46 protein-coding genes, 1 tRNA gene and 1 pseudogene are annotated in these 46,368 nt (G+C 65.8%); 13 read left to right on the top strand and 35 right to left on the bottom strand.

Translation table 11 applies throughout. The features are described from left to right. Positions 1 to 382: 382 nt before the first annotated feature. On the bottom strand, positions 383 to 913 hold the full coding sequence (locus tag ACPUER_RS24225) for a cytochrome b (protein WP_425132333.1): 531 nt from the start codon (positions 911 to 913) through the stop codon (positions 383 to 385). Beyond that, positions 913 to 2,001 carry a catalase family peroxidase gene (locus tag ACPUER_RS24230; protein WP_425132334.1) on the bottom strand — a complete coding sequence of 363 codons (1,089 nt, stop codon included), beginning with the start codon at positions 1,999 to 2,001 and terminating at the stop codon, positions 913 to 915. Before ACPUER_RS24230 ends, ACPUER_RS24225 begins: the two co-directional genes overlap by 1 nt. A 157-nt stretch (positions 2,002 to 2,158) precedes the next feature. Here ACPUER_RS24230 and ACPUER_RS24235 point away from each other — a divergent pair, with 157 nt between their 5' ends. Both ACPUER_RS24235 and ACPUER_RS24240 read left to right on the top strand, forming a co-directional pair. Continuing rightward, on the top strand, positions 2,159 to 2,680 hold the full coding sequence (locus ACPUER_RS24235) for a sigma-70 family RNA polymerase sigma factor (protein ID WP_425132335.1): 522 nt from the start codon (positions 2,159 to 2,161) through the stop codon (positions 2,678 to 2,680). After that, the gene (locus ACPUER_RS24240) at positions 2,677 to 3,435 is read left to right on the top strand and encodes an anti-sigma factor family protein (RefSeq protein ID WP_425132336.1); all 759 of its coding nucleotides are present in this window, start codon (positions 2,677 to 2,679) and stop codon (positions 3,433 to 3,435) included. The genes ACPUER_RS24235 and ACPUER_RS24240 overlap by 4 nt, the downstream gene beginning before the upstream one ends. A 63-nt stretch (positions 3,436 to 3,498) precedes the next feature. Here ACPUER_RS24240 and ACPUER_RS24245 read toward each other — a convergent pair whose 3' ends face one another. The 7 genes and pseudogenes from ACPUER_RS24245 to ACPUER_RS24275 all read right to left on the bottom strand — a co-directional run bounded on the left by ACPUER_RS24245 (position 3,499) and on the right by ACPUER_RS24275 (position 11,701). Continuing rightward, complete coding sequence (locus tag ACPUER_RS24245) at positions 3,499 to 3,678, bottom strand: hypothetical protein (RefSeq protein WP_425132337.1); 180 nt, start codon at positions 3,676 to 3,678, stop codon at positions 3,499 to 3,501. A 562-nt stretch (positions 3,679 to 4,240) separates the two neighbouring features. Next, positions 4,241 to 4,558, bottom strand: a complete 318-nt coding sequence (locus ACPUER_RS24250) for a hypothetical protein (protein ID WP_425132338.1) — start codon at positions 4,556 to 4,558, stop codon at positions 4,241 to 4,243. Continuing rightward, positions 4,555 to 5,487: pseudogene (locus tag ACPUER_RS24255) on the bottom strand (Imm72 family immunity protein). The gene ACPUER_RS24250 and the pseudogene ACPUER_RS24255 overlap by 4 nt, the downstream one beginning before the upstream one ends. A 92-nt stretch (positions 5,488 to 5,579) precedes the next feature. Further along, the gene (locus ACPUER_RS24260; protein WP_425132339.1) at positions 5,580 to 6,650 is read right to left on the bottom strand and encodes an Imm72 family immunity protein; all 1,071 of its coding nucleotides are present in this window, start codon (positions 6,648 to 6,650) and stop codon (positions 5,580 to 5,582) included. After that, positions 6,647 to 8,233 (bottom strand): hypothetical protein, encoded by a 1,587-nt coding sequence (locus tag ACPUER_RS24265; RefSeq protein ID WP_425132340.1) that lies wholly within the window; start codon positions 8,231 to 8,233, stop codon positions 6,647 to 6,649. The genes ACPUER_RS24260 and ACPUER_RS24265 overlap by 4 nt, the downstream gene beginning before the upstream one ends. Positions 8,234 to 8,235: 2 nt before the next feature. Next, positions 8,236 to 11,010: a type VI secretion system Vgr family protein gene (locus ACPUER_RS24270; RefSeq protein ID WP_425132341.1), complete on the bottom strand. Its 2,775-nt coding sequence runs from the start codon at positions 11,008 to 11,010 to the stop codon at positions 8,236 to 8,238. A gap of 409 nt (positions 11,011 to 11,419) precedes the next feature. Further along, positions 11,420 to 11,701, bottom strand: coding sequence for a hypothetical protein (locus ACPUER_RS24275; RefSeq protein WP_175962634.1), 282 nt, complete (start codon positions 11,699 to 11,701; stop codon positions 11,420 to 11,422). Between the two features lie 574 nt (positions 11,702 to 12,275). On the opposite strand from ACPUER_RS24275, the gene ACPUER_RS24280 reads away from it, so the two are divergent. Both ACPUER_RS24280 and ACPUER_RS24285 read left to right on the top strand, forming a co-directional pair. Continuing rightward, positions 12,276 to 12,352, top strand: a tRNA-Val gene (locus tag ACPUER_RS24280). Positions 12,353 to 12,664: 312 nt separating this feature from the next. After that, a complete protein-coding gene (locus ACPUER_RS24285) occupies positions 12,665 to 13,177 on the top strand; it encodes a DUF2628 domain-containing protein (RefSeq protein WP_425132342.1) in 513 nt (170 codons plus the stop codon). 111 nt (positions 13,178 to 13,288) lie between these two features. Here the strand turns inward: ACPUER_RS24285 and ACPUER_RS24290 are convergent, their stop codons facing one another. Continuing rightward, entirely contained in the window at positions 13,289 to 14,170 is an 882-nt protein-coding gene (locus ACPUER_RS24290; protein ID WP_425132343.1) for a sigma-70 family RNA polymerase sigma factor, read from the bottom strand. After that, positions 14,170 to 14,646, bottom strand: a complete 477-nt coding sequence (locus ACPUER_RS24295; RefSeq protein ID WP_425132344.1) for a carboxymuconolactone decarboxylase family protein — start codon at positions 14,644 to 14,646, stop codon at positions 14,170 to 14,172. Before ACPUER_RS24295 ends, ACPUER_RS24290 begins: the two co-directional genes overlap by 1 nt. A 550-nt stretch (positions 14,647 to 15,196) precedes the next feature. Here ACPUER_RS24295 and egtB point away from each other — a divergent pair. The 5 genes from egtB (at position 15,197) to ACPUER_RS24320 (ending at position 18,890) form a co-directional block, all read left to right on the top strand. Beyond that, positions 15,197 to 16,420, top strand: coding sequence for an ergothioneine biosynthesis protein EgtB (egtB, locus tag ACPUER_RS24300; RefSeq protein ID WP_425132345.1), 1,224 nt, complete (start codon positions 15,197 to 15,199; stop codon positions 16,418 to 16,420). After that, entirely contained in the window at positions 16,404 to 17,417 is a 1,014-nt protein-coding gene (egtD, locus tag ACPUER_RS24305; protein ID WP_425132346.1) for an L-histidine N(alpha)-methyltransferase, read from the top strand. Before egtB ends, egtD begins: the two co-directional genes overlap by 17 nt. A gap of 295 nt (positions 17,418 to 17,712) precedes the next feature. Beyond that, positions 17,713 to 18,015 carry a hypothetical protein gene (locus ACPUER_RS24310; RefSeq protein ID WP_175748327.1) on the top strand — a complete coding sequence of 101 codons (303 nt, stop codon included), beginning with the start codon at positions 17,713 to 17,715 and terminating at the stop codon, positions 18,013 to 18,015. 37 nt (positions 18,016 to 18,052) lie between these two features. Further along, complete coding sequence (locus tag ACPUER_RS24315; RefSeq protein ID WP_034183774.1) at positions 18,053 to 18,307, top strand: glycine zipper 2TM domain protein; 255 nt, start codon at positions 18,053 to 18,055, stop codon at positions 18,305 to 18,307. Positions 18,308 to 18,512: 205 nt separating this feature from the next. Beyond that, on the top strand, positions 18,513 to 18,890 hold the full coding sequence (locus tag ACPUER_RS24320) for a hypothetical protein (RefSeq protein ID WP_310139120.1): 378 nt from the start codon (positions 18,513 to 18,515) through the stop codon (positions 18,888 to 18,890). A 377-nt stretch (positions 18,891 to 19,267) separates the two neighbouring features. On the opposite strand, the gene ACPUER_RS24325 is transcribed toward ACPUER_RS24320, so the two are convergent. The 8 genes from ACPUER_RS24325 to ACPUER_RS24360 all read right to left on the bottom strand — a co-directional run bounded on the left by ACPUER_RS24325 (position 19,268) and on the right by ACPUER_RS24360 (position 31,014). After that, positions 19,268 to 22,294, bottom strand: a complete 3,027-nt coding sequence (locus ACPUER_RS24325) for a type III restriction-modification system endonuclease (protein ID WP_425132347.1) — start codon at positions 22,292 to 22,294, stop codon at positions 19,268 to 19,270. Beyond that, on the bottom strand, positions 22,294 to 24,312 hold the full coding sequence (locus ACPUER_RS24330) for a site-specific DNA-methyltransferase (protein ID WP_425132348.1): 2,019 nt from the start codon (positions 24,310 to 24,312) through the stop codon (positions 22,294 to 22,296). The genes ACPUER_RS24325 and ACPUER_RS24330 overlap by 1 nt, the downstream gene beginning before the upstream one ends. A 338-nt stretch (positions 24,313 to 24,650) precedes the next feature. Continuing rightward, positions 24,651 to 25,781 carry a porin gene (locus ACPUER_RS24335; protein WP_175962643.1) on the bottom strand — a complete coding sequence of 377 codons (1,131 nt, stop codon included), beginning with the start codon at positions 25,779 to 25,781 and terminating at the stop codon, positions 24,651 to 24,653. A 263-nt stretch (positions 25,782 to 26,044) separates the two neighbouring features. Further along, positions 26,045 to 26,722: a response regulator gene (locus ACPUER_RS24340; RefSeq protein ID WP_072442557.1), complete on the bottom strand. Its 678-nt coding sequence runs from the start codon at positions 26,720 to 26,722 to the stop codon at positions 26,045 to 26,047. Between the two features lie 12 nt (positions 26,723 to 26,734). Further along, the gene (locus ACPUER_RS24345) at positions 26,735 to 28,102 is read right to left on the bottom strand and encodes a sensor histidine kinase (RefSeq protein WP_425132353.1); all 1,368 of its coding nucleotides are present in this window, start codon (positions 28,100 to 28,102) and stop codon (positions 26,735 to 26,737) included. Between the two features lie 88 nt (positions 28,103 to 28,190). Beyond that, on the bottom strand, positions 28,191 to 29,048 hold the full coding sequence (locus ACPUER_RS24350) for an ABC transporter permease (protein WP_152860449.1): 858 nt from the start codon (positions 29,046 to 29,048) through the stop codon (positions 28,191 to 28,193). Positions 29,049 to 29,086: 38 nt separating this feature from the next. Beyond that, positions 29,087 to 29,884 carry an ABC transporter ATP-binding protein gene (locus tag ACPUER_RS24355; RefSeq protein WP_034183780.1) on the bottom strand — a complete coding sequence of 266 codons (798 nt, stop codon included), beginning with the start codon at positions 29,882 to 29,884 and terminating at the stop codon, positions 29,087 to 29,089. A gap of 122 nt (positions 29,885 to 30,006) precedes the next feature. Further along, the gene (locus ACPUER_RS24360) at positions 30,007 to 31,014 is read right to left on the bottom strand and encodes an ABC transporter substrate-binding protein (RefSeq protein ID WP_425132349.1); all 1,008 of its coding nucleotides are present in this window, start codon (positions 31,012 to 31,014) and stop codon (positions 30,007 to 30,009) included. Between the two features lie 466 nt (positions 31,015 to 31,480). On the opposite strand from ACPUER_RS24360, the gene ACPUER_RS24365 reads away from it, so the two are divergent. Further along, complete coding sequence (locus ACPUER_RS24365) at positions 31,481 to 31,969, top strand: type II CAAX prenyl endopeptidase Rce1 family protein (RefSeq protein ID WP_425132350.1); 489 nt, start codon at positions 31,481 to 31,483, stop codon at positions 31,967 to 31,969. Between the two features lie 118 nt (positions 31,970 to 32,087). Here ACPUER_RS24365 and fliR read toward each other — a convergent pair whose 3' ends face one another. The 9 genes from fliR to ACPUER_RS24410 all read right to left on the bottom strand — a co-directional run bounded on the left by fliR (position 32,088) and on the right by ACPUER_RS24410 (position 38,002). Next, positions 32,088 to 32,870, bottom strand: coding sequence for a flagellar biosynthetic protein FliR (gene fliR / locus ACPUER_RS24370; RefSeq protein ID WP_072442581.1), 783 nt, complete (start codon positions 32,868 to 32,870; stop codon positions 32,088 to 32,090). Positions 32,871 to 32,893: 23 nt separating this feature from the next. Further along, on the bottom strand, positions 32,894 to 33,166 hold the full coding sequence (gene fliQ / locus ACPUER_RS24375; RefSeq protein WP_006401718.1) for a flagellar biosynthesis protein FliQ: 273 nt from the start codon (positions 33,164 to 33,166) through the stop codon (positions 32,894 to 32,896). A gap of 20 nt (positions 33,167 to 33,186) precedes the next feature. Beyond that, positions 33,187 to 33,948 carry a flagellar type III secretion system pore protein FliP gene (fliP, locus tag ACPUER_RS24380; protein WP_072442583.1) on the bottom strand — a complete coding sequence of 254 codons (762 nt, stop codon included), beginning with the start codon at positions 33,946 to 33,948 and terminating at the stop codon, positions 33,187 to 33,189. 36 nt (positions 33,949 to 33,984) lie between these two features. Next, positions 33,985 to 34,569, bottom strand: a complete 585-nt coding sequence (gene fliO, locus ACPUER_RS24385; RefSeq protein ID WP_310139151.1) for a flagellar biosynthetic protein FliO — start codon at positions 34,567 to 34,569, stop codon at positions 33,985 to 33,987. Then, complete coding sequence (gene fliN, locus ACPUER_RS24390) at positions 34,566 to 35,057, bottom strand: flagellar motor switch protein FliN (protein ID WP_175962646.1); 492 nt, start codon at positions 35,055 to 35,057, stop codon at positions 34,566 to 34,568. The genes fliO and fliN overlap by 4 nt, the downstream gene beginning before the upstream one ends. Continuing rightward, a complete protein-coding gene (gene fliM / locus ACPUER_RS24395; RefSeq protein WP_175962647.1) occupies positions 35,050 to 36,048 on the bottom strand; it encodes a flagellar motor switch protein FliM in 999 nt (332 codons plus the stop codon). Before fliM ends, fliN begins: the two co-directional genes overlap by 8 nt. Positions 36,049 to 36,070: 22 nt before the next feature. After that, positions 36,071 to 36,607 carry a flagellar basal body-associated protein FliL gene (gene fliL / locus ACPUER_RS24400; RefSeq protein ID WP_047899414.1) on the bottom strand — a complete coding sequence of 179 codons (537 nt, stop codon included), beginning with the start codon at positions 36,605 to 36,607 and terminating at the stop codon, positions 36,071 to 36,073. A 182-nt stretch (positions 36,608 to 36,789) separates the two neighbouring features. Further along, a complete protein-coding gene (locus ACPUER_RS24405) occupies positions 36,790 to 37,512 on the bottom strand; it encodes an LrgB family protein (RefSeq protein ID WP_175962648.1) in 723 nt (240 codons plus the stop codon). 13 nt (positions 37,513 to 37,525) lie between these two features. Next, entirely contained in the window at positions 37,526 to 38,002 is a 477-nt protein-coding gene (locus ACPUER_RS24410; RefSeq protein WP_175962649.1) for a CidA/LrgA family protein, read from the bottom strand. A gap of 139 nt (positions 38,003 to 38,141) precedes the next feature. On the opposite strand from ACPUER_RS24410, the gene ACPUER_RS24415 reads away from it, so the two are divergent. Further along, a complete protein-coding gene (locus ACPUER_RS24415) occupies positions 38,142 to 39,068 on the top strand; it encodes a LysR family transcriptional regulator (RefSeq protein ID WP_072442594.1) in 927 nt (308 codons plus the stop codon). Positions 39,069 to 39,087: 19 nt separating this feature from the next. Here the strand turns inward: ACPUER_RS24415 and ACPUER_RS24420 are convergent, their stop codons facing one another. The 4 genes from ACPUER_RS24420 to ACPUER_RS24435 form a co-directional block, all read right to left on the bottom strand. Continuing rightward, positions 39,088 to 39,474 carry a type II toxin-antitoxin system VapC family toxin gene (locus ACPUER_RS24420; protein WP_175962650.1) on the bottom strand — a complete coding sequence of 129 codons (387 nt, stop codon included), beginning with the start codon at positions 39,472 to 39,474 and terminating at the stop codon, positions 39,088 to 39,090. Then, the gene (locus ACPUER_RS24425; protein WP_060364783.1) at positions 39,471 to 39,719 is read right to left on the bottom strand and encodes a type II toxin-antitoxin system Phd/YefM family antitoxin; all 249 of its coding nucleotides are present in this window, start codon (positions 39,717 to 39,719) and stop codon (positions 39,471 to 39,473) included. The genes ACPUER_RS24420 and ACPUER_RS24425 overlap by 4 nt, the downstream gene beginning before the upstream one ends. Before the next feature lie 114 nt (positions 39,720 to 39,833). Then, positions 39,834 to 41,396, bottom strand: coding sequence for a DHA2 family efflux MFS transporter permease subunit (locus ACPUER_RS24430; protein WP_175962651.1), 1,563 nt, complete (start codon positions 41,394 to 41,396; stop codon positions 39,834 to 39,836). 177 nt (positions 41,397 to 41,573) lie between these two features. After that, positions 41,574 to 42,062 carry a MarR family winged helix-turn-helix transcriptional regulator gene (locus ACPUER_RS24435; RefSeq protein WP_034183800.1) on the bottom strand — a complete coding sequence of 163 codons (489 nt, stop codon included), beginning with the start codon at positions 42,060 to 42,062 and terminating at the stop codon, positions 41,574 to 41,576. A gap of 174 nt (positions 42,063 to 42,236) precedes the next feature. Here ACPUER_RS24435 and ACPUER_RS24440 point away from each other — a divergent pair, with 174 nt between their 5' ends. Both ACPUER_RS24440 and ACPUER_RS24445 read left to right on the top strand, forming a co-directional pair. After that, a complete protein-coding gene (locus tag ACPUER_RS24440; protein ID WP_111017789.1) occupies positions 42,237 to 42,521 on the top strand; it encodes a multidrug ABC transporter ATPase in 285 nt (94 codons plus the stop codon). A 267-nt stretch (positions 42,522 to 42,788) separates the two neighbouring features. Beyond that, positions 42,789 to 44,360 carry an efflux transporter outer membrane subunit gene (locus ACPUER_RS24445; protein ID WP_425132351.1) on the top strand — a complete coding sequence of 524 codons (1,572 nt, stop codon included), beginning with the start codon at positions 42,789 to 42,791 and terminating at the stop codon, positions 44,358 to 44,360. A 24-nt stretch (positions 44,361 to 44,384) separates the two neighbouring features. Here the strand turns inward: ACPUER_RS24445 and ACPUER_RS24450 are convergent, their stop codons facing one another. From ACPUER_RS24450 to gspL, 3 genes are all read right to left on the bottom strand, one after another. Further along, a complete protein-coding gene (locus ACPUER_RS24450; RefSeq protein WP_072442602.1) occupies positions 44,385 to 45,173 on the bottom strand; it encodes a type II secretion system protein N in 789 nt (262 codons plus the stop codon). Positions 45,174 to 45,204: 31 nt separating this feature from the next. After that, complete coding sequence (locus ACPUER_RS24455) at positions 45,205 to 45,711, bottom strand: type II secretion system protein M (protein WP_310139172.1); 507 nt, start codon at positions 45,709 to 45,711, stop codon at positions 45,205 to 45,207. Continuing rightward, positions 45,708 to 46,368 (bottom strand): type II secretion system protein GspL (gene gspL / locus ACPUER_RS24460; protein ID WP_425132352.1); only part of this gene is annotated, 661 nt, incomplete at its 5' end. The genes gspL and ACPUER_RS24455, both read right to left, overlap by 4 nt.

Consider the following 46,368-nt stretch of genomic DNA (forward strand, 5'->3'; position numbering starts at 1 on the left):
CCGGTCGCTCACTCAAAGCTGACAGGAATATGAATCACTTCATAAACCTGACTTACTTTAGTGTGAGACTCTTGATACTTTCGCTATCTGATCCGAGGATCAGCTCGCTTCCATCAAGCGCCCACACTTATCGGCTGTTAATTTTTAAAGAACGTCGCGTTTCAAACGTCTCGTTTGTTTCGCGTCTCAATCAAGAGAGGCCGAATTATGGTTTTCCCCGACTTCGCCGTCAAGTACTTTTTGAAAAATTCTTGAAACATTTTTTTGGCAGGAGGTGGAGCCGGGGATCAACAGGGTTGCAGCCGGTGGCATAGAGGCGGCAACGCGGGTACGCCGGTAGCCCATGAACCGCCCCGCCGCAGCGAACGCAACCTTCCGTCGCTCACCGGCCTACCATCGCCCTCACCACGCCATCCCTCCGAATCAACCCGTGATACAGCGCCGCCGCAAAGTGCGCGAGGAACGTCGCGAAGAACAGGTAAGCCAGTACCCGATGCGCGACCCTGAGCCATGCAAACGTCACGGGATCAGCCGACACCAGAGCCGGCAACTGCACGCCATCGCCCAGCATCACCGGATACCCGCCCGCCGACAGCATCGCCCACCCGATCAACGGCATCGCAACCATCAGCGCATACAGCACGAGATGCGACCCATGCGCGGCAACCTTCTGCCACCACGGCAAGTCTTCAGGCAACGCCGGCGGCTTCGACAAAAACCGCACCACGATCCGCACGCAAACAAGCACCAGCACGGCGATACCCAGCGGCTTGTGCAGAGCCACCAAAACCGCATGCCGCTCGGAGACGGACGAAACCATCCCCACGCCGATAAACAGCATCGCGACGATCATCGCGGCCATCACCCAATGCAGCACCCTCGCCGGCAGACTAAACGTCGTAGAAGTCTTCATCACCGCCCCTCCGAACTCAACTTGGCCACCCCTGCCACGCCAGCCTCTTCACTGGTCCGCCGCAGATACGAATCCGCATAAGCCGCCGACCGCGCCGCCAGCAACGGATCCCCCGACACCTGAATCCCCTGCGGCAGCACCGTCGGGTCGTAATTCACGTCGCGGCACGGCCCGCTGTCCTGCGCCTCCACGCGATCGAGCACGAGCGTCCCCGCATCGATCGTCGTCCGCTGCGCGGGCCAGACCTTCGTCGCGTCGTCCACCGGATCGCCAGGCTCCGCCAAGGTGACCAGCAGCTTCCACTTCTGCGCACCGGCCGCGATGCGCCGCGTCACGTCCTGCTGCAACACGTTCGGATCCGCGGCCGTCGCGACGTCCCCGGCGCCGGCCGTCTGCTCCGGCACGACGCGCCACCTCACCGCCTGCCGCTTGCCGGCTGCATCGACGAAGTAGAACGCATTCAACCCGTAGTAACTCTCGGTGACGTAGCTCGCGCTCGGTTTCGCACCCTTCACCCATTGCAGGAACGCGGCCGTCTCCGGATGTGCGCCGAAAAACGCCTTCGCCTTCGCCGGATCAGGCTTGCCCGTCTTCGGATCGGGCCCGGTCGCCACCGTCAGCTGATAAAACGCCTGCGGCGTCGCCACCGGAAACACGGGCATCGCGTTCATCCCGGTCCGCCATTGCTCGCCGTCGGGCGCGGTGAGCTTCAGCGCGAGGCTGCGGATCGGCACGCTGCTGTCGGGCGCATATGGATTCCCGCCCGGCAGCGCGAACCGCCCGACCACCGGCGTGCGCACCGCCTTGAAGAACGGCGCGACCGAATACGCGCTCGCGGCCCCGTTGCCTTCGAAGTAACCGGTCACGCACACGCCCTTCGCGTGATTGCGCCGGTAGCCCGGATGGACGCCGCTGTTGGTCTGCAGCGCGTCGACGAGCCGCTGCGGGGTTAGACGCGCCGGCGCGAGCCACCCGCCGACATACCCGAACGCGACGGCCACGCCGGCCACCGCGCCGCCGATCACGGCCCAGCGCCACCACCCGCGCCCGGGCTCGCGCTGCGGCGAAGAAGAGGAAGATTGCTTCATGGATACACTCCCGATCGTCAGATCATTGTCGAACCCGCGTAGGACGCCACCCGCGCCACTTTATTCCACGAAAAATTTTTTCCTATGCTTGATGGAATAATCGGCGCCGACCGGCGTCCTACGCGGCATCTCGACCCTTTCGGCAACCGGCCCGGCCATGCCCTCCACCGCCCTCGACGACGAAGCGTTGCGCGAACTCCTCCCCAGGCTGCGACGCTTCGCGCTCTGGCTGGCGCGCGACGTCCACGCGGCCGACGATCTCGTCCAGTCGACGCTCGAGCGCGCGCTGTCGCGCTGGACGAGCCGCCGCGACGACGCGTCGCTGCGCAGTTGGCTCTTCACGATCCTTTACCGGCAGTTTCTCGACGGCAAACGCAGCGCGAAGCGCTACGCGTGGCTGCTCGGCCGCATCCGCGACGATGACGAAGCGCACTGGCCGTCCGCCGAACGCGAATTCGCGGCGCGCGCGACGCTCGAAGCGTTCGGCCGACTCTCCGACGAGCAGCGCAGCCTGCTGCTGCTCGTCGCGGTCGAGGGCTTCACCTATCAGGAAGTCGCCGACCTGCTCGACGCGCCGATCGGCACCGTGATGTCGCGGCTCTCCCGCGCGCGCCAGGCGCTGCGCCAGCTCAGCGACGGCGAGCTTCCCGCTCCTTCTTTGCGCTTGATGAAGAAATGAACACGCCTCCGAACGAACACGACCTTCAGGCCTATGTCGACGGCCAGCTCGACGACGACGCGCGCGCTGCGGTCGAGCGTTATCTCGCGCTGCATCCGGAGCGCGCGGAACAGGTGAAGCGATGGCAGCAGGATGCGCAGCGGTTGAGGGCGGCGCTGGAGAGCGTGCGGATGCCGGCGGACAACCCGGCGCTCGATCCGGCGGCGATTCGTGGACGGCGGGTGGAGCGCACGCGGATGCGGTTCGCGATGGCGGCTTCGTTCGTGTTCTGCGTCGGACTGGGGACGTTTGGCGGGTGGCAGGCGCGCGGGTGGAATGCGGCGCCGGCTGTCGCGCCGATGAGCGATGCGGTCGAGGCTTACCGGATGATGGTGGTCGATCAGACGGCGAAGGTGGATTACCGGCCGACAGGTGCGGGAGATTTGCAGGGGTGGCTCACCCAGCGCGTGGGCGCGTCGGCGAAGCTGCCGGATTTGAGCGCGGCGGGGTTCAGGCCGGTCGGCGGACGGTTGTTCACGACGGACAGCGGTGCCACGGCTGCGATGGTGCTCTATGAGGACGGTGCCGGGCGAACGCTGAGCTTCTATCTCCGGCCGGCGGAATCCGTACATCGGCTGCTGCCGGCCGGGCAACGCGTGGATGGCGCGCTGCTGGCACGGTATGGGTCGGTGAACGGGCTCAACTATGCAGTGGTCGGGCCGGCCGGGAGTCTTGGGGAAAAGGCGGTCGCGCAGGCGCTCGATCAGCAGACTTGAGCGGTACAATGCGCGCCGCGGTGGGGGGTTCTTGGTTGCCGCCAGGGCCTCTAATCACGGGGTTTAGCCGGCTTGAGCGTGCTCACGCTCACCGCTCGAATGCACAGCGTTTCGAGTGACTTTGCTGGGCGGGTTGTCCACATCGAAACGACGTTCGGTGCCCTCACCTTTGAAATCACAGGGTTTTGAGTCGTCGCGAAACAGGATATCCACATCGGTCAGGACCATGCCGCATGCGGTCATCGGTCGACTCGCTCACCGTTCGCCAGCACAGTGTTTCGGGTTGTTTTGGGTCGCGATATCCACAACCCGTTCGGGAAATCGATTCTCTACTCCGGGTTCGATTACCCTCACCCGCGAATGCACAGGATTTCGAGTTCTTTGACGCCTCGATATCCACAAGACGTTCAACCCCGGGGCGTTGCGCGAGAGCCATCCACATCATCTGGTCAAATCCGACAGAGTCCTGCCAGGCAAGGCCCCTAGCTGATGCGGCATGTCAAAGGCAAGACGCTCACCCATTCGACGCACAGAGATTCGACTGATTTGGCGTGCAGGTTGTCCACATGCGACCTGTCGACAGCGGCAAGACACGCGACGGATTTTCCGCACGCGATCACGTCGTGGACAACATGCGATTGACAGCCTTCGGTCCAGTCACGCGTGCGCGTAGTCGGATTCGCCTGGATTCGCGCCCAGCTTGCGACCCCAATGCACGCTCACCCCAAAAATGCACAGCGTTGCGAATCCTTTTGCGCGTCTGTTATCCACACACGCAGGCTAAGCACCTTCTCCGCCACCTAAGTCACTTGGTCCGGTAAATCCCAAGAACCTCACCGTTTTCCGGCGAGACAACGTACTTGATCGACGTCCCGAGGGGACTCGCGTTGCCGAGCCCGCGCATGCCGGGAGGCATCTTCGCGACGAACGTTACGCTGATGACGTAGTCCTCGGGCTTCGGTTCTACCCTGGCCGCATTTTCATCCGTGATCCAGATCTCGAAATCGCGCGGATCCTGCCCGGTCTTCGCAAATTCCTCATAGGCGGACTTCAGGCCGAGAAGCGTCGCCGTATTGAGTCGGACGGAACACCGATCGACCGCACCGAAATTCAGCTTGCTCACGTCGTCCTCCCGATATCATCGGTCCAGACCTGCGTTACGGTTTCAGCACTCGTCTGGAGCGTCTGCGGCGGCTCGAGGAAATACTGCGATTCGTCGGGGATGACGCCGTCCGCATATCGCTTGTCTTCCCATATCAGTCGCCAGTGCGTCTTGACGGCCGCTCGCGTCTCGTCATCCCTGAGGTTTGGCGCGCAGATGTCCCGGATGAAATAATTGAAGCAGCCATTGCCGCGCAAACTGCGCTTGCCGACCGGCACAATGCCCAGCAATTTCGACTGCTCGACGGAAACGGGTTCCCAGATGCCGTCGCAAGGCACTTTCTGGCCGGACTTGATCACCGGGCCGACGGCTTCCGGAACCTCCGGCAGGTGCTCCGGAAACACCGGATACGAAAGCGTGTAGAAGCTGTGCTTGTATGCATTTGGGGACAGCAGCAGCCCTACCGAGCGCAGTTGTGCGAGGCGGTTGTTCAAAGGTCCCGACTCGAGCGGCGCATACTCCACCTGGTACTCCGATGCGTGCAGCAGTTGGGCCAGCGCATCGACCTTCAGCGGGTACGGGGCGGCCTACGCACCGCGATCCCAGTAATCGGGATGAGGGAAGAAATACGCGTTCAAATGGTTATACCGATCGATCGCGTATTCCAGCGACTCTCCGAACTGCCAGACGAACCGATACCCGCGGGCCAACTCGGACAATCCTCTATCGTAAGCGGCGAGAATCTCGAAAATGGTCGGCAAATTGTCTGCCGGCACGGTCTCCGGACCGTCTTTGGGCCAGGTCTTCACCGCGTTCTCGAATTCATTCGCGAAGATCGCAAACGCATCGCGCTTGTGCTTCCAGAGCGAAAAACTGGTCACACGTTGAAGCAGCCAGAAGACCTTGCGGCGCGTCGCGTCATCGGTCATGTCGTACTGCTTAATCGTCATCGCTACCCCTCGCCATTCGCTGCTGATCGCGCTACCGATCGCAGCATCAAGCTTGACGGAACACCGATCAACCCTGCCCGCCCCCTTCCTCGCTACGCGCGCTTCACCAGGCGCCACGTCACCCAGTGCACCTTGAGTTCGCCCAGGTTGTCCCTGACCAGCATGTCCGGCATCGCCGCGCCGGCTTCGACGCGCAGCGTCTTGCCGCCGTATTCGTCCGTCTGCCATTCGCCGGAGACCGGGCAGCGATCGCCAGTGCGGACCTGCGCGACGGGGTCACGGTCCGGCGCCGGCGCTGACGGCGGCTCGAGGAAATACTGCGATTCGTCGGGGATGACGCCGTCCGCGTATCGCTTGTCTTCCCACAACAGTCGCCAGTGCGTCTTGACGAGTGCTCCCGTGTCATCATCCCTGAGGTTCGGCGCACGAATGTCGCGAATGAAATAATTGAAGCAGCCATTGCCGCGTAAACTGCGATTGCCGACCGGCATGACGCCCAGCAATTTCGATTGCTCGACGGTAACGGGTTCCCAGATGCCATCGCAAGGCACTTTCTCGCCGGACTTGATCACGGGGCCGACAGCTTCCGGAACCTCCGGCAGGACCTCCGGAAACACCGGATACGGAAGTGTGTAGAAGCTGTGCTTGTATGCATTCGGGGACAGCAACAGCCCTACCGAGCGCAGTTTTGCGAGGTCGGTATGTCCCGGCTCGAACGGCGCATACTCCATCTGGTATTCCGATGCGTGCAGCAGTTGGGCCAGCGCATCGACCTTCGGTGGGTAGGGGGCAGCCTGCGCACCGCGATCCCAGTAATCGGGATGAGGGAAGAAATACGCGTTCAGATGCTGATACCGGTCGACCGCGTATTGCAGCGGCTCACCGCGCTGCCAGACGAACCGGTAACCGCGGGCCAGCTCGGACAACCCTCGATCGTATTGCGCAAGTATCTGGAAGATGATCGGCAAATTGTCTGCCGGCATGGTCTCCGGACCATCTTCAGGCCAGGTCTTCACTGCGTTCTCGTATTCGTTCGCGAAGATCGCAAACGCATCGCGCTTGTGCTTCCAGAGCGAAAAACTGGTCAAGCGTTGCAGCAGCCAGAAAATCCTGCGCCGCGTCGTGTCATCCGTCATGTCGTACTGCTTGATCGTATCCGTCATCTCTGACCTTCGTTGTTCGCTGCCGATCGAGTCGATGCGGTCACTTTGCTGTTGGCCGCCTTGGTTTGGATTTCGTCACTCGCCAGCCGGCGCGTCTTCGTCGAATAGTGGATGTCGTCCTCGTACTTGCTGTAGCCGTAGACCTTCTCGACATTCTCCCAATTCGTCTTGTGGAACTCGATCTTGACGCCGTCGAACTCCCGCTCGACGTGCAGGTTTGCGTGCCCGGTGAAATTCTTGAACTTTTCCTTGATCTTGTTTCCTTCTTCGGTCACGTATTCCGACAGTTTTCCGAAATCGACGACCAACTGATCTGCTCCGCCCTCGAGATACTGCACAGGCACCGCGGTGCCGTACTGCTCGGCGATCTTCCCGGCCCACGCATTCGCGGTCGGCATGCGCTCGCCGAAATCGTGCGGCAGTTGCATCACAACGATGAACCCGTTGCCATTCCAAGTATCCAGCACGGCGGACAACCTGCGCCACTCCTCAGCGGTCTTTGGCGGCTCGCCGACGCCCCAGAACGCGGGATTCCTGCCACCCGCCGTGCTGCCTTTCTCGTAGCTAGCCAATTCGGACGGGTTGCCGAACACGCGATATACCTTCTTGCCCGCGAGTTCCTTCGCAGTCAGCGCCTTGATCGGACCGCTGAACGACGCGATGTCGAGAAACACATCCGTTTCTTCGAACATCGGCATCGGGCCTTTCCTCCTGAGGATGTCCGGCCACCCCTCGGCAATTTTCGCGCCGTATTTCGCCCTGAGCCACGCTTCGACCTTACCTTCGTCAGCCAGGCATTCCGCCGACGGAAAGCGGCCCCGACGAATATCGCGGGCTAGCCTGCGCTCCTGCAGATACGCCTCTGCCTCACGCTGGAGCTTCGGTACACCGCCTGTCGCGATTTCATGCACCTCGCCCCGATAGACCATGTTCTGCAACACCTTGAGCTTCGCGTTCAACTCCTTGATCGCCTCCGGCACGATCTTGTCGGCCATGTCCTGAATCGCGTGGAAACCGCTACTGACGCGCTCGAGTGCTGCCCGCCATTTGTCCGGCAGCATTCGACCGACGCGCGCGTCGAGTGAGCGCTGAATGGCCACGCGAACCGTCGCGCAAAAGTCCTTCAGCCGGGAAATCGCCTGCGCCTGGTACTTGGCCAGGTCCAGCGCCTTCAACCACTTCGGCGCGTCGCCGTGCCCCATCCGGTTCAGGAATTGCACGACCGCGTTGAGCAGTTCGGCATCTTTCGCGACATCCCCGGTGACCTTCAGCAGCAAACGCCCGACCCCCTTGATGACACCGCCCACCACCGGGATCAGCGCGAAGATGAGTACGACCAGCAGCACGCGCTGCATCGTATCGTTCCGCTTGACCGGATCCTGGCTCATGCCGATGCTGACGGCCAGCAGGTCTCGAACGGCGGTCGCGTCACCCACGAGCGGAATCATGCCGATCACGGCATCGACGATGATCTGGCTGATGGTCTGTTTTTCGTTGAATGCGCCTTCCAGCGTTCCCCAGCACCATTGCCCGACTTCCAGCGAAGTTGCCCTGAAATCCTCGATCGTCCAGCTTGCGCTCACGCTCACGCTCCCCCGTGCTTGTTGATGATTGAATCGATGTCGGCATCGGAGAGGCGCTCTCCCTTGTAGTCGGGATTGGCGGTCGTGTCCTTGCGCGCATACGGCCGCGCGTCCGGCCCGAGTTCGACCTTGATCGCGCCGGCCGGCACGTTCTCCAGATGCATCCGTCCCTGCGAATCCAGCACGCCTTCGCGCGTGGCGCCATCGGACAGCGTCGCGACGTACTTCGCGCCCTGCACCGGCTCGTTGTCGTGATACTGGTATTGCAGCGCCGCCGCATGCGTGGAAGTCGGCAACGCCGGCAACGGATAGGCCATGCTCGTCGGCCCCGCGAACGTATGCGACGCGCCTTTGATATCGACCTTTCCGGGCGCATGAACCTCGACGTTGCCATCCTTGATCCGGATGTACGCGCCGCCGCTCGTCAGCAAGATTCCCTGATCGGCTGCGATCTCGATCCGGTCAGTCGCCGACACGATCTTCACCGCCTTCTGCGCGGTCACTTCGACGTTGTCCGACTGCGCCTGGATCTCCACCTTGCCCTTGCCCGCGAACAGCTTCATCCCTGCGTTCTGTACGAACAGGCTCAGCTTCTGCCCGATGCTGCCGATCAGCGACTTGCCCGCCGCAACATGCACGCTTTGCCCGCTCGCGACGTTCACGTGATCGTTCGCAACCACATGCACCGACTGCTGCGTCGACATCCCGATACCCGACGGGCTGCCGAACAGCATCACCGGTTCCTTGAACGCGTTCGCATTGCCCGTGCCGCCGCCTGCCGTACGTCCGCCGGCGGCGCTGCCCGAGGCGCTGTCCTGCGTCGCATCCGTGAACGCGCGCATCGTGTCCTGTGCGTCCTTCAGGCTTTCCGCCTGATGCTGCTCGCTCACGCCCGACATCGCTTCAACAAGGCTCTCGCCCGTCACAAGCTGCTGCTGCGCCTCCTTCACGTCGAGCGGCTGGCTGTTCGCCGCCTTCGGATGCGTGGTCACGTACAAGCCCTGGCTCGCCCGCACCGCGCCGTACGCATCCGAGCGCAGGTCGAAGCCGCTGCCGAGATACGAGCCGCGCGAATTGCCGCTCTGGTCGATGATGTAGCCGAGATGCAGCAGGCTGTTCGCGCTGCTGCTCATCAGCTGCACGCGGTTCTGCCCGGTCGCGTCGTCCATCACGAGCTGGTTGTAGCCGCCGCCCGAATACTCTTTCGACCGATATCCGGACAGGATCCCGTCGGTATGCCACTGCGGCTGGTTCGCGCCGTTGTATACGCGCCCGACTGCAAGCGGCCGGTCGCAGTCGCCACCGACGTAGTCGATCAGCACTTCCTCGCCGATGCGCGGCACGTGCACGCCGCCGTAGCCGCCCCCCGTATCCGACTGCACGACGCGCACCCAGCACGACGCGTTCTCGTTGCCCGGGTTCAGTCGGTCCCAGACGAACTGCACGCGAATCCGGTTCAACGCGTCCGTATAGACTTCCTCGCCCTGCGGCCCGACGACGATCGCCGTCTCGAGATGCATCTCCGGCTTGTGATGCTCGAACAGGCTGCGATACGGCACGCTCGCGCGTTGCGCTTCGACTTCGACGAGATAGAAGCCGACCGAACCATCGCCGTGCGATACCTGAAGGCTGGGCGTGTTTTCATATCGCGCGCGCACCTGATTCAGCGCGCGCCCCAGGCTATGCGGGAAATCCGAGTCGGTGCCCAGCACGGGCAGGTTGTTCTCGATCCACCACGCCACCTCGATCGCGGCGAATTCGCGCTGATCGGCGGGATCGCGATCGTGCTCGGGATGGTCGGCCAGCGTGAAGCGTCGGCCCGCATCGATACTGCGCACACCGCCCGCGCCATGAAAACGCTTTGCCTGCGACTCCCACTCCTCCATCCGCACCTTCGTCAGATGGTCGCCACGCGTCTGGTCAAGATACGTGTATGCACCGGTGTACTCGTAGACTTCGAGCTGGTCGGGCAACTCGCCCTGGCCGCCCATTGTCGGCAACGACGTGCCCTTCGGGTTCGCCGACTGCGACGGATTCTTATAGTCGAACGTGCGCGTCGTGAGCGTCACGCTCTGCAGCGTACGCGTGCCCGACCATTGCGTGAACGCGTCGGCCTCGCTGGCCGCGCCGCCGTGATAGGAGCGTACGGTCTCCGGCGACAGCGGCGCGAACGCCTGCAGGTTGTCGGTGATCACGAACGTGTGCGACTTGCCGTCGTCGGCCTGCTGCCACGTGCCGTAAAGCCCCTCGTCCTCCATCAACCGGTGCACGAAGTTCCAGTCCGTTTCGCTCTGTCGCGTGTACGACCGGTTCGCCAAGGGTTGCGACACAGCAAACCGGAACCGTCCGCGCGCTTCCGGATGCATGCCCAGCACATCGGAAAGAATGTCCTCTGCGCTCTTGTCGATCCAGATCTTCTCGTCGCGGCGAAACCGGAGCACGTACATCCACGTATGAAGCTCGAGTTGATAGGTCGTCAGACCGCCATTCGCGCCAAGCCGACGCGCGGTGTAGATGTAGCCGCTGATGGGCCGATATGCATCGTTCGCCTGTTGAATCCACAGCGTCGCCGGTTGGGCAATCAGCTTCTTGAGCTCAAGACCGTCATTGCCCGCTATAACGTCGAGCGTGAACGCATAGTCTCGTCCGATCCGCGATCGGCCAACCGCTCGCTGTACGGCGAGTGCGTTGGCTCCCAACGGAGTATCCAACTTAAGCAAACGATCCTGCTGAAGCAAACCGCCGCGAAGCGCGGCGCCGACGTCCGGCATGTTCATGATGCAGCCCTTTTTTATTTCAGCACCCTCGGATGGTGTCTGTGACTCAGTCGCGCGAGATTTTACCGTTTAATCAGGGTACTAAGATTATTCGTCCGATCATGAGAAAGGACATGGCTGGAACACGCGCTGTGCGATCCGTCATGCGGATCAGTCGACCGTCGTCGTGTCGCTGCATTCACGCCAGCGTGTCATCGTCGCTCAAGCCACTGCGCTTCAACATATTGCGCAGGAAGGTTCGACAAACCAGTTCGCCCGCGCACTACAGCTTCTGGAATACCGCCTCGTCATCGAGCCTGAGCAGCGATCGGGTTGTCGAGCGAAGCCCAGCCGCACCAGCGCCTCTACGACGGCCGCCACATCCGTCACGACAACAGCGACATGGCCGGCAATATCCATCACAAGCGTCTCATTGACGGGTGTCTTCATCGATTGCCTCGCCGAGAGTGAGCCATCTGACGATCTTCGCGATGTCTTCACCGGACAACTCGCCGACACGATCGACAAATACCCCGTAGTCGAGATCGAACTTCACGTTGAATTGCTCACCTTTGTAGCGGCAACACAGCACATCGGCTTCGGGTATCGACACGCGCTGCTCGAACACGATGTCGCCCGGGAATTGCCGCAACCGTTGTACGACGGCATCGATATCGAGCGCGTCGACCCTGGTCAACGAAGAATCGGTCATTGCCGTGAACCTGTCCGCCAGGTCGTTGCATCCTGAATGCTGGCGATTCTACAGACACGGCAGTCGCACATCCTTCGCACGCCCCACAGCCTGTTGCTTCGTTCTTCCGTTCACTGCTCGCGGTGCATATCCTGCGCGAAGCACAGTCGCCGGACTGTGCTTATCCAAAGGTGTTAACAGGGTTCGTATACATACGTAGTGATAGTTAACAAGCCCTGTGCCTCACAGTGGATAACCTCCGTAACGCACTGAATTATCAACACGAAGCGGGATGCATAACCATGGGTGCGTCACGTGAACAGCTCCGCGGAGCACAGAACAACTTTTCGTCGATTCACAGCCTCGACGACATATCCTCAATCGCTCCACTGTGAATCCAGAGGCTTGCCGGACGGTTATCCAGAGGGGAATGTGGATAACCTCGCGGCGCCGACGCGTTTCGCTGTGACGTGAGGCATCACGTACTCGCAGCAACCAACAAGACCGCCCACCCGCACACGCGCCCTCGATTCAAAAAATCTTCACGAAGGGGCTTGTGCTCCTCAAAAACCCTCTCTATAATTCGCGGCTTCTTAGGCTCGTAGCTCAGTTGGTTAGAGCACCACCTTGACATGGTGGGGGTCGTTGGTTCGAATCCAATCGAGCCTACCAACGAACAAAATGAAGGGGTCGGCAGCGCGAATTGCCTACAGGCAATCCGGCTCGCCAAACATACAAACGCCACGCGGCAACCTCGCGTGGCGTTTTTCTTTTTCCGGCCGAAACAACGCATGTTGCCCCGATGCGTTGCGCGATCCACGGCATCGCATCCTCATCGACATCCAGATCTACCGACCAGCAATACGCACCGAGTAGAATCGTGTGCGCATCGAAGCGCGCGCTCCGCAAGCTGCTCGATTTCCAGCGTACCCAAACCGCATCAAAACAACAACGCGCGATCCGCGCGACTGAGAGCAAACGACCATGTCCGAGGTCACGACCACCGCATCGTCCGCGAGCAACGACGAAATCGCCGCTTACGTCGGCAAGAAAGCCGCTTGGTTCAAGCGAAAGTGGGAGATCGCCGCATCGCGCAAGAACCGGCAGTCCTGGAACTGGGCAGCCTGTTTCCTGGGCCCGGTCTGGATGGCGTATCGATGCATGTACTGGCAGGCGGCCGCCGTGCTGGGCGTCACGCTCGGCATCACGCTGGTCGAGTTGCTGTACTTCCCGAAATACTTCGAATCGAGCACGCTCGACCCGGTCACCATCGGGATCGCAGTCGCGCTCGGCTGGTGCGGGAACGGCATCTACAAGACGCACGTCGAACGCAAGATCGAAAAGCTGCGTCCGAACGCGACGTCGAACCAATCGTTTCTCGCGCTGCTGGAGGCGCAAGGCGGCACGAACTGGCTGGCGGCGACCGGGTTCGCCATCGCGACGCCGCTGCTCGGTTTCCTGATGATCATGATCCGCAACGTCGTGGTCGCGACGTAGTAACCGCGACAGCCGACGATCGGCAAAGCAGGGCGGAGAAGCAGGAAGAGGCGAGCGAGAAGCGGGCGGAGCGCCATCGCATACGACACGCGATGCGCCCCCGCGCCACCCTCAATGCAAATGCTTCAACTTGTCAGGATTCCGCACGACATAGATCGCGACGATCTTCCCGTCCTCGATCTCGAGCGCCGTCGTCTGCAGCTCACCATCCGATTCCAGCGTAACGAAACCCGGCAGCCCGTTGATGAATCCGGCCCTCACGAGCTTCGACGCATGCGTGGCGAACAGTTCGGCCAGGTATTCGTGCACCTTCATCACGCGCTCGAAGCCGAACACCGGCTTGCCTGCGGCCGTACGCTTGCCGCCGCCGTCCGAATGCAGGCTCACGTCCTCGGCGAGCATCGCGCCGAGCGCGCGCATATCGCCGCTGCGCGATGCCGCGAAGAACGCCTCGGCCAATTCGATCCCGCGCTGCTTCTCGACATGAAACCGCGGCCGCGCCTCGCGCACGTGCGTGCGGGCCCGCGCGGCGAGCTGCCGGCATGCGGCCGGGTCGCGCTGGATCGTCGTGGCGACTTCGTCGAACTCGAGGCCGAATACGTCGTGCAGCAGGAACGCCGCGCGTTCGAGCGGCGAGAGCCGTTCGAGCGCGAGCATCAGCGGCAGCGTGACGTCTTCCTGTTCATCTTCCTCGACGACCGGCTCGGGCAGCCACGGGCCGATATAGGTTTCGCGCTGGTGCCGCGCGGACTTCAACTGGTCGAGGCACATGCGCATCACCATGCGGCGCAGGAACGCCTCGGGCACGCGCACTTCGGTGCGGTCGACGTCCATCCAGCGGATGAACGCCTCCTGCACCATGTCCTCGGCATCCGCGACGGAACCGAGCATCCGGTACGCGACGCGGACCAGCGTGCGGCGCAGCGGGTCGAAGCTCGCGGCCGCGTCGGCCGGTTCTTCGGTGCTGCCCGCGGCCGGATCGAGGTTCGTCATCAGGCCACCATCTTCGCGGCAGCGGCCTTCGCGTCGGCCGGCTCGATCCACAGCCCGAAGCCGACAGCGAGCCGGTTCCAGCCGTTGATCACGTTGATCATCAGCGTGAGTTTCACCTGTTCCTCCTGGCTGAAGTGGTCGTTCAGCGCCGCATAAGCCGCTTCGTGCGCGGCGTGGCCCTCGGACAGCCGCGTGAGCGCGTCGGTCCAGCCGAGCGCCGCGCATTCGCGGTCGGTGTAGCAGGGCGCTTCGCGCCACGCGGAGAGCAGGTAGATGCGCTGCTCGGTCTCGCCTTGCTCGCGCGCCTCGGCGGTGTGCATGTTAATGCAGTTCGCGCACGCGTTGATCTGTGAGGCGCGGATCTTGACCAGCTCGATCAGCGTCGGCTCGAGGCTCCCGGCGGCGGCGACCGACACGGTCATCCAGTTCTTCATCAGCGCGGGCGCGGCAGCAAACGGATTGAGTTTCGCAGTCATGGTTCCTTCTCCTTTCGTGTGGGTTCCGGTGATATGACGAGCGAACCCCCCGCGCATGTGACATCGATGCAAAAAATTTTTGGAAGGGCGCGGGAACGCGGGTCAGCAGAGTGCCGACGACCACGAACGACCGGACGACGTGACAGCGTTTGTCAGACGAGAACCCCACGCGTCGCCGAGCCATCACGATCGCCGCGCGGATGTCATGGGCCGTCAGTAGCCGCAACAGCCGGCATGTGCGTTGCACACCCCCGCAACGCCGCACTCCGGCGCGCATCGACGGTCTGTCACGCATGCGACACGCGCACGACTAACGCTTTCATTTATCTTTCGATCACGTTTCATCCGCATCCCGATTCGCAGCATTCACATTTCTGGACCATACTGTTCTGCACGGGCAGATGAAGTGAAGCCGCATCAGCGGCCCGGCGCGCGCGCCGGCTGCCCGACGACGCAGCAGCAGGTCGCACGTCAGCCGCGCGCATCACGCGCTAGGCTTTCCCTTTTCCGGCAACGCAACGCAGCGAATTGCGACGTGAACGGTAAACCGATGAGCCTCCTTGCATCACAGCTTCAGCGCCGTTTCCAGGACGTGCGCGCCCATAGCGTCGCGTTGACCGCGACACTGTCCGCCGAAGACCAGGCCGTGCAGTCGATGCCCGATGCGAGCCCGACGAAATGGCACCTCGCGCATACGACCTGGTTCTTCGAAACCGTCGTGCTGATGCGCCGCGTGCCCGGCTACGCGCCGTTCGACGACGCCTTCCAGTTCCTCTTCAATTCCTATTACGAAGCGCTCGGCCCGCGCCATCCGCGGCCGCAGCGCGGGCTGCTCACGCGGCCGTCGCTCGACGAGGTGCACGCGTACCGGCAGCACGTCGACGAAGCGATGCTGCGCGCGCTGGCCGGCGCCGATCCGGCGCTGCTCGATGCAATCGCGCCCGAGATCGAGCTCGGCCTGCATCACGAGCAGCAGCACCAGGAGCTGATCGTCACGGACATGCTGCATGCGTTCTCGTGCAACCCGCTGAAGCCGGCGTTCCGGCCGCGCAACGGGGCCGACGGCGACGCATTGGCTGCGGGCGATGCCGGCGCGCAGCACTGGCTGCACCAGCCGGGCGGGCTCGTCGAGATCGGCCACGACGGCGATGCGTTCTCGTTCGACAACGAACGGCCGCGCCATACGGCGCTCGTACGGCCGTACGAGATCGCGAACCGGCTCGTGACGAATGCGGAATTCGCGGCGTTCGTCGCCGACGGCGGCTATACACGTCCCGAATACTGGCTGTCCGACGGCTGGGCCACGGTGCAGCGGGAAGGGTGGCAAGGGCCCGCGTACTGGATGCCCGACGACGACGATGCGGCCGCCACGCGCGTGCGGCGCACGTTCGGCCTGCACGGCGTCGAACCGCTCGCGCCTGACGCACCGGTGTGTCACGTGAGCTTCTACGAAGCGGCCGCGTATGCGGAATGGGCCGGCGCGCGGCTGCCGACCGAGTTCGAATGGGAAGCCGCGTTCGCTGCTGAAGGCATCGTGCAGATGCTCGGGCACGTATGGCAATGGACGCGTTCGTCCTACGAGCCGTATCCGGGCTTTCGGCCGCTCGCGGGTGTCGCGGCCGAATACAACGGCAAGTTCATGGTCAGCCAGCAGGTCCTGCGCGGCAGCAGCATCGCGACGCCGCCCGGGCACGAACGGCCGACGTACCGCAATTTCTTTCCGCCGGCCGCGCGCTGGCAATTCACGGGGGTGCGACTTGCGCGAGACGTCTGACCTCACGGCCACGAGCGGTGGCCTGCAACCCGCCCGCGATTCGCGGCCGAGCGCGTTCGAGCGCGACCTGATCGACGGACTGTCGCGCACGCCGCGCAGCATTTCGCCGAAATACTTCTACGATGCGGCCGGCTCCGCGCTGTTCGACCGCATCTGCGAACTGCCCGAGTACTACCCGACACGCACCGAGCTCGGCATCCTGCGCGATCGCGCGGCGGAGATCGTGCGGCGCGTCGGCCCGCATGCGGACATCGTCGAATTCGGCGCGGGCTCGCTCGAGAAGATCCGCGTGCTGCTCGACGCGTTCGCGGGCAACTACGCGAACGCGCCGGCGCGCTACGTGCCGGTCGACATCTCGGCCGACTACCTGCACGGCGCAGCCGCGCGGCTGCGTTCGGCCTATCCGTGGCTCGACGTCGCGCCGATCGCGGCCGACTACACGAAGGCCGAGCAACTGGCCGAGCTGACCGAGACGCCGCGGCGGCGCATCGGTTTCTTTCCCGGCTCGACGATCGGCAACTTCTCGCCGGAAGAGGCCGACGCGTTCCTGCGCGATGCCGCGCGACTGCTGCGCGGCGGCGGCTTGCTGGTCGGCGCCGATCTCGTGAAGGACGAGCGCACGCTGCATCACGCGTACAACGACGCGCAGGGCGTGACCGCGCAGTTCAACCTGAACCTGCTCGTGCGCGCCAACGCCGAGCTCGGCGCGGACTTCGATCTCGACGCGTTCTCGCATTGCGCTTTCTACGACCGCGAGCGGCAGCGCATCGAGATGCATCTCGTCAGCGACCTCGCGCAGACGGTGCACGTGCGCGGCCATGCGTTCCGCTTCGAGGCCGGCGAGCGCATCCACACGGAGAATTCGCACAAGTTCACGATCGACGGCTTCCATGCGATCGCGCGCCGCGCAGGATTCGAGCCCGATACCGTGTGGACCGACGCCGACAACCTGTTCAGCGTGCACTGGCTGCGCAGCGTCGACGATATCCGCGCGTAACGCGCGCTCCGGCGAACCGCTCGCGCACGGTGCGGGCGGTTCGTACTCCGGGCACGCCGAGCACTCCGTCGCGCTCCGATCGCCCGGTTTCGTGCTGAAAATCCCCTTTTTACCGGCTCGATGCGCCGTTGCAACGGCATTTTGAATCCGGCCTCTCCCTTGTCCTGCAAGGCTTTGCGGATCGCCGTAAACGCCCGTTACCGGTCTCGCATACCCGTTTCACCTGTGTCGGCGCCCCGTGCCTAGACTCCGAACCGTATTCACATGAAGCACGACACGTGCAGGGAGTCGCGAGATGAGCAAGAAACTTATTCTCGGTGCAGTTCTCGGTGTAGCGGCGCTGGCAGCTTCGGGCGTCGCATCGGCCCACGTCGACCTGTCGGTCGGCATCGGCGTGCCGGGCGTCTACGCGGCGCCGGCGCCCGTCTACGTGGCTCCGCCTCCGCCGGTCATGTATGCACCGGTCGGCTACCGCGGCGACGGTTGGCGCGATGGCTGGCGTGAGCGCGAATGGCGCGAACACGAGTGGCGTCGCCGTGAATGGCGCGAGCACGAGTGGCGCGATCGCGGCGGCTGGCGCGGCGGCCGCTGGGATTAAGCGGTTCGAATAATCGATACAAGAGGAGTGTGAACACATGATGCCCATTCGACACATCAGGCTGTGCGCCACCGCCGCCATCGTTGCGCTCGCAACGATCGGCAGCGCGCACGCGGCGGGTTGCATGAAGGGCGCGGTGGTCGGCGGTGTTGCCGGCCACTACGCCGGGCACCACGCCGTCGCCGGTGCGGTCGGCGGCTGTATCGTCGGCCACCACATGGCGAAGAAGCACGCGCAAGAGCAGGCCGCGCAGCACAAGGCCGCCGTGCAGGGCATGCAGCCGGCGCAGTAAGCACAATCGTCACCGGGGCGGCGCTGCGGCGCCGCGCCCGCCTGCTTCGTTTCCCCGTTCACGCATGACAGGATGGCGGCGCCATCCGGATTGATCTGATGAATGCATGCCGCGCGCATCGTTACGATCATTTACAACGTGGTGTGGCGCGAATCGTGCGCGTTCCTAGAATGCAATCACACAAACGCGCTCCAGGGAGCACAAGATGAAAACTCAACGATATCTGTCCGTACTGACGGCCGCGCTGCTCGCGCTCGGCACGGTTTCCGCGTATGCGGCCGCCGGCGGCAACGGCGGTGGCAACGGTGGCAGCGGTCATGGCGCAGGCGGCTTGGGCGGCAACGCGGGCGGCATGTCCGGCGGCCACATGAGCGGCTCGGCGCTCAGCAACTCGAACGGCATTCATGCGGGCGACCGCGACAAGGGCCTGGCGCGCGCGGCCGACCGCTCCGATACGATCGCCGATCGCGCCGGCGTGCAGCCGGGCCAGGGTCACACGCACGGGCATACGCACGGCCATACCGCGCATGCGTCGACGTCCACGCATCATTCGCATCGCAACGCATTCGGCCGCACGCTGTAAGCACGGCGCGCAAATGCGATGGAAGGGCGCTTCGGCGCCCCTTTTTTCATGGCGGCAACGCCACGCCGCTGTCGCGCAAAAACATCGTGCCGACCCGATTTGCAACCAGCCGTAACCGCGCCGCAAACGCGCGAGAATACGAATCGCTTTCGCGCGGATAACGGACGGGAAATCGACGCCGGTAGCGGGCATCGCACGGGTGCCGGCGCACGGCCCGATCCACGAAAAAAACTGCGCCTCGCGAGTCGTTTGCGCGGCAGATCGATCTACTCGCTCTGCGCGACCCTCCGAGCCCGTTCCCGGAAAAACAAAACCCCACGCTCCGAAAAACGTGGGGTTCGTCAGCAGTCTGGGGCGGCTCGTCGCCGCCGTTCGTTTCAGCGCCCGGCGCCCGCCAGCGGCGCCGCGGGCTCGAACAACGCGTCCGCGTGCCTGACGCGCACGAAGCGCGCCGCGCCGTCGCCATCCACCAGCGCACGGAAATGCGCTTCGCCGCACGCGAGCTTCGCGCGCTCGTGCTCGCTCGGCACGTTGCCGTCCGCATTCGGCGTATCGACGACGAAGTACAGCCGCTCGCCGCCGTCCTGTTCCGCGAGCACGGCCCAGTCCGGGTGATAGCTGCCGAGCGGTGTCGGCACGCGGAACCACGCGGGCAGCTTCGCGTACAGCTTCACGCCGTCGTGCGCTTCGAGCGCATCGGCGAACGCGCGCTCCGCGTCCGTCTCGCACACGACCGATTCGTGGATCGACTTCCGCGCATCGGGCCGCAGGTTGCGCAGATAGCCGGTCAGCGCCTCGCTCTCGAACGATTCGAGCGCATGCACGTGGCGCTCGCCGAGCTTGCGGTACGCGATGCCCGCGACGAGCGCGAGCCGCTTGCAGCGGTTGATCGCCTCGGCCGCGACCGCGATGAACTGCTGCGGATTCACGCGGAAATCGTCGAGCCGGCCGCTGTCGGCCAGGATCGTCGCGAGCGAACGGCGCGTCAGTTGCGTGCGGTCCTGCAGTTCGGTGAGCAGGTCGGGCAGCGGCAACTCGCCTTCGTCGATCAGCACCGTGCCGGCGCCAGCCACCTCGATCGCCTCGATGCCGGCCTTGCCGATATCGATCTCGGCCTTGCGCCACTGCAGCCGTGCGCGCGCGATGTCCGGCGCGTCGTGCAACGCGGCCGCGCAGTCGCGCACGAGCTTCGCGTTGTCGAACTCGACGCGATACACGGTGCGATGGCGGATACGGTCCCACAGCGCGCGGAAATCCTCGCCGAACACCACGGCCTTGCCCGACGCATCGCGCCGCAGCGCGATCGCGCGGCGTTCGTCCGCATTGCGCACCGCGAAGCGGCCCGACAGCTTGCGCAGCGTCGCGACGATCGGCGCACGCAGCATCTCGAACGCATCGGGCAGCACGAGCGCACTCTGGCGCAGCGCATCCTTCAGCCGATCGAGCACCTTGCCCTGCGCGTCGACGTAGCCCTGTTCGTGCAGATGGGTCCACAGCACGCGCGACAGCTCGATGCCGAGCGCATGCGCGGGCCCGTCGCCTTCCTGCACGGGCAGCGCCGCGAACTGATGCTCCTCGACGATCCCGAAACGGATGCCCGTATCGGCCTCGATTTCCTTCTGCAGGTTCTCCGCGAACGACTCGTAGCGCTCGGTCGCGATCACGGTGAGCGTGTTCACGCCCGCGTCGCGCACGCGTTCGCCGTCCTGGTCGACGGCGAGGCGCAGCCCGCGGCCGAGCGTCTGGCGGCGCTCGCGTTCGGTCTGGATGTCGCGCAGCGTGCAGATCTGGAACACGTTCGGGTTGTCCCAGCCTTCCTTCAGCGCCGAGTGCGAGAAGATGAACTTCAGCGGCGTGTCGAACGACAGCAGCGCTTCCTTCTCGCGCATGATGAGGCCGTACGCGCGTTCCGCATTCTCGCGGGCCGCGGCGCTGCTCTCGCTCGTGTCGGTCCAGCCGCCCTTGCGGTCGATCGAGAAGTAGCCGTTGTGCGCGCGCCCGACTTCGAGCGCGACGTCGACGCCGTCGAACAGCGCACGATAGGCCGGCACGCGCGCCGCGCGCGCATATTCCTCTTCGAAGATCAGCGCGTAGTCGCCCTTCACGGGCATCCCGTTCTCGTCGTAGCGGCGATAGCGCTCGACCGAATCGACGAAGAACAGCGACAGCACCTTCACGCCGCGCTCCGCGAGGCGCAGCTCCTTGTCGAGATGCTCGCGGATCGTGCGGCGGATCATCTCGCGCTGCACGGCGAGCGTGTCGATGTCGCCGAACGCCTCGCCGAGCGACAGGAACGCCTCGCCTTCCGGATGGCGCAGCTCGACGTATTCGGCGCCCTTCAGCGCATGCACTTCACCGATCCGCAGCCCCGCGTACAGCGCGCGCTTGGTCAGGCGTTCGAGATCGTCGCCGTCGGTGGCCGACACGATCTGGCGCTTCACGCCGGCCGCCGTCGCGACGTCGAGCTCGACGCGCGCGCTGATCGCGCCGCGCCGGTTCGACACGCCGACGAGCCGCAGGTACGGTTTGTTGTGCGCATCCTCGACGATCGCCGACGCGATCTCGATCTGCTTGACGAGCTTGCGCTCGTACGCGTCGACCGCGTCGAGCCGGTACACCATGTGGTGACGGTCGACGTGCGTCGCCGAATAGCGCAGCGTGCAGAGCGGCGCCATTGCAGCCAGCGCTTCGCGGCCGCGGCCCTCGAGCCCGCCGTCGACGCTCTGCGGCTCGTCGACGATCACGATCGGCCGCGTCGCGCGGATCAGGTCGATCGGCTTCTCGCCGCCGGTCTTCTCGCTGTCCTTGTAGAGGTTGTTGATTTCCTTCTTGTTGATCGCGGCAACCGTCATCACCATGATCTGGATCGCCGCGCTCGCCGCGAAGTGGCGCACCTGGCCGAGCTTCGCCGAGTCGTACAGGAAGTAGTCGTACGGCACGCCCGCGTACAGCGCGCGGAAGTGATCCTCGGTGATCGCGAGCGTCTTGTGCACGCCTTCCTTGATCGCGATCGACGGCACGACGATCACGAACTTCGTGAAGCCGTAGCGGCGGTTCAGCTCGAAGATCGTGCGCAGGTACACGTAGGTCTTGCCGGTGCCGGTCTCCATCTCGACGGTGAAGTCGCGCGAGCCGGGCAGGCCGGACGGCGGCAGCCCGCCGCGCAACTGCACGTCGGCGAGATTGCGCGCGAGCGCGTCGTCGGTCAGCGACAGCCGGTTGCCGACGCCCTGTTCCGATACCGCGAAGCCGAGCGAGCCTTGAGCTGCGGCCGTAGTGCCGGGCGCGGCGTTCGCGAGCACGCTGAAGTCGCCGCGATACGATTCCTGGCCGCGAAACAGGTCGCAGACGGCGTCGATCGCGTCGCGCTGGTAGTCGAGATCCGCTTCGAAATGCAGCCGCATCACAGGCTCCGCACGCGCTTCACGCCGTGCTGTTCGAGCAGCGCGGCGAGATTGAGCTTCGCGACGTCGTCGACGAAGCCGCTGTCGCGGAACAGGCATGTCACATCGTGCGACGCGCCGGTCGCGTCGAGCAACCCGACGATGCCGTCGGCGAGCGGGCCCGCGTCGTCACGCGAGATGCGTGCGTCGAAGCACGCGACGATCGAGCGGCCGATCAGGTGCACGGCCTTGCCGGCGATCTGGTGATGCTCGACCGGCGTGCACAGGTCGAGGCCGAGCTTCAGCGTCAGCTCGGCGAGCAGATCGTCCTCGGTGCGGCCGGTCTTCACGTGCTCGACGGACGCGAACAGCGCATGGTCGAAATCGTCGCGGCGCGGATCCCATTCGATCACGTTGGTCGTGTCGAGCCGATACACGCGGAAGCCGAGGTCGCCATAACTTTCCGGATAGTCGCGCGCGACCTGCTGCGCGGCGCGGCGCAGGCGCTCCTTGGTGATTTCGGCGAGCGTCGCGGGCTTCTTCAGCTTCGTGCAGAAATCGGCCGCGCTCTGCTGCGTCTTGTCGCGGCGGTCGAGCGCTTCGGGCAATTGCACGAGCACGTAGCGGCGTGCACCGCCGTCGGTCGCGTTCACCTGCATCACCGCGTGGCCGGTCGAGCCGGAGCCCGCGAAGCAGTCGAGCACGATGTCGTCGCCGCGCGTGCACCAGCCGATCACGGCCGCCGCGAAATCGACCGGCTTCGGCTGGTCGAACGGGATCCCGAGCGTCTTCAGCAGCGCGTCGTCGGAGCCCGCGAACGGCAGCACCGACGGCACGTTCTCGTACATGTTCTCGTCGAGGTAGTAGATCCGCTGCGGCTGCGTGCTTTCGTCCGCGCCGAATTCGATCTGGCCGCGCTCGATCAGCGCCTGCATCGTCGCGGGCGGGTTGCGCCAGCCGCGCGCCGGCATCGCGCACGGCTTGCCGGTGACCGGATGGATCAGCGGCGTGAAATATTCTTCCGGCGCCTTCTTCTTGTTCGGCCATGCCATCGACACGAGGCGGTACACGCGGCCGTCTTCCGACAGCCGGTCGTACATCACTTCGCCGCCGGACAGGTTGGTCTGCGCCTTCATCCACGCGCGGTATGCCTTCTGCGCATCCTTCGGGTTGCCGCTGCGGTACACCGCGTCATGCGCGGCGTCGAGCATGCGCTGCGCATTGCGCTTCGGGCGCTTGAGCGGCGCCTGTTCGAGCAGCGTCTCGGCATTGCGTGCGAACAGCACCAGCGATTCGTGCTGGTACGCGACGCCGCGCGCGTCGCCCTTCGGGTTGCGCTTGTCCCACACGGCGACGCCGAGCTCGTTCTCCTCGCCGAAGATCTCGCGCAGCATCAGCACCAGCGCATGCACTTCGTGCTCGTCGATGTGCACGGCGATCAGCCCTTCGTCGGACAGCAGCGCGTGCGCGAGCTTCAGGCGCGGATACATCATGTTCAGCCAGTCGGTGTGGAACCGGCCGTTCGCCTCGGTGTTGGTGCTGCGCTTCGCGCCGCCCTGGGTCTGCCCGGTCATCGCCAGGTAGTGGCGGATGCTGTCGCTGAAGTCGTCCGGATAGACGAAATCGCTGCCCGTGTTGTACGGCGGGTCGATGTAGACGAGCTTCACCTTGCCCGCGTAGCTCTTGTGCAGCAGCTTCATCACGTCGAGGTTGTCGCCCTCGATCACGAGATGACGCGTGTCGTCCCACGCGACGCTGTCGTCGGGGCAGGGGCGCAGCGTGCCCGTCGACGGCGTCAGCGCGGCCTGGCGCGCGCTGCGCTTGCCGTGCCAGTGGAAGCCGTAGCGCTCGTCGGCGTCGCCGACCGTGCGTTCGCCGATCAGCGCCTTCAGCACGTCGACGTCGACCGACGCGCCGTCAGGGCCTTCGGTCACGAGTTCGGGGAACAGCGCCTTCAGGCGCGCGACGTTGTCGGCGGTGAAATCCGTCGACATCGCCTGCGGGCTGGCCGCATCGAGTTTCTGCATCGTCTTTTCCATCGGAGCCCGGCCGCGCGCGCCAGGACGTCGGGCGCGCTCACGGCACCGGCGGCAATGGCCGCCCGGGCAAACCCGAAACGCTAGCGAGTCGGTCGGCGCAGGTCAAGCGCCGATGTGGGCCGGGCGTGCGCGCATCGGCCGCGATCGCCCGCCGGACGGGCCGCAAGCGGGTTCGGGCCGGTTGTCGCGCGGTCGGCCGGCGGCCGCTTCGCGGGCGTCGAGCGGCACCGCGGAAAGGACAAAAAAAAGGGCACGGTCGGCGCAAAGCGCCGGCGTGCCCGCATGGAGAAGAATCCCGGACGGAGGGAACGGCGGGGCGCGATGGGCCCCGCTTCCGGTCAAAAACGCGTACGGATGCCCGAAGTCAGTTCGAGCTGGTTCTTCGCGCCGAATGTCGACGCCGCCGTGTAGCCGCCATGCAGCTTCATGTAGTCGCCGGCCAGGTACACCTCGGTGCGCTTGCTCAGGTGATAGAACACCGACCCGTAGATCGTCTCCTTGAAGCCGTTGGCGACGCCGTTGGTCAGGCTGAACGCGCCGAGGTTCGCGTTCGGCGTGAAGCCGTCCGCGTTGTTCGCGGCGTTCTTGACGCGCATCTGCTGGTAGCCGAGTTCGTAGTCGAGCGCGCCCTTCGGCGCGATCTTCATCGATACCGTCCACGAATCGTCGTGGCGCTGGCCGAGCGCGCCCTGGTCGCCGTTGTAGCGGAAGTAGCCGGCATTCAGGCGCACGATGTCGAACGTGTAGTTGCCGCCGACCGAGAACGTCTGGTTCCTGAAGCCGCCGTGGTTGACGTGGTTGTAGAAGCCCGACACGTTGAACGGGCCGCCGTTGTAGCCGAGCGCGACCTGGTATGCGGAGCCGGTGGCGAACTGCGTCGAGTTGCTGAACTGGTAGCCGGCGCTCGCGAAGATGCCGTTGCCGAACAGCTTCTTCCACGCGATGCCGTTGTTGTAGCGCGTGCCGGTCGGGCCGGCTGCGTAGAAGATCATCTGCTTGAAGTTGTTCGAGTTGGTCCAGCCGCCTTCCTCGGTCGACAGCTTCGCGGAGCCGTACGGGTCGCCGTAGATCGCCGCCGAGTCGCGCGCGATGGTGTTCTGGAAGCCGGCCGTCAGCTTGCCGAAGCGTTCGTCCTCGACACCGACCCACGCGTCGCGGTCGAAGATCTGGCCTTCGTCTTCCATCTGGCCGTTCGCGACCACGAATTCGCTTTCGAGGCGGAAGATGATCTTCGTGCCGCCGCCGATGTCTTCGGCGCCGCGCAGGCCCCAGCGGCTGCCGCTGAACCACGGCTCGCCTTCGTTGCCCATGCCGATCACGTGCTTGCCGTTCGCGTCGGCGTGGGTCCGGTAGGTCGGAAAGCTCAGGTCCATCAGGCCGTAGAGCTGCACGCTCGACTGCGCATGCGCGTGGGTGCCGGCGCACAGGCCTGCCGCCGCGATGGAAAGGGCAAGGGTTTTTCGTTTCAAGATCGTCTCCTCCGAGCTGCCGTATTGAAATCTGGTCGTTGGCAGTACGTAATGTATGCCGACTCTTGTCGGCCACAGCGAGCGGGCCGACGCGTAGCATCGTAGAGGGTGCAATCCTTCACGACGCTTTCCCCGACGCAAGAATCGGATCGGTGAAAACACCGAACGCGCAACAATAGCGGATGGTGCAGGCGTGCGGACGCCGGGTTTCCGGTGACGTTTCGTGCTACGAATCGATGTTCGGGGGCGAGGAGGAACGCCCGTCAGTCGTGCGCGCTTTTCGCACGCAGGATGTAACCGAGCCCGCGCAGCGTGATGATCTCGGCCGTGCTGCCCGCGAGATGCTTGCGCAGCCGGTGGATGTAAATGTCGATCGCGTCGGCGCTCGGCTCGTCGTCGAGCGCGAACACGCTGTCCATCAGCCGCGCCTTCGACACCGTCTTGTTCTGCTGCAGCATCAGCGTTTCGAGGATCGCGTGCTCGCGGCGGCGCAGCGCGAGCACCGTTTCGCCGCAGCGGAATTCGCGCGTGCCGAACGCATAGACGAGATCGCCGCACACGAGCTGCGTCGTGCCGACGCCGGCCTGCCGGCGGATCAGCGCGCGAATCCGCGCAACCAGCTCGCGCGACTCGAACGGCTTCACCACGTAATCGTCGGCGCCCGCGCCGAAGCAGTCGACCTTGTCGTCGACCGAGCCATGCGCGGTCAGCATCAGCACCGGCACGTTGTCGTTGCGGCGCCGCAGCCGCGCGAGCACTTCCTTGCCGCTGATGCCGGGCAGCCGCATGTCGAGCAGCACCGCGTCGTAGCGTTCGGTCTTCAGCACCGTGTCGGCGCGCTCGCCGTCGCCGACGCTGTCGACCGCGAAATCCTCGCCGCGCAGCAGGTTCACGATCCAGTGCGCGAGTTCGGCGTTGTCTTCGACCAGCAGGAGTTTCATGGGGACATCTCGTCAATCATAGGCGGGCAGCCGTACAGTCACGACAATACCGCGATTGCCGGGCCCCGGCGCGAGCGACACGCTGCCGCCGTGCGCCTGCGCGATCTCGCGGACGATCGCGAGCCCGAGGCCCGAGCCCTCGGTGTCGGCCGACACGCGGTAGAAGCGCTTGAACACGTGTGGCCGCGCTTCGGCTGGAATACCGGGGCCGTTGTCGACCACGTCGAGCACGATCGCGTCGCCGTCGCGCCGCGCGGCGACCGTCACGCAGCCGCCCGGCTGCGTGTAGCGCACCGCGTTGTCGACGAGGTTCATCACCAGCGCGGTCAGCAGGCTGTCGCTGCCCGCGACGTCGAGCCGCTCGCCGAGATCGGCGCCGAGGTCGATGTCGCGCCGCTGCGCGAGCACGATCGTTTCCTCGAGCACGCTCGACACCACGGCCGCGAGATCGACGCGATGGGTCAAGAGCGTCGACGGCGTCGCTTCCGCATGCGCGAGCAGCAGCAGCTTGTCGGTCACGTCGGCCATCTTGCGGCTGCTGCGCTGCATGCTGTCGAGCACCGACGTAAGTTCCGCATCGTCGTGGCCGCGCCGCTGCGCGTACTGGATCTGCGTGTCGAGCACCGCGATCGGCGTGCGCAGCTGGTGCGCGGCGTCCGCGATGAACCTGCGCTGCGTGGCCGTATGCGTGTTGAGCCGCGCGATGCACTGGTTGATCGCGTCGACGATCGGCCGCAGCTCGTGCTGCAGCCGCTCGGGGCGGATCGGCTCCAGCTCCATCGGCCCGCGGTCGGCGACATCGTCCTTCAGCTTCATCAGCGGGCGCAGCTCGAAGGTGAGGCCGAGGTAGACGAGCACCACCGCGAGCATCAGCATCAGCGACAGGCGCACGAGCTGCGGGCGCCAGATCGTGTCGATCATCGCGTTGCGCGAACGCACCGTCTTCGCGACGACGACCGTGACCGTCTCGATCTGCCCCTCGTTGTAAAGCTGGCGATCGTAGGCCGCCGCGCGCAGCGGCACGCCGTCGAGCGCCGTGTCGTACAGCGTCGGCTCGACGCCGTGCCGCGCGGGCATGTCGAGCGCCGGCGTGCCCGCGAGCAGGCGGTCGTGGCCGTCGATCACCTTGTAGAACACCGAATCGCGTGACGGCGATTCGAAGATCTCCAGCGCAGCCGGCGGCACGTCGGCCGCCGGCCGCCCGTTGCGCCATTCGATGTCCTCGCCGATCGTGCGCGCGGACGCGACGAGCGCGCTGTCCTGCACGAGCCCGGCCGTGGTCCGCGCGGTGTCGTACGACATCGCGCCCGCGATCAGCACGAACACCGCGAGCGGCAGCAGCAGCCACCACAGCAGCCGTCCGCGCAGGCTGTGCGCCATCCTGTTGCGCTCCTTCTCCGAAATGCCGAACCGCGCCGGGGTCGCCGGCGCGGTCGGGAGTGTCATGTCAGGCGTCCGGACGCTGCGTTCAGAACGCGGCGGGGCGCCACTTCAGGAGCCGCTTCTCGAGCCAGGTCAGCAGGTAGTCGGCGGCCAGCGCGACCACGGCCAGCACGATCATCGCCGCGAACACGCCGCTCGCGTTGAACGCGCCCTGGGCGGTGGAGATTAGCAGGCCGATGCCTTGCTTGGAACCCAGGAATTCGCCGACGACCGCGCCGACCAGCGCGAAGCCGAAGCTCACGTGCAGGCTCGCGAGAATCCAGCTCAGCGCGGACGGGATCACGACCGCCGTGGTGATCTGCCGGCGCGACGCGCCGAGAATCTGCGCGTTCGCGATCAGGTAGCGGTCGGCTTCGCGCACGCCCTGGAACGCGTTGCCGAACACGACGAAGAACACCATCACGACGGCCAGCGCGATCTTCGACGCCATCCCGAGGCCGAGCGCGATCACGAAGATCGAGCCGAGCACGACGCGCGGAATCGAGTTCGCGATCTGGATGTAGAGGCCGAACACGTCGGCCATCAGCTTGTTGCGGCCGAGCACGATCCCGCAGATCACGCCGGCGACCGAGCCGATCACGAAGCCGATGCCGGTTTCCTCGAGCGTGACCCACACCTGCGTGAGCAGCGGGCCCTGCGACGTGCCGTTCGCGAACCAGTCCTGGAGCTGCGCGAAGATCAGCGACGGCATCGAGAAGAAGAACGGATCGATCCATTTGAGCCGTGCGGCGAGTTCCCACCCGCCCAGCACGAGCACGAGCACGGCGATCCGCAGCGTGACGATCAGGTTGCGCCGGCGGCGCAGCCGGCGTTGCGCGGCGCGCTCGTCGTCCTCGAGCGTCGTCGCCGGAAGGGCGGTGGGGGGAAGCGTCATGTCGGTCATGCTCCTGTCCTTGCTGTTCTTGCCGTGCGGCGTATGCGTCAGCCGATCTGCACTTCTTCGCGCAGGTCGTGCCAGATGTCCTTGGAAATTTCGATGAAGCGCGTGTCGTAGCGAATCTCCGACGTGACGCGCGGGCGCGGCAGGTCGATCTCGTACACGTGCTTGAGCGTCGCGGGGCGCGCGGTCAGCACGAACACGCGGTCGGCGAGCGCGATCGCCTCTTCGAGGTCGTGCGTGACGAACACGACCGAGCCCTTGTTCGCGGACCAGAGCTGCAGCAGCTCGTCCTGCATCAGCGTGCGCGTCTGCATGTCGAGCGCGGAGAACGGCTCGTCCATCAGCAGGATTTCCGGCTGGTTGATGAAGGTCTGCGCGAGCGCGACGCGCTTCCTCATCCCGCCGGAAAGCTGGTGCGGGTAATGCTTCGTGAACTTGTCGAGGCCGACCTTGCGGATCCATTCCTCGGCCTGCGCATACGCGACGTCCTTCGAGCGGCCGCGAAACAGCGGGCCCGCCGCGACGTTGTCGATCACGTTGCGCCACGGGAACACGGCGTCGGCCTGGAACACGAAGCCGATGCGCGGGTCGATCCCGTCGACCGGGCGGCCCATCACGCGCACTTCGCCCGACACGGGCTTGAGCAGCCCGGTGATCAGGTTGAGCGTCGTCGACTTGCCGCAGCCGGTCGGCCCGACGATCGCGATGAACTCGCCGCGCGCGACGCTCATGCTGAAGTCGCGCAGCGCGACGGTGGCCTTGCCTTCCGGCGAAATGAAGCGGCACGACACGTTGCGAAACTCGATCGCCGGTGTGCTCGGGGAGACTGCCTGGGTCATCGCATTCGTCCTGCGGGTGAAGAGGGCATCGCATCGTGACGCAACGCCGGGCCGGTCAACCGGGCCGGAACGGGGAACGCACGGCGGCGGGATCGCCGCCGCCGGCGCCTGACCGATATCGACTACTTCGCGTTCACGAAATCGTTCGTGTAGGTCCGCGCCAGGTCGATGTGCTTGCCCTTCACCGACGGGTTGAACGCCGACAGCACCTTCAGCACCGTCGCCGGGCCGTCGGCCGGCATCTTCGCGTCGGCGGTGAACATCGGCAGCGACGCCTTCAGCGCGCTCACGTACAGCGCCTTGTCCTTCTGGTAGTCGGCCGGCATCTTCGCGGCGATGTCCTCGGCGCTGTGCGTGTGGATGAACTGCATCGTCTTCGCGAATGCGTGCGCGAGCTTGGTGGCTTCCGCCTTGTGCGAATCGGCCCATGCCGACTGCACGTACAGGCTCGCGGCCGGGTAGGTGCCGCCGAGCGCGGCGCGCGTGCCTTCCAGCGTGCGCATGTCGACCAGCACCTTCGCGTCGCCCATCTTCTCGAGCGCGGACACCGTCGGCTCGGTCGTCATCCCGGCGTCGATGCGGCCCTGCTTGATCGCGGCGATGAAGCTCGCGTCGGCGCCGACCGGCAGCATCGTGTACTGCGTCGACGGCACGCCGTGCGCGAGCGCGAGGTATTGCGTGAGGAAGCTCGTCGACGAGCCGAGGCCCGTCACGCCGAGCGTCTTGCCCTTCGCGTCGGCCATCGACTTGAAGGTCGGCGCGGCCTTGGTCGACACCATCTCGACTTCGCCCGGCACCTGGCCGAACACGGCGATCGCCTTCACGTCCTTGCCCTTGCTCTGCAGGTCGATCGTGTGGTCGTAGAAGCCGACGACGCCCTGCACGGCGCCCGCCAGCAGCTCGTTCTCGGCGTCGACGCCGGCCGGCTGCGACAGCAGCTCGACGTCGAGCCCTTCGGCCTTGAAGTAGCCGAGCTCTTGCGTGAGCCGCGCGGGCAGGTAGATCAGCTTCGCGATCCCGCCGACCATGATCGTGACCTTGCCGCCGTCGTCGGCGGCGAAGGCGGGGTGAGCGGCAAGCGCGCAGCTCAGGCTGGCTGCAACGGCGAGGGTGCGCAGGGTGGATCGCATCGGGTCGTCTCCGTTCGTTGTATTCGTATGGCGCGATGCTTGCTGCATCGTCACGACGAGTATAGGGACGCGAAACCTTCTGCAACCTTTCGCGGGGGGGCGGTTCGTTTAGGGGTTTTCCACGAATCCGGTACGAATGCTCGAAGAACGTACTCCCAGCCGGACCGCGCCGCGGGTTGGAATGAAAACGGGCCTGTCAAATGCCGGTTTCTCGCCATTACGCTTTGGCATATACGAACAGAGTCATCCATTGCGCGCAGACCAACTACGGAAACATGACATCTCGACAACATCGTCGGTCGACAGGAAGCATCGCGTTGCGCAGTGTTCCGACTGTGATTTTTCCTTGATCGATTCGGAACAGGTTTCGAATCGATATTTCATGTTGACCATGCAATGAATCCAACCACCATCGCCATTGCCGACGACCTCTAGAGACTCCCCTTTGAATTGGTGGCGAATTGCAATGAAAGACTGCTCCGATAACAGCGTGATTCGTACTATCTCGCGTAGCCCGGTGCTCGTTTCCGCGCTTCTGACTTGGGTTCTCACATACGTTGCCGGCATTTTTGTCTGGAGTGCCCAATTTGTATTCGGACTTTCACCCGGCCCCTCCTCCGGTGCGCTGCCTGAAATAGTGAAGTACGACCTATTGACTCGCCTGTTTGTCGGCTCACTCGTTGCTCCAATAGTGGAAACATTTCTATTCCAGTGGCTTCCCATTCGGTTGATTCGCCGCACATTCGGAGCGAGTGTTTGCTCAGCCATTGGTGCTTCAACTCTTGTGTTCAGTGCGACGCACGGCTACAGCATCCTGTACGTGGCAGTCGCTTTATGGGGCGGGCTGATTTTCGCAACGGTCTTCGTGCTGCGTGATTACCCCGGCGGCCGTCCCTTTTTGGTCGTCGCCACCGCCCATGCCGCCCGCAACACGCTGGCAAGTATCCTCATCTGATGCGAACGAATCGTTCCCGGGTCAATCGGGAGAATCGTCGCCAATTGGCCGGATGAATAGGCCCTGAATCCAAATCGGCCGAGGCAGCGCCCGTACCTCGGGACGAATGATCCGCGCGTCAGCGCCAGCCGAGCAGCACTCGCCCCATCGCATCCAGCCCCATGTCGAACAGGTGCGACACGAACGGCACGAGGTTCGGCACCATCAGCTGCACGAGCAGCAGCCCGACCAGCATCGTCACCGGAAAGCCGACCTGGAACACGCCGATCTGCGGCGCCGCGCGATTCAGGATGCCGAGCGCGAGGTTCGCGATCAAGAGCGCCGCGACCACCGGCAGCGCGAGCAGCAGTCCCATCTCGAACACGGTCGCGCCGAACGCGGCGAGCGTGCGCCAGCCGGGCGCGTGCAGCAGGTCGGCCGACACCGGCAGCGACTGGAACGATGCGGCGAGTGCGGCGAACACCTGCAGGTGGCCGTCCACCGCGAGGAACGCGAGCATCGCGACCGCGTTCAGGAAGCGTCCCATCACGGGCGTCGCGCCGCTCGTGTGCGGATCGAAGAAAGTGGCGAAGCCGAGCCCCATCGACAGCCCGATGAAGTCGCCGGCCGCCTCGACGGCCGCGAACACGAGCTGCATCGTGAAACCCATCGCGACGCCGATCAGGAACTGCGTGACGACAATCCAGATGCCCTGCGCGGAGAACACGGTGACGTCCGGCATCGCGCCGAGCGTCGGCGCGACGACCAGCGCCATGAATGCGGCGACGCCGATCTTCACGCGCACGGGCACCGCCGCGTGACCGACGACGGGCGCGGTCGCGACGAGCGCGAGCATCCGCACGAACGGCCACAGGAAAGCGGTGAGCCAGCCGTTGAGCTGCGCGTAGGTAACCGAGAACATCGCCGCCGGGTGGTGCGCGCGGCTCAGCCGGCGCCGAGCGTCGCGACGTGCAGCAGCGTCTGCCGCAGGTAGTCGAGCATCGTCGTCAACATCCACGGGCCGGCAATCACGAGCGTCGCGGCGACCGCGAGCAGCTTCGGGATGAACGACAGCGTCGCCTCGTTGATCTGCGTCGCGGCCTGGAACAGGCTCACGACGAGGCCGACCGCGAGCGCGACCAGCAGCAGCGGAGCGGCGAGCAGCAGGCCGACCATCATCGCCTGGTGCGCGAGGGTCATCACTTGTTCGGGCGTCATCGCGCGTGTTCCTCCGCTGCTTACGTGAAGCTCTGCGCGAGCGAGCCGATCAGCAATTGCCAGCCGTCGACCAGCACGAACAGCATCAGCTTGAACGGCAGCGACACGGTGGACGGCGACACCATCATCATCCCCATCGACATCAGCACGCTCGCGACGACCATGTCGATGATCAGGAACGGGATGAAGACCGTGAAGCCGATCTGGAAACCCGTCTTCAGCTCGCTCGTGACGAACGCCGGCACCAGCAGCGACAGCGGCACGTCCTCGGGCCCCTGCATCGGCGCCGCCTTCGAGATCTTCGCGAACAGCGCGAGATCGGTCTCGCGGGTCTGCTTCAGCATGAAGGTCTTGAACGGCGCGACGCCGCGCTGCACGGCCTGCTCCATCGGCATCGTGCCGTCGGAGAACGGCTTGTAGCCGTCGTTGTACGCACGGTCGAGCACCGGCGACATCACGAAGAAGGTGAGGAACATCGCGAGGCCGACCAGCACCTGGTTCGGCGGCGTCGTCGCGGTGCCGAGCGCCTGTCGCAGCAGCGACAGCACGATGATGATGCGCGTGAAGCTCGTCATCATCAACACCATCGCCGGCAGGAACGACAGCATCGTGAGCAGCAGCATCGTCTGCACGCTCAGCGAATAGGTGGTGCCGCCGTGCGGGCCCGGGCTCGCGTTGAACGCGGGCAGGCCGTTCGCCTGCGCGTATGCGAGCGCGGGAGCGACGCAGAGGATCAGCACGGGCGCGAAGCGCGCCGCGCGACGCAGGAATTCGTGTTTCATCGGAATGCGGGAACGGAAAGAGGGCGCGGCGCCATGTCAGCGGTCCTTGCCGCGACCGAGCCGCTTCGCGGCTTCGCCCGCGAGCGCGTCGCGAAACCGCGAACCGAACGTGCCGGGCAGGCCGCCTTCGGACGAGACGGCGCCGGCAGGTGCGTCGGCCGAACCCGATGCCGCGGCGGCGGTTGCCGCCGCCGGGCCGGCCGGCAGCGTATGCAGCAGCCGCACGTTGCCCGGCGCGACGCCGAGCACGAGCCAGGTGTCGCCGATCTCGACGATCGTCGCGCTTTCCTTCGCGCCGAGCCCGACGCTCGACACGACCTTCAGCGGGCCGCCGCGCCGTGCGGGCTGGAAGCCGAAGCGGCGCGCGAGCCACGCGCACGCGAATACGAGACCGATCACGACTGCGAGCCCGACGAGCGTCTGCAACACCGCGCCGATGCCGAGCGACGGCGCGGCCGAGCCGACCGTCACGCTCGACGCGATCGAACCGGCGTTATTCACCGCGTTCATGTCGGCGGCGCCGGCCGGCGCACTGGCGAGCGACACGGAAAGCGAAGCGGCGACGGCAAGCGCCGCCGCGATCGCGATGCGCGCGCGGCGGCCGGGCTGCACAACGTTCATCGATTCAGCTTCCGGATGCGTTCGGCCGGCGTGATGATGTCGGTCAGGCGGATGCCGAACTTGTCGTTGACGACCACTACCTCGCCCTGCGCGATCAGGCAGCCGTTCACGAGCACGTCCATCGGCTCGCCCGCCATGCCGTCCAGCTCGACCACCGAGCCCTGCGCGAGCTGCAGCAGGTTGCGGATCGCGATCTTCGTGCGGCCGAGCTCCACGGTCATCTTGACCGGGATGTCGAGGATCATCTCGATGTCGTTGTGCGTCGAGCTCGCCGCAGCCTTCGACAGCGGCTGGAACACGCCGGCGCCCGTCGCGCCCGGCTGCACCGGCTGATGGTTCTGCTCGGCAAGCGCGGCGGCCCAGTCGTCCAGCCCCTGCTCCTCTTCCGCCGCGGCCGGTGCCGCCTGCGTGTCGGCGGCCGATACCGCGAGGGCCGCATCGGCGATGGCTTGCACGTCGTCCTCGGGCGTCTGGTTCAGCTCACTCATATCCACCTTCCTTCATCGAATCGCCCGCGCTGATCATCTTCTGCACGCGCAACGCATATTGACCATTGAAAATTCCGTAGCCGCACTCCATCACCGGCACGCCGTCGACCTTCGCGGTGATCGTGTCGGCGATTTCCAGCGGCAGCACGTCGCCCGCGCGCAGGTTCAGGATCTTCTCGAACGTCGACGGGATCTCGGCGAGATTCGCGCTCAGCTCGACCTCGGCGGCCTGCACCTGCTGCGACAGCACGCGCACCCAGCGGCGGTCGACTTCGAGCGCCTCGCCCTGGATCGGCGAGCTGAGCACGTCGCGGATCGGCTCGACCATCGAATACGGCATGCAGATGTGCAGCGTGCCGCCCGTCGGCCCGAACTCGATCGAGAACTGCGTGACGATCACGATCTCGTTCGGCGTCGCGACGTTCGCGAACTGCGTGTGCATCTCCGAGCGCACGAATTCGAACTGCAGCGGCCGCACGCTCTTCCACGCAGTCGCGTAGTGCTCGAACACGAGGTTCAGCAGCTTGCCGATGATCCGCTGCTCGGTGGCCGTGAAATCGCGGCCTTCGACGCGCGTGTGAAAACGCCCGTCGCCGCCGAACAGGTTGTCGACGACGAAGAACACGAGGTTCGGGTCGAACACGAACAGCGACGTGCCGCGCAGCGGCTTCACGTGCACCAGGTTCAGGTTCGTCGGGATCGGCAGGTTGCGGGTGAACTCGCTGTACTTCTGCACCTTCACCTGGCTCACGGAGATTTCCGCCGTGCGCCGCATGAAGTTGAAGATGCCGATCCGCAGCAAGCGCGCGAAGCGGTCGTTGATGATCTCGAGGCCGGGCATCCGGCCGCGGACGATCCGCTCCTGCGTCGCGATGTTGTAGGGGCGGACGCCCGATGTGTCGCGGTGCTCGTCGACTGCATCGGTTTCGCCCGTGACGCCCTTGAGGAGGGCATCGACCTCCTCCTGGGACATGAACTCCTGGTGGCCCATGCGCGCTCCTTTCGCGGCCGCGTTACTGGACGACGAATTCGGTAAACAACACGTCGTCGACCTTCGCGCGCTGGTTGCCCGGCTGCGTCGGCTGCTCGATCAGTTCCCGCAGTTCCTTCGAGAGCGAACGTTTGCCGTCCGGCGTCGCGAGATCCTCGGGATGCTTGTTCGACAGCGCGAGCAGGATCCGGCTGCGGATCTCCGGCATCCGCGCGGTCAGTTGCTCCTGCGCCTTCGGGTCGGTGAGCTTCAGCGACAGGCCGACGCGCAGGTAGTGCTGCGCGCCGTCGTCCGACTGCAGGTTCACGGTCAGCGGGTCGAGCGGGAAGAATACCGGCGCGGCGAGCGGCGCCGGCTCGGCAGGTGCGCTCGCATGGCCGACGCCTTCCTTGCTCAGGAACACGTACATGCCGCCGGCTGCGGCGGCGGCCGCGCCCAGCGCGATGACGGCGATGAGCGCGATGCGCTTGAACTTGCCGGAGGAAGCCGGCTTGTCGGCGGTCGGGTTTGCGGTCGTGGAGGCCATGTGAATGCGTGCGTGATGTCTCGTAGCATGCATTGTTCGGCATCCGGGCCGAGCCCGATGGGCGGAAAAGAGGGGGGATTTGCGGCTATCTCAGCCGATTGTCGGCCGGGCGTCGGCTCGCTGCAGGGTGGGGACAACCGCGGAGGGCGGTCATTCCGGGCGCGGCCGGGGCGGCCCGGCATGCCCGGCGGGCGTCGGCCGCCCGGCGCGGGCCGTCAGATCGGCAGCAGCGTCAGCAGCGGCGCGATCAGCACCATCGCGACGCCGGCGATCATCATCGTGAGGCTCGACACGACGCCTTCCTCGCTGCCGATCTCGCGCGCCTTCGCGGTGCCCACGCCGTGGGCGGCCGCGCCGAACAGCGCGCCGCGCGCGAGCCGCGTGCGCATCGGCACGAGCGCGAGCACGATCTCGCCGAGCAGCATCCCGCAGATGCCGGTCGCGATCACGAACAGGGCCGTGAGGTCCTTCGGCGCGTGGATCTTGTCCGACACGGCGAGCGCGAACGGCGTCGACACCGAGCGCGTCATCAGCGAGCGCTGCAGTTCGGGCGACAGGTGCAGCAGCTTCGCGAGCAGCAGCGACCCGCACACGCCCGCGCCGATCCCGACCGCGACGCCGACCGACAGCGACAGCCAGTGCCGGCGGATCAGGTCGCGATACTCGTAGATCGGCACCGCGAACGCGATCGTCGCCGGGCCGAGCAGCCACATCAGCCAGCGCGTGTCGCGGAAGTAGACCGAATACGGGATGCCGGTCAGCAGGACGAGCAGCACCAGCACGCCCGGCACGAACACGAGCGGCGAGAACAGCAGCGTCTTCTTGTACGCATAGAGCCGCTTCGACACGAAATACAGCACGACCGTCAGCACGAAACAGCCGAACGAGATCGCGGTATTCACGTGGTCGGCGGACAGGTTCGACAGCAAGGCAGGCATGCGCGGCTCCGGCTCAGTGGGCGGACACGGCGCTCAGGCGCGCACGGCGGCGTTCGGCGAACATGCGCTGCGCGGCGAGCCGGCGTTCGAGCTTCGCGGCGAGGTCGACCGCGACGGCCACCGCGACCATCACGAACGCAGTGCCCGCGAGCATCACCAGCGCGATGCGCCAGCCGTCCTCGCGGAACAATCCGCCGTACTGGACGGCCGCGACGGCGGCCGGCACGAAGAACAGCAGCATGTCGGACAGCAGCCAGTTCGCGCCGTCCTTCACCCACGCGGGTGCGACGCGGCCCGAGAACAGCAGCACGAGGAGCACCGCGAGGCCGATCACGCCGGACGGGATCGGCAGCCCGACAGTGCGCACGGCCCAGTCGACCGCCAGCCACAGCGCGCCGAGCGCGGCGGCCTGCAGCGCGATCCGGCCGGTACGCGTCATGCTGCCGGAGGCGGCAGGGCGGGCGGCGAGTGCGGCGGTCGGCTTGGTCATGGCGGGCTCCCTACAGAAATTCCGTTGATGGTGCGAGTATAGGGTTTCCCCTAACCATAAATAAAATGACTTGTCTCTATCCTTGTCATTCCAATTCGGAATTCACTTTGGGTTGCCGCACCAATTTGGGGAGACGTCGATGGAATTGCGCGCGCTGCGGTACTTCGTCGAGGTGGTCCGCCAGCAGAGCTTCACCGCGGCGGCCGACAAGCTGTTCGTGACCCAGCCGACCATCAGCAAGATGGTGAAGGCGCTGGAGGACGAGATCGGTTCGCCGCTGTTGTTGCGCGACGGCCGGCAGATGGTGCTGACCGACGCGGGGCGGATCGTGTTCCAGCGCGGCCAGGACGTGCTCGCCGCGCAGGCGCAGCTGCAGTCGGAGCTGAACGATCTCGGCACGCTCGGGCGCGGCGAGCTGACGATCGGCATTCCGCCGCTCGGCGGCTCGCTGTTTACGCCGATCATCGCCGCGTACAAGCAGCGCTATCCGAACATCGAGCTGAAGCTGTTCGAGCAGGGCGCGCGGATGATCGAGGCGGCGCTGATGTCGGGCGAGCTGGAGCTGGGCGGGCTGCTCGAGCCGGTCGATCCCGCCACGTTCGACGTGCTGCCGATGGTACGCGCGCCGCTGTGGCTCGTCGCGCCGCGCGAGTCGCGCTGGGAGGATCACGCGGCCGTGCCGCTCGCGGATCTCGCGCGCGAGTCGTTCGTGTTCTATGCGGAAAGCCTCGCGCTGCACGACGCGGTGCTTGATGCGTGCCGGAAGGTCGGCTTCACGCCGTCGATCGTGAGCCGCAGCGGCCATTGGGATTTCATGGCCGCGCTCGTACATGCGGGCGTCGGCATCGCGCTGCTGCCCGAGCCGTACTGCCGGCGGCTCGACGCGGGGCAGTTCACGTGCCGGCCGATCGTCGAGCCGGAAATCACGTGGGCGATCGCGCTCGGCTGGCTGAAGAAGGGGTATCTGTCGCACGCGGCGCGCGCGTGGCTGGAAGTGGCACGGGCGACGCTGCCCGTCGCGCCCGTCGACGATCTCGCGTTCGGCGGGTTGCGGGCGAGGGAGTGACGGCCGAACGCGGGGACGATCAGACGTGCTGGACGGGGCCCGGATACCGGGCAACGGTGTGATCGTGCGTAAGCAGGGTAACGCCCTCGGAGATCGCCTGCGCGATCAGCAGGCGATCGAACGGGTCGCGATGCACCGGCGGTAGTTGCTCGACGGCGAGGACGTGTGCGCTCGTGATCGGCAGTTCCACATAGCCGGCGTCGAGCAAACTGCGGCGAAGTACATGCGGCTCGACTTGGAAATCGTCACGGTCCAGCCCACGCTTGATGACGATCTCCCAAAGACTCGCCACGCTGAAGAGCAGGGTATAGGCGGAATCCTCGATGAGCGCACGGGCGCGGCCCGGCAGTTCCGCCGCGTCGGCGGCGGCCCAGAGGATTAAATGGGTATCGAGCAACAGCTTCACGCGTCGCCCTCGAACAGTTTCCGGATGTCGTCCCCGCCCATCGAGTCGAAATCGTCCGGGACGCGAATCTGTCCCTTCATGAAACCGATCCGGCTCGGCGGAGCCGGTTCCCGCGTATCGATCGGCACCACCTTGACAAGCGGCTTGCCGGCTTTTGCGATCACGAACGGTTCACCGGCATGGACGGCTTCGTCGATCAGGCGCGAGAGATTCGTCTTCGCGTCGTGCATGTTGTAGGTCTGCATGGCATCCCCAATTAAACTAAGTTTAACAACAACTTGGGCTTAGTTTAATTGAGCAGTGGGATCTGCGCAATCAGCAGGAAGATCTAGGACACACGCCGCTGCGCCATGTCGCCATCAATGCCCCATCGCCGGCCCCGCGCCCTTCCTCGGCTTCGTGATCCAGACGAGCGCCGCCAATGCGATGAACATCACCGCCGACAGGTGGAAGAAGTCGTTGGTCGCCATCATGAAGCCCTGCTGCGTGACGAGCTGGTTGAGCTGCGCATTGGCCGTCTGCCCGACGATGCCGAACTGCGCGAGCGCGCCCTGGTAGTCGGTCGTGTTCTGCGCGTAGACGCTCACCGATTCCGACAGCCGCGCATGGTGGTAGATCGCGTCGTTCTCCCAGAACGTCGAGCTGGCCGCGGTGCCGATCGCGCCCGACAGCGTGCGCAGGAAGTTCGACAGCCCCGACGCGCTCGCGAGCCGCTCGTCGGAGATGCTCGACAGCGTGATCGTCGTCATCGGCACGAAGAAGCACGCGACGCCGATCCCCTGCACGAGCCGCGGCAGGATCACGTGGTTGAACGGCACGTCGAGCGTAAACGTCGCGTTCCACAGCGACACGCCCGCGAACACGATGAACGCGAAACTCGCGACCATCCGCAGGTCGAGCCGGTGCATGTTGCGGCCGATCAGCGGCGACAGCACCAGCGCGAGCAGCCCGACCGGCGCGGTCGCGAGGCCGGCCTTGCCGGCCGTGTAGCCCATCACCGTCTGCAGCCACAGCGGGAAGATCACGACCGAGCCGAAGAACGCCATGAAACCGAACGAGATGATCAGCGCGCCAAGCGCGAAGTTGCGGTCCTTGAACAACGACAGGTCGACCACCGGCTCCTTCTCGGTCGCCTCCCACACGAGCATGAACGCGAGCGACACGACCGCGATCAGCGCGAGCGCGACAATGAACGACGAGTTGAACCAGTCGCGGTCCTTGCCGAGGTCGAGCATCATCTGCAGGCACGACACGCCGATCACGAGCAGCGCGAGGCCGACCGCGTCGATCCGCTGCTTCGACGTCTTCGTCTCGCGGCCGCGCAGCAGGAAGTACGCGCAGGTCGCCGAGAACACGCCGATCGGCAGGTTGATGTAGAAGATCCACGGCCACGTGTAGTTGTCGCTGATCCAGCCGCCCAGCAGCGGGCCGAAGATCGGCGCTACGATCACCGTCATCGCCCAAAGCCCGAGCGCGAGACCGCGCTTCGCGGGCGGGTAGCTGCGCATCAGGATCGTCTGCGACAGCGGCACCATCGGCCCCGACACGAGGCCCTGCAGCAGCCGGAATGCGATCAGCGTCTCGAAGTTGGTCGCAAGGCCGCACAGCGCCGACGCGACCGTGAACGCGAGCACCGACAGCGTGAACAGCCGCACCTCGCCGACCCGCCGCGCGAGCCAGCCGGTGAGCGGCACCGCGATCGCGGATGCGACCGAGTACGAAGAGATCACCCACGTGCCTTCGCTCGTCGCGACGCCGAGGCTGCCCGAGATGGTCGGCACCGCGACGTTCGCGATCGACGTGTCGAGCACTTCCATGAAGGTGCCGAGCGCGAGCCCGACGGTGAGCAGCGCGAGCGCGCCGCCGGTCAGCGGCGCGGGTTCGGCGGCGGGGGAGGCGGCGGATGCCGTGGTGGCGGACATCGGAATCTCCTAGACGCGGCGCGCGCGACGCGCCGGCACAACGCACGGGTGCGCGACGCGGCGCGGCCCGGCCGGGTGGAACGGATCAGGAAAGAAACGCAGCGCGTGCCTTGTCATCTTCTGCCCAGACAGAGAAATAAACGAATGCTTAACCTAGACATGGGGCCTCCGCGCGCATCAGCAGTCCGGTTCGTCGGGCTTCGGGCAACCGGTCGTGCCGGGCCCGTTGGCGATGAAGCGCTGCAACAGGCCGGTGAGCGTCGCGAGTTCGTCGGCCGAGAAACCGTCGAGCTGCGCGTTGAGCGCGGTCGCGATCAGCGACGGCAGCGCGCGGGCCGCATCGGCGCCACGTTCGGTCAGCGTCAGCTCGATCATCCGGCGGTCCTGCTCGCTGCGCGAACGCGCGACCAGCCCCTTGCGTTCGAGCCGGTCGAGCATGCGCGTCATCGAACCGCTGTCGTACGACATCTTGCGGGACAGCTCGAATGGCGTGCGCGCATAGCCGCGCGACAGCAGCAGGATCACGCCGATCTGCTGCGCGGTGAGGTCGAGCGGCTCGAGCGCGCGGTCCATCCGCTCGACGAGCGCCTGCTTCGCCTTCGACAGGTAATAGCCGAGGCTCGTTTCCAGCGCGATGTTCTCGGGATCGTAGAGGCCGCCGGTCATGCGATTGCGCACGCAGCAACAGTGCGTTTCAGGTTAAAACGCGCCCAGTATCTTGAAAAATGATTGCTTAGTCAATATTATTTGAGGCAACCAGTTACGACGTGCATGTTGCACTGCCGGAGACTATGTTCTGACCGATTCGCCCGCGCTGCCGGGCACCCGAGGATGTTCGCGATGCTGTTCCTGAAAAATGCCGCCGGCGCGCTGCGCCGCAACCTGACCGATACCGCTCATCATGTGTTTTCCGGGCCGCACCGCGGCTGGAAGATCGCGCTGTACGTGACGATGCTGGTGGTACCGGGCGGCTCGCTCGCGGCGCTCGGGTTCGCATGGTTCGATCATCGCCGGCAGCGCAACGCGAAGGGCGGCGCACGCCGCACGAGCCAGCCGGCCGCGACGGAGCCGTCTTCATGGCGGCCCGCCGCCGAGCCCGTCCCGGTGCCCGTGCGCTGCCACTGACGCCGCGTCGCTCCCGCTTTCCCGACTGTCCTGCCTGTTCCGACTGATCGCCGGCCGCGGCCGCCGTCGCGCGTGTCTCGCCGCAAGCGATCCGTAATGGCCGGTAACCCGGCCGCTCGCGCCGGTAACACATTCCGGCCGCCGCGCACCGTACCCTTAGGGCTGCGCGGCTTCCCCGCCGTCAGTTACCATTTGTCCGCCAGCGGCATGACGACCGCATCGCGCGACGCCACTCGCCGGCCGTCGCGCCCAGACAGGAAAACCACGATGCCGTACGCCTCCCTCCCGCGCGCCCTTCGCCCGCTGAGCGCCGCCGTCGCCGTTGCGACGGCCGTGCTGCTCGCCGGCTGCGCCGTCGGGCCCGACTATCACCGGCCCGACACGTCGATTCCCGCCGCATTCAAGGAAGCGCCTGCCGGCTGGAAGGTCGCGCAGCCCGCCGATCGCGCCGACCGCGGCCCGTGGTGGACGGTCTACAACGATCCGCAGCTCGATGCGCTGATCGGCAAGCTCAATGCGTCGAACCAGACCATCGCGCAATCGGCGGCTGCATACCGGCAGGCGCGCGCGCTCGTCACCGAGGCGCGCGCCGCGTATTTCCCGACCGTCGGGCTGACCGCGTCGGGCTCGCGCGCCCGTACGCCGCGCACGTCGCTGTCGTCGGGCTCGTCGTCGAGTTTCGGCAGCGGCTCGTCCGGATCGATCGGCAACAGCTACAGCGTCGGCCTCGACGCGAGCTGGGAGCCCGACCTGTGGGGCAAGGTAAGCCGCACCGTCAGCGCGCAGCGCGCCGGCGAAGCGGCTGCCGCGGCCGATCTCGCGAACGCGCGGCTGTCGCAGCAGGCGCTGCTCGCGCAAACCTATTTCCAGCTGCGCACGTCCGATGCGCTGCAAAAGCTGCTCGACGACACCGTGAAGTCGTACGAACAGTCGTTGAAACTCACGCAGAACCAATATGCGCAGGGCGTCGCCGCGCGCGCGGACGTGATCCAGGCGCAGACGCAACTGCAGAGTGCGCAGGCCGCGTCGATCGACAACGGCGTCGCGCGCGCGCAGTACGAGCATGCGATCGCGACGCTGATCGGCGAACCGGCATCGACCTTCTCGCTGCCGCCGAACCCGCTCGCGGCCGAGCCGCCGATCACGCCGGTCGACGTGCCGTCCGCGCTGCTCGAGCGCCGGCCCGACATCGCGGCCGCCGAGCGCCGCGCAGCCGCCGCAAACGAACAGATCGGCGTCGCGATTTCCGCATTCTTCCCGACGCTCACGCTGTCGGCCACCGGCGGCTTCCAGAGTTCGGTGTGGTCGCAGCTGTTCACGCTGCCGGCGCGTTTCTGGACGGTCGGCCCGCAACTCGCGGCCACGCTGTTCGACGCGGGGCTGCGCGCCGCGCAGACCGACGCCGCGCGCGCGACCTACGACCAGGACGTCGCCGCGTATCGCCTCGCGGTGCTCACCGCATTCCAGGACGTCGAGGACAACCTCGCGTCGCAGCGCATCCTCGCGCAGGAAATCGACGTGCAGCGGCAGGCCGTCGACAGCGCCGAGCACGCGCTCGCGATCGTCACGAACCAGTACAAGGCCGGCACGGTCGCCTACCTGAACGTGCTGACCGCGCAGACCACCGCGTTCACCGCGCAGCAGAAGCTCGCGACGATCGCCGGGCAGCGGATGGTGTCGTCGGTCGGGCTCGTGAAGGCGCTCGGCGGCGGCTGGGATGCGTCGGACATGACGCGCGAAACGGGCGACATCGCTGCGCCGGCGCCCGTGCCGGCGTCCGATGCGGCCGCGCCCGCGGCGACCGCATCGTCGGCCGCCGCGCCGCTCGCGCAGAAGTAGGAAGAGAAGAGGGCGACGCGCGCGTCAGCGCATCGCGTCGCCGAAGATCAGCGACACCTCGTTGTTCCCGATCGGGTGACCGAGCAGGTTCAGCAGCCCCGCGAGGTTCGCCTGCTGCTCGGGCGCCGCATGCGCGGTGCCGCGGAACGATCCCTGGCCTGGGCCGAAGCTGCCGTGTCCGTCGAGGAACAGCGGGCCCTGCGTCGTCGACAGGTCGAGATCGGCGCCCGCCCCCTTCGCCTGCAGCACCGCGCGGTACGAACCGAGCGGCTTCACGCGCGACACGCGCGAACTCATCGAGTCGATCGTCACCGTCAACTGGCCGAACGCGTTGTTGCCGAACAGGCGCCAGTCGGTCCAGCCGAGCCGCACGTCGCCCTGCAGGTCGAGCGTATTGAACGGCGTGCCGAGCCCCGCGAGCAGCGACGCGGGCACGGCCATCGTGCCCGCCGACAGCACCGCGCCGCGCCACGTCGCATCGAGCGTGACGGCATCGGGCATCGCCTCGGTCTGGCGCATGCGCATCTGCACGCGCCCGGTCAGCAGCGGCCAGAAGCCCGTGGTCCATTCGACCCGGCCCGGCAGCAGCGTCGCCGCGCTCTGGTCGGCGCCCGGCGCGAGCATCAGCGTGCCCGAGCCGTGCCACAGCGACCCGTCCGGATCGACGAGATTCACGTGAGCGCCGGTCGCACGCGCGAACTGCGGCGCGATCCACGCGGCCGGCGCGAGCGCGACGAGCGTCACCGCCGTCGCGAGCCCGCCCGCCAGTACCCACGGCAATGCGGCGGCGAGCCGCTTCGTCCATGGCCTCATCGGCCGACCGCCACTTGCGTCGTCCGCTGCGTCATTTCTGCGTCGACGGTTGCATCACGGCCGTCAGGTCGACCTGGCCGTCGTCCTTCAGCGCGGTCGCGTGCGCCTCGCCGACCTGCACCTTGAACTGCCGGCGCGCATCGTCGAGCCACTGCGTCCACACCGGAAACGACACGTTCTTCATCTGGATCTGCACGCCGTTGCCGACGATCTGCACCTGCGCACCCTGCAGCCCGTGATCGGACAGCGACGCGGTCAGCGCGTCCTTCAGCGCCAGGCCGGTCGGCGCGACGCCCTGCGCGGCGGCCGTCAGCGACTTCGCCTCGTTCGCCTGCGCGGTCATCTGCGCGAGTTCGCGGCGCATTGTCGGCAGCTCGCGCTGGATCCGTGCGCGGCCTTCCTGCGCGGGCGACCACAGCACCGAATATGCGATCGCGACTGCCAGCACGGCTCCGCCCCAGCCGAGCAGCATCTTCTCGCGCGGCGAGCGCTCGCCCCAGAACTGGGTCAGCGTCTGGTTCAGTTGTTCCGTCTTCATGAGCGGCTCCGGATCGTCCATTTGCCCGTGTTGCTGTCGACTTCGCCGGACAGTCCGTTGCGCGCGAGGCGCTGCGTGAAATCGGGATCGACCTTGACCTCCGGCTTGAAGCCGACGTCGAGCCGCCGGTCGTGATAGTCGAGCGACGCGATGCCGTTCAGCGGCAGCGCGCCCATCGAGCGCGTCAACCCGCTCGCCAGCGCGAGGAAATCGTTCGGCGACAGCTCGCCGGCCGCCAGGCGCAACTGATCGAGCTGGCGCTGCATCTGCGCGGGCGGATCGAGCACCGTCGTCGTCTTCGGGAATGCGGACAGCAGCGTTTCGGTGATCTGCGCGGACAGCGCATCGCGCTCGCGCGACAGCTTCCACCAGTGCAGGTTCATCCCGACCACCGCGACGCCGAGCGTCGCCGCGACGAGTGCGATCGGCACGCGCAGGCGCTTCACCGTCGCACGGTCGAAGCGCCACGGCTGCGACTCGAATTCGAACTGGCACAGATCGAAACGCTCGGTTAGCGCACGCCGCGCGAACGTGTCGAACGACAGCGGCGCGGCGCCCGGCAGCAGCGGGCCGTCGGTGCGGCCGACCGACGCGAGCCGCGGCTCCGCGCCCGGCTCGCCGAGTTCGTACAGTTCGACGTCGCCGCCGCCCGCGAGC

The organism is Burkholderia sp. DN3021 (genome assembly GCF_049805555.1).
Lineage (GTDB): Bacteria > Pseudomonadota > Gammaproteobacteria > Burkholderiales > Burkholderiaceae > Burkholderia > Burkholderia pyrrocinia_C.

Bases quoted from the DNA above. Each gene is read 5' to 3' on its own strand.
- ACPUER_RS24225 (WP_425132333.1), bottom strand. From the start codon at position 913: ATGAAGACTTCTACGACGTTTAGTCTGCCGGCGAGGGTGCTGCATTGG.
- ACPUER_RS24230 (WP_425132334.1), bottom strand. From the start codon at position 2,001: ATGAAGCAATCTTCCTCTTCTTCGCCGCAGCGCGAGCCCGGGCGCGGG.
- ACPUER_RS24235 (WP_425132335.1), top strand. From the start codon at position 2,159: ATGCCCTCCACCGCCCTCGACGACGAAGCGTTGCGCGAACTCCTCCCC.
- ACPUER_RS24240 (WP_425132336.1), top strand. From the start codon at position 2,677: ATGAACACGCCTCCGAACGAACACGACCTTCAGGCCTATGTCGACGGC.
- ACPUER_RS24245 (WP_425132337.1), bottom strand. From the start codon at position 3,678: ATGACCGCATGCGGCATGGTCCTGACCGATGTGGATATCCTGTTTCGC.
- ACPUER_RS24260 (WP_425132339.1), bottom strand. From the start codon at position 6,650: ATGACGGATACGATCAAGCAGTACGACATGACGGATGACACGACGCGG.
- ACPUER_RS24270 (WP_425132341.1), bottom strand. From the start codon at position 11,010: ATGAACATGCCGGACGTCGGCGCCGCGCTTCGCGGCGGTTTGCTTCAG.
- ACPUER_RS24275 (WP_175962634.1), bottom strand. From the start codon at position 11,701: ATGACCGATTCTTCGTTGACCAGGGTCGACGCGCTCGATATCGATGCC.
- ACPUER_RS24285 (WP_425132342.1), top strand. From the start codon at position 12,665: ATGTCCGAGGTCACGACCACCGCATCGTCCGCGAGCAACGACGAAATC.
- ACPUER_RS24290 (WP_425132343.1), bottom strand. From the start codon at position 14,170: ATGACGAACCTCGATCCGGCCGCGGGCAGCACCGAAGAACCGGCCGAC.
- ACPUER_RS24295 (WP_425132344.1), bottom strand. From the start codon at position 14,646: ATGACTGCGAAACTCAATCCGTTTGCTGCCGCGCCCGCGCTGATGAAG.
- egtB (WP_425132345.1), top strand. From the start codon at position 15,197: ATGAGCCTCCTTGCATCACAGCTTCAGCGCCGTTTCCAGGACGTGCGC.
- ACPUER_RS24310 (WP_175748327.1), top strand. From the start codon at position 17,713: ATGAGCAAGAAACTTATTCTCGGTGCAGTTCTCGGTGTAGCGGCGCTG.
- ACPUER_RS24315 (WP_034183774.1), top strand. From the start codon at position 18,053: ATGATGCCCATTCGACACATCAGGCTGTGCGCCACCGCCGCCATCGTT.
- ACPUER_RS24320 (WP_310139120.1), top strand. From the start codon at position 18,513: ATGAAAACTCAACGATATCTGTCCGTACTGACGGCCGCGCTGCTCGCG.
- ACPUER_RS24325 (WP_425132347.1), bottom strand. From the start codon at position 22,294: ATGCGGCTGCATTTCGAAGCGGATCTCGACTACCAGCGCGACGCGATC.
- ACPUER_RS24330 (WP_425132348.1), bottom strand. From the start codon at position 24,312: ATGGAAAAGACGATGCAGAAACTCGATGCGGCCAGCCCGCAGGCGATG.
- ACPUER_RS24340 (WP_072442557.1), bottom strand. From the start codon at position 26,722: ATGAAACTCCTGCTGGTCGAAGACAACGCCGAACTCGCGCACTGGATC.
- ACPUER_RS24345 (WP_425132353.1), bottom strand. From the start codon at position 28,102: ATGGCGCACAGCCTGCGCGGACGGCTGCTGTGGTGGCTGCTGCTGCCG.
- ACPUER_RS24350 (WP_152860449.1), bottom strand. From the start codon at position 29,048: ATGACCGACATGACGCTTCCCCCCACCGCCCTTCCGGCGACGACGCTC.
- ACPUER_RS24355 (WP_034183780.1), bottom strand. From the start codon at position 29,884: ATGACCCAGGCAGTCTCCCCGAGCACACCGGCGATCGAGTTTCGCAAC.
- ACPUER_RS24360 (WP_425132349.1), bottom strand. From the start codon at position 31,014: ATGCGATCCACCCTGCGCACCCTCGCCGTTGCAGCCAGCCTGAGCTGC.
- ACPUER_RS24365 (WP_425132350.1), top strand. From the start codon at position 31,481: ATGAAAGACTGCTCCGATAACAGCGTGATTCGTACTATCTCGCGTAGC.
- fliR (WP_072442581.1), bottom strand. From the start codon at position 32,870: ATGTTCTCGGTTACCTACGCGCAGCTCAACGGCTGGCTCACCGCTTTC.
- fliQ (WP_006401718.1), bottom strand. From the start codon at position 33,166: ATGACGCCCGAACAAGTGATGACCCTCGCGCACCAGGCGATGATGGTC.
- fliP (WP_072442583.1), bottom strand. From the start codon at position 33,948: ATGAAACACGAATTCCTGCGTCGCGCGGCGCGCTTCGCGCCCGTGCTG.
- fliO (WP_310139151.1), bottom strand. From the start codon at position 34,569: ATGAACGTTGTGCAGCCCGGCCGCCGCGCGCGCATCGCGATCGCGGCG.
- fliN (WP_175962646.1), bottom strand. From the start codon at position 35,057: ATGAGTGAGCTGAACCAGACGCCCGAGGACGACGTGCAAGCCATCGCC.
- fliM (WP_175962647.1), bottom strand. From the start codon at position 36,048: ATGGGCCACCAGGAGTTCATGTCCCAGGAGGAGGTCGATGCCCTCCTC.
- fliL (WP_047899414.1), bottom strand. From the start codon at position 36,607: ATGCATGCTACGAGACATCACGCACGCATTCACATGGCCTCCACGACC.
- ACPUER_RS24405 (WP_175962648.1), bottom strand. From the start codon at position 37,512: ATGCCTGCCTTGCTGTCGAACCTGTCCGCCGACCACGTGAATACCGCG.
- ACPUER_RS24410 (WP_175962649.1), bottom strand. From the start codon at position 38,002: ATGACCAAGCCGACCGCCGCACTCGCCGCCCGCCCTGCCGCCTCCGGC.
- ACPUER_RS24415 (WP_072442594.1), top strand. From the start codon at position 38,142: ATGGAATTGCGCGCGCTGCGGTACTTCGTCGAGGTGGTCCGCCAGCAG.
- ACPUER_RS24425 (WP_060364783.1), bottom strand. From the start codon at position 39,719: ATGCAGACCTACAACATGCACGACGCGAAGACGAATCTCTCGCGCCTG.
- ACPUER_RS24430 (WP_175962651.1), bottom strand. From the start codon at position 41,396: ATGTCCGCCACCACGGCATCCGCCGCCTCCCCCGCCGCCGAACCCGCG.
- ACPUER_RS24435 (WP_034183800.1), bottom strand. From the start codon at position 42,062: ATGACCGGCGGCCTCTACGATCCCGAGAACATCGCGCTGGAAACGAGC.
- ACPUER_RS24440 (WP_111017789.1), top strand. From the start codon at position 42,237: ATGCTGTTCCTGAAAAATGCCGCCGGCGCGCTGCGCCGCAACCTGACC.
- ACPUER_RS24445 (WP_425132351.1), top strand. From the start codon at position 42,789: ATGCCGTACGCCTCCCTCCCGCGCGCCCTTCGCCCGCTGAGCGCCGCC.
- ACPUER_RS24450 (WP_072442602.1), bottom strand. From the start codon at position 45,173: ATGAGGCCATGGACGAAGCGGCTCGCCGCCGCATTGCCGTGGGTACTG.
- ACPUER_RS24455 (WP_310139172.1), bottom strand. From the start codon at position 45,711: ATGAAGACGGAACAACTGAACCAGACGCTGACCCAGTTCTGGGGCGAG.